We start from the raw sequence: 56,292 nt of genomic DNA, 5'->3' as shown, positions 1-56,292 counted from the left end.
GCAACGTGTCCCTGAAGGCATGAGCATGATGTACCACGCGCAAGAGCGGATCGTGAACGTACCAGGTTCAGAGTTAACCGGTACCCGCGGCGGTATTCACAACTCAGTGACCCGTGCGGTCATGAAGCCGACCCACATGATTGGCGGCTACGCACAACAAGCCTATGGCTTTAACTATTACGGCACCGTTGGCTGTAACCGCGATGAGTTCGTGGTGGTCCGCAAGATGGACAAAGTCGACTGGTTGGACACTGAATAAGGTTGGAGTGAGGACGTTACCATGAAAGTAAGAGCTCAAATTGGCATGGTGCTAAATTTGGACAAGTGTATTGGTTGTCATACCTGCTCCATCACTTGTAAGAATGTTTGGACATCACGCGAAGGCGTTGAATACGCTTGGTTTAACAACGTTGAGACCAAGCCTGGCGTCGGTTTTCCAAAAGAATGGGAAAACCAAGACAAATGGAATGGCGGCTGGATCCGCAATAAAAAAGGTAACTTGGAACTGAAAATCGGTGCCAAGCGTCGGGTGTTGGCGAATATTTTCGCCAACCCAGATTTGCCTGAAATTGACGACTACTACGAGCCGTTTGATTTTGATTACCAACACTTGCACACCGCAAAAGACAGCAAGCACCAACCGGTTGCGCGTCCACGCTCACTGATCTCTGGTCAGCGCATGGAGAAGATCGAGTGGGGCCCGAACTGGGAAGAAATTCTCGGTACTGAGTTTGCCAAGCGTAAGAAAGACAAGAACTTCGACGAAGTGGTGCAAAAAGACATCTATGGTCAGTTTGAAAAGACCTTCATGATGTACTTGCCACGCTTGTGTGAGCACTGTTTGAACCCTGCGTGTGTGGCCGCTTGCCCGTCAGGCGCCATCTACAAACGTGAAGAAGACGGTATCGTCTTGATTGACCAAGACAAGTGTCGTGGCTGGCGCATGTGTGTGTCGGGCTGTCCGTACAAGAAGATTTACTACAACTGGAAAACCGGTAAATCAGAAAAATGTACCTTCTGTTTTCCGCGTATCGAAGCAGGGCAACCAACCACCTGTTCAGAAACTTGTGTCGGCCGTATCCGTTACTTGGGCGTGTTGTTGTACGATGCCGACCGCATCGAAGAAGCAGCCAACACACCAAACGAGCAAGACCTCTATCAAGCCCAGCTAGATATCTTCTTAGATCCACACGATCCAGAAGTACAAGCGGCTGCGCGCAAAGAAGGCATTGCTGAGAACTGGATTACAGCCGCTCAGCGCTCACCGGTGTACATGATGGCTATGCAATGGAAAGTTGCACTGCCATTGCACCCTGAATACCGCACCTTACCCATGGTGTGGTACGTGCCACCGCTGTCACCGATCCAAAGTGCGGTGGAAGCCGGCCACGTGGGTATGAACGGTGAAATTCCGGATCTGAAGTCGCTACGGATTCCGCTGCGTTATTTGGCAAATATGCTCACCGCTGGTGATGAATTTCCGATTGTGCGCGCGTTAGAACGCATGATTGCCATGCGTGCTTACAAACGTAGCCAGAACGTCGATGGTGTCGAAGACTTAGAAGTTTTGAAGCAAGTCGGTTTGACCCAGCAGCAAGTGGAAGAAATGTACCGTTACATGGCGCTGGCAAATTACGAAGATCGTTTCGTGATTCCAACCAGTCACCGTGCTTACGCTGAAAATGCCTATGACCTGAAGGGTAGCTGTGGCTTTACCTTCGGCAATGGCTGTAGCGATGGCAATAACGACGTGAACTTGTTTGGCGCGAAAAAACAAAGCGTCCGCCAAGTCATCCCTGTAACGGTGAAGGAGTAATCCCATGCAAGTTTTACAAGTGATTTCACTGTTACTCGACTACCCGAAAGTAGAACTGCTCGAAGTAGTGCCGGAGTTACGCACTTTGGTGCGTGCTTCGGCACTGAGTACAGCGCAACAAGAGGCCCTCGATGACTTCATCGTACGCCGCACTAGCGGCGACCTTATGGATTGGCAGTCGGAATACGACGGCTTATTCGAGCGTGGCCGTTCGCTGTCATTGTTGTTGTTTGAACACGTGCATGGCGAATCACGTGATCGCGGCCAAGCCATGGTTGATTTGATGCAACAGTATCAACAAGCAGGCTTGGAAATCGGCGTCAAAGAATTGCCAGATTACATTCCGTTGTATCTCGAATTCTTGGCCACCCAAGGCGACGACAACGCGCGCGAGGGCTTAGCTGAAGTGGCGCACATTTTGGCAGTTTTGGCGGCACGCTTGGAGCAGCGCGAAAGTGACTACGCGGTGCTGTTCAAGAGCCTGTTGGAGCTGGCGCAAGTTGAAATCGATTTAAGCGATGTGCGTGCGCAAGTCGAATCTGAAAAGCGTGACGACACGCCGAAAGAACTCGACAAAGTCTGGGAAGAAGAAATGGTGACCTTTACCGGCAATGACGCCACCAGCACCTGTCCGACCGCGCAAAATCGCCCGGCGGAAGGTCAGCGTCGGGACCAGTATGTACCATTGAATCTTGATCAACTCAGCAACGTGAAAAACGCCGCGGACGTCTAAGGAGCAAGTCATGAGTTATTTAAACACGTTTTTCTTTGGCATCTACCCTTACATTGCGTTGGCGGTCATGATCATCGGTACCTGGATGCGTTACGACCGTGAGCAATTTACTTGGAAAACCAGCTCCAGCCAGCTGCTTGAAAAGAAGCAACTGCGTCGCGGTAGTATTGCGTTCCATATCGGTATTCTAGCGATCTTTGCCGGTCACTTTGTCGGCCTGTTAACTCCGGGCGAGGTTTGGCATGTGTTGGGTATTAGTGCTGGCACTAAGCAGCTTATTGCTATTGTTGCCGGTGGCTTGGCAGGTATTGTTTGCTTTTATGGCATGACTATTTTAATTGTGCGTCGCCTGAAAAATCCGCGTATCCGTGCCAACAGCAGCACTATGGATATCACGATTCTGTTGTTGCTCTACGCACAATTAATCCTGGGCCTCCTGTCGATTTTTGTATCACTCGGTCATATGGATGGTTCAACCATGCTGCTATTGATGGCCTGGGCACAAAATACCCTGACCTTTGACGCTACCACAGCAGTCGCGGCGATGACCGATGTGCACTGGATCTTCAAGTTGCACATAACCCTCGGTCTCACCATTTTCTTGGTATTCCCGTTCACCCGTTTGGTGCACATGTTTAGCGTGCCGGTGCAGTACCTTCGCCGTCAGCATCAAATCGTGCGGCAAAAAGCGGCGCGCTAAGGAGTCGCATTATGATTCAAGTGAACCACACCACTATTGATGAGCCGGCGATATTGGTTGAAATGCAATACCATCCGGCGGATAGCCAGCAGCAAGCCATGGCCAAAGCCGCAGAGTCACTGGTGATTGGTGAATTGTTCCGTCAACGTGCAGCCGAACTCGGGCTGCACGTAAAAGACGAAAACAAAGACGCCAGTGATGACGACTTTTTAGCGGCCTTGCTGGAGCGCGAAGTGGACATCCCTGAAGCCGATGACCAAGCCTGTGAAACCTACTACCAGCAGAACCCGGAGCGTTTTACCACGTCACCGTTGTTGGAAGTTCGCCATATTTTGTTGGCTGCGGCACCAGATGACGAGCTCGATCGCGTCAATGCGAAAATGATGGCCGAGCAAATCATCAAGCAGTTAGGCGAAGGCGATGACTTCGCGCGTCTAGCGCAGCAGCATTCAGCCTGTCCCTCTGCCGCGACCGCTGGCAGCTTAGGCCAAATCAGCCGCGGCCAAACCGTCGCTGAATTCGAGCGCCAAGTCTTCACCGCCAACGCAGGGCTACTCCCCAACCCCGTCGAAACCCGCTACGGCTTCCACGTGGTCGCCGTCGACCGCAAGATCGAGGGCAAGCAGCTCCCGTACGAGGCCGTAAAAGACAAAATCGCCGCCTACTTGAACGAGAAAGTCGAACGTAAAGCCGTCGCGCAATACATCCACACACTCATTCAAGCCGCTGAAATCAAAGGCTTTGATTTTGCTGTTTCGGATTCTCCGTTGCTGCAGTGAGTTCGAACGTCGGAGGTTTTTCATCTCCATACAAAAAGACACCGACCAGTTCAGCAACTGGTCGATGACCTCTGCCTCCGGAGGGCTGTGGTAGTGCACAAAGTGGAACGGACAGCAGCGGTGCGATTCTCTGGCAGGAAGCGTACACGCCTTACGGCGAAGCTCTTAATGATGTCACTGCCAATCAGGACGTAGCTGGCTTTACCGGTCATATTAAAGATGATGCGACCGGCTTAAGTTATATGCATGCACGATACTATGATCCAGTAATTGGGCGTTTCTATTCGAATGATCCTGTTGATTCTGTAAGCCATCTCAGTCGCACAGGTGGAATACATGGATTCAACCGTTATGCATACGCTAATAATAATCCTTATAAGTACACTGACCCAGATGGATGCGAAACTCGCTTGATGGTAGAGGCAAAGCATTTGGATATGGATGTAGCCAAAGGCAATATGAGCCAACAAGAGCGACTTGATATTAGCACAGTGCAAGCTGAAGGCATGGTATCCGCAGTTGGAGCCTTAAAATTAGGCGCTGTAGCAATAAAACGAGGACTTAAACGGTACGCTAAGAGTTTGGTAAAACGAAATGGCAATAAAAATAGCGTTACAATGAAAACAAAAGATGGACATGTCAGAGTTGATCTAAAAGGTAAATCTCATTTTGTAAAAGGCAAAGGAGAAGTACCTACTCCTCATGTTCAGGCGTATAAAAACAATGTTATTCCGAAAGGACCTAGGGCTGGTGAGGTTGAAAGCGTAACTAAAACAGGTGAAACAACTCCTGAAACACTTAAAGATTTAAGAAAAGTAGCTGAACATTTAAAATCTAATGGTCAGTGAGGAAAGTAACATGACAGATTTTAATTTTACTGTAAGTGACAATATTGCAATTGAAAAAGGTGGGGATTATCTAGATCTGCACTCAGATTTTGATTTTGTAAACATTTCCTACGATCAAAGTCGAAACATGCTAGAGCTTGAATGGCAAAAGTTAGATGAAGATTGGGTTAATGTGAAAGGAACAATAAATAAGCTGACATTGAAATTCAATAATGTCTCTTATCTTTCCTTTTCTAACATAAAGAGCGAATCTACTCTTGAATCATTCGGATGTCTTCATCCTGAAGATAAATCCATTATGAATGGGTTTTTACCTTTGACTGAGATAAAGAGTGGTTATGATTTGATATTACTTTTTGTGGATGAAGGTTCGATTAAAGTTAACTGTGATACCGTAACGTGCATAATTGATTGAAGTAAATTTACGGCCCCCACCTTTTGAATCCAAAGCCTCGCCTCGCTGACCTAAGGTTTGCACTTGCGGGGCTTTGTTTTTTCTGGCTTTTGGTTTGTTTTCAAGGCTGGCTGAGCAGTGAAGTTTCCCGCGCCGCTAAAAAGTAAGTTATTACTCTAGGTAACCGATGCTAAAGTAGTAGCAACCTACGGAGGCTTGTTTATGGACCACAACTTTTGGCATCAACGCTGGCAGCAGCAACAAATTGGCTTTCATCGCGACGCTTTTCACGAGCTATTGACCGAGTACTTCCCGCAAGCTTGCCCAAATGGTCGTATTTTGGTGCCGTTGTGTGGCAAGACGAAAGATATGTTGTGGTTGCTAGATCAAGGCTACAAAGTGTTTGGCATAGAGCTGAGCGAGCTAGCGGTGCAGGCGTTTTTCGCAGAAAACCAACTTAAGCCGCAAGTGACCTGTGTCGGTAAGTTCAAGCAGTATGCGGTTGATGAGCTGGTGATTTGGGTGGGTGATGTTTTTGATCTCACTGCCAACGATCTGGCAGATGTTGATGGTTGGTATGATCGTGCTGCCCTGGTCGCGCTGCCCCCTGAAATGCGCGCACGCTATGTAGCGTTGCTTCGCAAAACCTTACCGAGTGGCAGTCGCGGCTTGTTGGTGACTGTTGAATACCCCGACGGTTATCGTGAAGGCCCGCCGTTTTCGGTGCCAGAAAACGAGGTCAAAAGTGCTTACGGGCAACGCTTCAAAGTGCAACGCAAGGCGCGCATCCAAGGTTTCGTGAACAACGAGCCCAGTGTTGATAGCCCCGTCACCGAACAAGCTTATGTTATTTATGACTAATCGGTAGTTTAGTTCCTAAAAAAGGGATCTATTGATAAGAAACGGTAGATTGATTCCGTATTATGGTCTATAAGTAACCATATTAGGAATTAAACTACCGGTGGATGAATGCAAAAGCTCACCCTACAGCTTTTTAATCAAGGTCGTTGGCATGACGCTGCGGAGCTCATTTTTCATGACAACGTTGCGCATGGCAGCGTGACTCTTGCGTACACGCACGCCTATATCACTGAAGTTCTTCAGTATGAAGCCATTGATAGCAGCGCATGTACGGTCAACGCACCTGTTGGTGTTCTCCCTGTGGACTACCCTTCATGGCCAGCGCTCTTAGATGATCTACTACCCGTGGGTAAGTCACGTGATTGGTGGTTGGCGCGTTTGGATTTAAAGCGCGAACCAGAGTTTGTACAAAATATTGAGCTGCTCACACATGCGGTGATGGCGCCAATCGGTAACTTGCGCGTAAAGGAAGCATTTGCAAACAGGCACAATGACATCGAGCAACGTTTCCCTCTGCAAGCTGTGGTCGAGTTACAACACGACTTTCTCGAGTATGCCAATGAGAACGGTGCTGCGGTCGGCGGTGCAACGGGTGCTGTAGGTGTAGCGCCGAAGCTGTTATTGATGGTTGAGGGCGAGCAAGTCTACATCGATGGTGACTTTGCCGGCAAGCCCTTGGCTGCGAAACCCTATTTGACAAAGTTTGCCCGGAACCGTCGAACGCGCCTCGACAATGACATTCTGGCTGCGGAGAGTTGCTATTACAAGGTGCTGGCGAAGTTCCTAGCCGGAAGCGGAATTGAAACCATCGATACCGAGAATATGATGCTTCATCAACACGAGGGGCAAGTCAGTTTATGGTTGCCGCGATTTGACGTGGTTGAAGAAAATGGCTTAGCCAAACGCATAGGCGTCGAGAGTATCTATTCGATCATTAATGCGGGTCCGGGCAGCGCGCAAAACCACTTTGAGGTGATGAGCGAAGTATGGGCAAAAATTCGTAGTGGAACGCAAATGAGCAAAGCCGAATTCGCCAAACAGTACCTCGTGCGCGACTTGCTCAATCTTGTCTTTGGAAATTCGGATAATCATGGGCGGAATATTTCGTTTTTGAAGCTTGATGGTGATATTCGTTTTGCGCCTATTTATGATTTTGCACCGATGAAAGCGGATCCAGAAATGGTCGTGCGTCTATTTAAGTGGCCTCGACAATTTGAAAGTGCCTCAATAGTGAAATTTGATCGGGTTGTACAAGAGCTTGAGGCTTTTGCTCCCGCCGACGAACTACTTGCCTTTCTTAAAACTACTGCGAAAAAGCTGGTTCATTTGAAAGACGAGCTTTGCTTAGCTGGGTGCCCAGAACGTATTCTAGAGTTCCCGGCAATTGGCCTTGAGAGAACACGAGAGAAGCTGACAGAGATGGGGGTGCTCGATGACTGAGCTATCGGTAAAAGAACGCTTAGCTATTCTCGCCGAACTTGAGAAAGCACTTGCAGATGACGCAATTACGTTGGGTGAGATGGTGCAGGCGATTCGCAAGCGGCTTTATGGCATGACGCAACTGCAATATGCGGAGTTCATCGGCATTTCGGATCGCACCCTGCGCGAAATCGAGAAAGGCACCACCGATGCGCGGCTCTCCATCATGGATAAGGTGCTTGCACCAGGCGGGTTTCAATTGAGTGCGCGGCGCCGTAAGCCCCCTAAACTCTAAATCAGGTTGTTACGCTGCAGCACTTTGTAGGTGCGGCGTGCGAGCTTTTCCATAAAGGCGAGGTCGGCAAAGGTCGGCTCGGCAGTTTGGTTGTCGAGATCGACTTGCCATTGGCTGACTTCAGCGTCGAGCATTTCCATCATTTTCTTGGAGCAGCCGCGGCAGATGCCTTGGCACATGTCGGCGTCTTCAAGGCCGAAGGGAATGGTATTACGAATGGTAGCCAATAACGTCCGCATGGCGTCGGTGGTGTTGGGTTTGCGCTGGCGTGTTTGACTCCGTGACATCAGCACCTCCAAAGAAAAAGGGAGGGCACCCTGGAGAACCGGTGCACCTCCCACAACGAGAAGTTTTTAGTTTTGTTTAACGGCAGCGGCATCAACTTGAGGCTGTTTACCCCAAAGCCCACTGACCACTTGCCAGCTAATCGCTAGGGCGCCGATGATGAAGATCACATCCCCAACGGTGCGCACCCAACGTAAACCTTCGAGCAACGGTTGCTGCATAAAGGCTTCGCTACGCGCATACCAAAGGCCTTCTGAAGCCGCGGCATAGAACTGAATGAAGCCAATCGGTAGCAAGCTGCTGAAGAGCATCAAGACTAAGCCGCCGTTCATCCACCAGAACGCAGTGGTCATCAGTTTGTCGTTGAAGGCCAAGTGCGGACGGATGTAGCGCAAGATAAGCAAGACGAACCCGAGCGCCAAGAAGCCATAGACACCGAACAAGGCTGCGTGGGCGTGCGTAGGTGTGGTGTTCAGACCCTGCACATAGTAGAGCGAAATCGGTGGGTTGATCATGAAGCCCAACACGCCAGCGCCCAACATGTTCCAGAACGCTACCGCAACGAAGCACATCAGTGGCCATTTAATGCGTGCCATCCACGGTGCTTTATGTTGCATGCTCCAGTTTTCCCATGCTTCGTAGCCAAGCACGATGAGTGGTACCACTTCCAATGCGCTGAAGGTTGCGCCTACAGCCATGACCGGAGTCGTGGTGCCTGAGAAGTACAAGTGGTGGAAAGTACCCGGTACGCCGCCCAGCATAAACAATGATGCTGATGCCAGTGACGCCGTGGTCGCCATTTTGCGTGAGACCAAGCCCATGCTGTGGAAGATAAAGGCAATCGCAGTGGTGGCGAACACTTCAAAGAAGCCTTCAACCCACAGGTGAACGATCCACCAGCGCCAGTATTCCATCACAGACAAGTGAGTGCGCTCGCCGTAGAAGAAACCAGCACCGTAGAACAGGCCGATGGCAACCACTGAAGCGGTGAACAGAGCGAGTAAGTTTTTGTCGCCTTTGACTTTAAAGGCGCCAATCACACCACGCATCATCAGGCCAAGCCAGAATACGATGCCGACAAATTTACCAATCTGCCAGAGGCGGCCGAGGTCGACATATTCGTAACCTTGGTGACCGAGCCAGAAGTTCAGGTGTTCAGGCAGAATTTGCGCGATGGCAAGGTAGCTACCAATAAAGGTGCCCGCTACGACGGCAACCAGCGCCCAGAATAGAATATCGACGCCCAGCTTTTGGTACTTAGGATCTTTGCCACCGTTAATAATCGGCGCCAAGAATAGGCCAGCAGCTAAGAAGCCAGTCGCAATCCAGAACAAGGCTGCTTGAATATGCCAGGTACGAACGAGGCTGTACGGGAACCACTCCGATACGTTGATGCCGTAGAACTCTTGGCCTTCAACGGTGTAGTGCGCAGTAAAGCCGCCCAATAAAACTTGTAGGGTAAACAACGCCACCACAATAAATAGGTATTTGCCCAAGGCTTTTTGTGACGGGGTTAATTTAACCAAGCTAATGGGGTCTTGCTTGGGAGCTGCCGGCTCTTCTTCGTCGTGTTTGCGAATAAAGGCCCAGGCCCAAATCAAACCACCGACACCGGCAATCAAGAGAATTACACTGACAATTGACCAGATAATGTTTTCTGGGCTCGGCGTGTTATCAATCAGCGGCTCATGGGGCCAGTTGTTGGTGTAAGTAACATCAGCATCCGGGCGCTCGGTAGCGGCTGCCCATGCGGTCCAGAAGAAAAACTCCGCCATGCGCTCACGGCGCTCAAGGCTTGGTAGAGTGTTTTCTTTCATGGCATAGCTTTCGCGTGTGCCACGTAATGTAGCGTCATCGCTAAACAAACGAATGTAGTAATCTGCTGTTTCGGCGATGGCTTGTGCACGACGTTCGTCGATCACCACCTCATTGCTTACCGCATCGTACGTGTTCGTCCGATACGCCTGCTTCAAAGCAAATTGCAGCTGATTCTGCTGCACTGGTGTGAGCTTGTCGTAGTCTGTCATGAACTCTTCTGCTGCGGCAATTTCTAACCATGCTAAGAGTTCACGGTGCAACCAGTCAGCGGTCCAGTCGGGCGCTTGGTAGGCACCATGGCCCCAAATCGAGCCGAGCTGCATACCACCGACGGATTGCCATGCGGTTTGACCGTCGAGAATCGACTCCTCGGTCATGAGCGTTTGGCCATTCGTAGTGACGAACTTCGCCGGTATCGGCGGCGCCTCACGATACACTTCGTTACCGAAGTAGCCTAATATTCCGAACGTAACTGCGAGTATCGCAATCAGCGTCCACCAAAGTTTTTTATAACCGGCCATACATCACCTTCTTGTTATGAGGTTAATCTCCACCGGTTGTATTGCAATTGCCTTGCCAACTTTTATCTGTTTGTTTTTATTGTATTTATGTTGCTGTTAGGGTTGTTTTTACCCAGCGTATAAAGCAGTTATTTTGCCACCTTGGGTGGTTTCTACCCACCCCGCACTTTTGTTGATCATGATCAACGCAAATCTAGTGTTATCATCTAAGCTGAAACACAATATATAGTGTTTTGGTGACAAAATGATGCGTTTTAGTGCAGTGGACATTGTCTTTCAAGAGGTACCAGGTGAAGTGGCGCTTGCCTATACCATCACCGGTTGCCCGGTGGGCTGCAAAGGTTGTCATAGTGCGGATAGCTGGCCCGCAGAGCGTGGCATGGAGCTAACCGATGAACACTTCGAGCAACAACTGAATCGTTATCAAGGCTTGATCACCGCAGTCTTGTTTTTGGGCGGTGAATGGTACCCCGAACGCCTCGCAACACTTCTGCGTCGCGCCCAGTTATTAGGCCTACAAACCTGTTTGTACACTGGCTACGAGCAGGTCTCTGCAGCGTTAATGCAGCATTTAACTTACTTAAAAACCGGGCCGTGGCGGCCTGAATGCGGGGGCCTTGATTCGCCCTCCACCAACCAACGTTACTACGACTTACGCACCGGGGAAGTGCTCAACGCCTTGTTTTGCCCGGAGTTTATCGACATAAAAAGAAAGGAAGAACAACATGTTGCGCTTACAACCTGAACAAATTGACCACAAAATGCAGTTCATCCATGACTACCTGAAGGCCCAAAATGCCGCCGATGGTTCGAAGATGGACGCCAATGCCAACGTCACCCAAAAGAACATCGCGACGCTTGAAGCAGAGCTTATGAAAGATTTCTTCGTACAAGTGAACCGCAAGCAGGTCAGCACGAAAATAGCTGAGCTGTTTGGTCATGATTTGGCGCAAGAATACGTTCGGCAAATCGAAGACCATGAGATTTACGTACACGATGAAACCAGTCTTAAGCCCTACTGCGTGTCGGTGACCATGTACCCGTTCTTGCGCGATGGCTTAACCAAGCTCGGTGGCGAATCGCAAGCACCGAAGCACCTCGAAAGTTTTTGTGGTTGCTTCGTTAACTTTGTTTTTGCGGTGAGTTCGCAGTTTGCTGGCGCCGTAGCCACCGTCGAGTTTCTAACCTACTTCGATTATTTTGCCCGCAAAGATTACGGTGACGATTACCTCAACACCCATCGCCATCAGATCGAAAACCACCTGCAACACGTGGTGTATGCCTTAAACCAACCAGCTGCGGCCCGTGGCTACCAGAGTGTGTTCTGGAATATCTCGGTGTACGACAAGTTCTATTTCGAGAGCATGTTTGGCGACTTTGTATTCCCAGATTTCAGTAAGCCTGAGTGGAGCTCGGTCAGCGGCTTGCAAGATTTCTTTATGCAGTGGTTCAACAACGAACGTAAAAAGACCATTCTGACCTTCCCGGTGGTGACGGTAGCGATGCTAACCGAAAATGGTGCGTGTAAAGATCAGCAGTTTGCCGAAGGAGTCGCTGCTGAACTTGCGGACGGGAATTCGTTTTTTGTGTACTTATCTGACAATGCCGACTCGTTAGCGTCCTGTTGTCGACTACGCAGCGAAATTAGCGACAATACGTTTTCGTATACGTTGGGTGCAGGCGGGGTCGCCACCGGCTCCATTAACGTGATCACCATTAATATGAACCGTTTGGTACAAGATGGCCGCGACTTAGCCACTGAAGTAGACAAGATCCAGAAATATCAGGTGGCCTATCGCAAGTTGATGGAAGAGTATAAAGCGGCAGGTTTGTTGACCGTCTATGACGCCGGTTTCATTAGCCTGGATAAGCAATTCTTGACCATCGGCATTAACGGCATGGTCGAGGCTGCTGAATCACAGGGCATTGAAGCGAGTAATAACCCGGAATACGCCGCCTTTGTGCAAGAGCGGCTGAAGGTGATTTTCGATGCCAATAAAGCGGCACGCAAAGAATATGGCTACATGTTCAACACTGAATTTGTGCCAGCGGAAAACCTCGGCGTAAAAAATGCCAAATGGGATCGTGAAGATGGCTATTTCGTGCCACGTGATTGCTACAACTCCTATTTTTATGTGGTCGAAGACGAAAACTCAAATGCGCTCGACAAATTTGTATTGCATGGCTCCGAACTCATTCAGTATCTTGACGGTGGTTCTGCTCTACACCTGAATTTAGACGAGAAGCTCAATCAGGCCGGCTATCTAGCGCTACTCAATACTGCAGCACGTACCGGCTGTAATTACTTCTGCATCAATATCAAGATCACTATCTGTAACGACTGCGAGCATATCGACAAACGTACGTTACATGCGTGCTCTTCGTGTGGCTCGGCCGATATCGATTACGGCACCCGCGTGATTGGCTACTTGAAGCGGGTTTCGGCTTTCAGTTCAGGGCGTCAGAGGGAACACAACAAACGGCATTATCATCGTCAGCACCAAACTCAAGTCGATCATCCGGTGGGTGCGGCGCAGGCTGCATGGCGCCAAGCAAGTTAACGACGATCAGCAAAACTACTCACAAAGAGGGAGCTCAGCTCCCTTTTTTGTTGTATGGGGTGTGGTGTATGAAACAATTACAATAACAGGTCGAAAATCTTTGTAAGAGATACAACCTATGGTTATTGAAAGTTATAGCGACCTGATCGCCGCAGCCCAGCAGCAGCCAGAGCCACAGCGCTTGCTATTTGTATTGGCCAAAGCCGAATTACCGCAAGATGCCACGGCTAGCCAACAAGCCCGCTTTGCCGAGCAACAAGGTGGGGCTTTAGAGCCAGTACTTTGCGTTGATAAGTTGCCGGAAGAAGTGATGGACTTTGCCGTATTGGTGGATGAATCGAATCGCACCGGTATTGATTGGGACATTGCTTTCATTGCCAGCATGGAAGGTCGTGCAGGTCACCCACCGAGCAGTGACGAAGCGGAGCAGCCACTTACGCTCATGGTGAATAAAATAAAAGCCGGCAGCATTGCCGACTTTGTTACGGTGAACAAGCAGGGCGAACTTTTACAGCTGTTCGCCTAAGCCGTTACACCACCTTCGAGTAGCGAGGCATTCCTGCCTCGTTGTCGAGGTAGGCGTCAAAGCACGCACAGATACTGCGCACCCACAATCGCCCGAGCTCAGTAACTTTGAGTTCCGTGGCTGACACCTCGACCAAACCATCTTCGATAAACGGCTGAAGCTTGGTTTTCGCATTGGCAAAATACCCCCAAAAGTCATCCATGTGCCACTGCTCGCTGAACGCTTCGAGATCAAGGTTAAAGTGACAGATGACCTGCGAAATGAGGGCCGCGCGCAAACGATCATCGGCACTTAAGCTAAAGCCTTTGACCACAGGTAACTCGCCGCTTTCAATTGCTTTGTAGTAATCCGGTAAGTCTTTGGCGTTCTGCCAGAGTACACCATCGATTTGGCTAATCGACGAAGCGCCCAAGCCTAACATGCAGTCTTGCCCGGCCGTGGTATAGCCCTGGAAGTTACGCTGTAAACGACCTTGTTGCTGCGCTTGCGCAAGCTCATCTTCAACTTTGGCAAAGTGGTCCATGCCAATAAACTGGTAGCCTGCGGCGCTAAAGCGAGTAATGCCAAGTTGTAATAACTCAAGTTTAATTGGCGCTGATGGCAGCGAGCTATCAGGAATTTTTCGTTGTCCAGCAAAGCGCTGTGGCAAGTGTGCGTAGCTAAACAGTGACACACGGTCTGGTGCGAGCTCAATGACCTGATCAATCGATGCGGCGAAGCTTTTCGGTTGTTGATAGGGCAAGCCGTAAATCAAATCCAAGTTAATCGAGTCAAAGCCGAGCTCACGACTCAGTTGTACCTGATGTTTGATGAGGTCGGTGTCTTGTACGCGGTTAATGGCAATTTGCACCTTCTCATCGAAATCTTGGACACCGTAACTAACGCGATTGAAGCCTAGTTTACGCAAATGGCGTAGCTTATCGTCACTGCAACTGCGCGGGTCGATTTCAATACTTAACTCAGCATCGTCGGTAATCGTGAAATACTGGTTCAGCAACTGCCAAAGGCGTGTCAATTGTTCTTCGGTGAGGAACGTCGGAGTGCCGCCGCCTAAATGAATTTGGTTGACCACGCGGTCACCCAGCAGTGGCTGGTACATTGCCATTTCTTTAGCCAGCATATCCAGATAGCGGTCAGCCTTATGCTGGTGCCGCGTAATCACTTTGTTGCAGCCGCAGTAATAGCAAAGCTTATGGCAGAACGGTAGATGCAGATACAGACTCAGGGCTTTGGGCGCCCCCGCAAGTGTTTGCCCTACCTTAGCGCGGTCAAAGTCACTGGTTAACGCAAGCGCTGTTGGGTAAGAGGTATAGCGCGGGCCGTTAATGTTGTATTTGTCGATCAAAGCTTGATCCCATGTAACCGCAGACATAGCGAACTCCAATAAAGCGGCGAATGTGGAGCTTATTTTAAGTGATTCAGATCAAAAATTTGATACTCCTGAAGGGTTACTTCTTTGATCTAGGTCAAGGACTTTTCTGCCAACAATTCCAATTGTTGGTAAGCAAATGCCGGCATGCGTTCCTTGATTTCTATGGTGTCGAGCAGGTTCTTGAGCTGTAAGCCAAGTTCCGTGTCACCGGTGACCATTAGCTTGCGGCGAAAGAACAACGTATCGGGGTCGACTTGCTGGGTTGCCAGTTGCAGTAACACCGGCCAGCTAACGCGCATGGTCACCGCTACTTCGCTAGCGTTGGGTTGTACGCAAAGCACGTGTTGAGCGCCTTGGGGGCGACTGGTAACGACAAAGTTGAGGCCGAGATCGGTGATGGCGATAGCCACCCAACGGCCGGCAAGAAAGTCGAAGGCGCCGGCTCTGCTATCTGCCGCAAACATCCGTCGAAAGAATTGTTCAATAACCTTACAAGTCAGTCCCGCCGGTGCCACTGACACGCCTTTAGCCAGCACCCGCGGTGCCCACTCTACTACTTTGGTGATATCCATTCATTGCCTCGCATTTGCGCCACGTCAACGTCACGAAGCATTATAATTGCCATTATGAATGCATGTTCACGGTGAAGATCAATAAACCTCTTCATTGCAGGTAAAAAGTAAAGGCGAAAACATGGAATTACTCTGTCCTGCTGGCAGTATGCCAGCTTTGAAAGCAGCGCTCGAGAATGGCGCTGACGCAGTGTATGTGGGGTTTAAAGGTGAAACCAACGCGCGGCATTTCGCAGGGTTGAATCTAGACGCTGCGAGTTTACGCGACGCTGTGCGGCTCGTGCATAGTTATGGCAAAAAGATTCACGTAGCGATTAATACCTTTGCCCACGTACTTACTTGGGACCATTGGCGGCAAGCCGTCGATGATGCGGCCGCAGCTGGGGTCGATGTACTGATTGTGGCGGATATTGCAGTGCTTGCTTATGCCGCCGAGCGCTACCCCAAGTTAGAGCTGCATTTAAGCGTGCAGGCTTCGGCGACCAACGCAGCCGCCATCGACTTTTACAAGCAGTTCGGTGTAAAACGTGTGGTGCTGCCGCGCGTACTTTCCATGCAACAAGTACGCTCGTTGGCTCGTACCACAGATGTGGAGCTGGAGGTTTTCGCCTTTGGCAGCCTCTGCATTATGGCGGAAGGCCGGTGTTACCTGAGTTCTTACATGACCGGCGAGTCGCCCAACACCGCCGGCGCCTGTTCGCCCGCACAATACGTACGTTGGGATGAAACCGCCGACGGCAGGCTTGAGTCACGTTTAAACGGTATCTTGATCGATCGTTTTGCGGCCGACGAAACCGCTGGCTACCCCACACTTTGCAAAGGCCGCTTTAAAGTAGGCGATGCCACCTACCATGCCTTAGAAGAGCCCACCAGTTTGAATACTTTGGACTTACTTCCCGAGCTCTACAAAGAGGGTATCGCCAGCTTGAAAATCGAAGGGCGGCAACGCAGTCCCGCTTATGTTGCACAGATTACGCGTGTGTGGCGGCAAGCCATCGATCGCGTCATGCAAAATCCTGAGCATTTTGCTGTGCAAAGCGAATGGAATGCGGTGCTGGCAAATTTATCTGAAGGTAGCCAAACCACCTTGGGCGCCTACCACCGAAAATGGAAGTGATCATGCAGTTCTCATTTGGACCTATTTTGTACTTTTGGCCGCAACAGCAAGTTGAGCGCTTCTATCAGCAGGTGGCCGAATCTGACGTTGATTGTGTGTATTTAGGTGAAACCGTATGTAGTAAGCGGCGGGAACTTAAATTTGAAGACTATTTTCGTCTAGCACAGATGCTGCGTGAAGCGGGTAAGCAGGTTTGTTTGTCGACTATGACGCTTCTTGAAGCACCCTCAGAATTACGCGAATTGCGAAAATACTGTGACAATGGCGAGTTTATGGTCGAAGCCAATGACGTGGGCGCGATCAGCTTTTTGCACGAGAATAAGTTGCCTTTTGTCGGCGGTGCAGCGTTGCAAGTCTACAATCAGCACAGCTTGCGCAAGCTCGTGGGTATGGGGATGAAGCGCTGGGTCATTCCAGTAGAACTCTCGCGTGACTGGCTGGCTGAACTCCTCGCTGAGCCACTTATTGAGAGTGTGCGTGATTGCTTCGAAACAGAGCTGTTTGCCTTTGGCCATTTGCCTCTCGCCTGGTCTGGCCGCTGCTTTACCGCGCGTTCTGAGAACCGTGCCAAAGATCAGTGTGAGCTCTGTTGTATTAAGTATCCGCAGGGGCGAACGGTCACCAGCCAAGATGGCACCGAGGTGTTTGTGTTGAATGGTATCCAGACGCAGTCGGGCACGCGCTATAATTTGATTAACCAACTCAAGAGCATGCATGGCTTAGTGGATATGGTACGCTTAAGCCCACAAGTTCATGACAACATGACCTGGCTACGCCGCTTTAGAATGAATCAAGACGGTTTGCAGCCGTATCCGTTGGCGAGTAGTGAGAGCAATGGATACTGGTTGAAATTGGCGGGTTTGGTGCAAGTAGATGAGGCGTCCGCAACAAAAGTGGAGAATTATGAAAGCTGAAACAACCGCCCGCATTGGTATCGTCACGGTAAGTGATCGCGCCAGTGCCGGTGTTTACGATGACATTTCGGGTAAAGCGATTGAAGCGACCTTGAATGATTACTTAACCTCGTCTTGGCAAGCTTATTACCGTCTGATCCCAGACGAAAAAGATGTCATTGAGGCAACCTTACGCGAACTGGTAGACGACGAACACTGTTGTTTGGTGGTCACCACCGGCGGCACAGGGCCTGCTGAGCGCGATGTAACCCCAGAGGCCACCGAAGCCGTGTGTGATCGTATGATGCCTGGCTTTGGCGAACTCATGCGAACTGAGTCGCTGAAGTACGTACCGACCGCAATTTTATCTCGGCAAACTGCGGGCCTGCGTGGTTCGAGCCTTATTGTAAACCTCCCGGGCAAGCCGAAAGCCATTCGTCAGTGCCTTGATGCCGTGTTCCCCGCAATCCCTTATTGCATCGACCTAATGAATGGCCCCTATCTTGAGTGCGATGAAGCCGTCATCAAACCTTTTCGCCCGAAAAAATAAGGCTACAAATGCAGAAAGGGTCACTTGATGTGACCCTTTTTTATATCTGCAGTGCAGCTTGCCAGCCGACCCTTTAGCAAGGGTCAGCAGCACCTTTGCGCGAATAGAACCACCAAGTGATAACGGTACACAGCGCGTAGAAGCCGACAAAAGCATAAAGCGCTCCCGCCACGCTGCCAGTCATGGCAATTGAAGTACCGTAAGCTTTCGGAATAAAGAACCCGCCGTAGGCTGCAAAGGCTGAGATAAAGCCGATAACTGCAGCAGACTCTTTGTTACCTTCTTTGATGGCAGTGTCGGTGTCACCGTGCACACGCTTGCGTTGGTTCAAGAAAATCACCGGTACCATACGGAACGTTGAACCGTTACCGATACCTGTGGCGATGAACAACACTAAGAACGAGGCAAAGAAGCCAGTGAAATTGCCAGCGCTGTCGCCAAGAGGCAAGTAGTAAAGCACCCCGACCACACCAGCGATCATCAGTAAGAAGTTCCAGAAGGTCACCCGTGCACCGCCAAGTTTATCGGCAATCACACCACCGACAGGTCGCGAGAGAGCGCCAACAAGAGGACCTAAGAAAGCATATTTTGTTGGGTCGACTTCTGGGAACAACATGCCCGATAGCAGCGGGAAGCCTGCGGCAAAGCCGATAAAGCTACCGAACGTACCCAAGTACAAAATACACATGATCCAGTTGTGTGAGCGTTTGAAAATAACCGCTTGGTCGCTAAACGACGCTTTGGCAGAAGAAATATCGTTCATACCAAACCACGCTGCAATCGCGCCGATGGCAATCAGCGGAACCCACAAGAACGCGGCGTTCTGCAACCACAACTCGCTACCGGCATTAGCGCCGCTAACCACGGTTAACGGGTCGCCGCCAAAGGGACCAAACACGCTGCTGGCAATAACCAATGGAGCGAGCAGTTGCATGCCCGACACACCGAGGTTACCCAGACCGGCGTTCATGCCCAAGGCACCGCCTTTCTCTTTTTGCGGATAGAAGAAGCTGATGTTCGCCATTGAGCTGGAGAAGTTACCACCACCAAAGCCGCAAAGGAGCGCCAGAATCAGCATGATCATGTACGGTGTATCAGGATTCTGAATGGCAAACCCTATCCAAATACAGGGGATAAGCAACGACGCGGTCGAAATTGCGGTCCAGCGCCGACCACCAAAGATAGGTACCATGAAGCTGTAAAAAATTCGTAGTGTGGCACCGGACAGTGCTGGCAGCGCAGCGAGCCAAAAAAGCTCGTTCGATGAATAACCAAAGCCAAGCTGTGGCATTTTGACCACCAAGATACTCCAGATGGTCCACACCGCGAACGCTAAGAACAGGTTGGGAATCGAGATCCATAGGTTGCGGGTGGCAATTTTTTTACCTTTGGTTTCCCAAAAGCCTTTATCTTCTGGACGCCAATCATCAAGGGTGTAGTGGTCAGGCGTCGACAGTTCAGGTAAGTCTGTTTGTTCAGAGCCACTGCGTAACTCCATACGCTCGGCGCGACGGATAGCAAAGTGCATCCACCACAACGAACCGACAGTAATGGCGAACAACAGCATAAACACGCTTTGCCATACGCCAATCACGTCATTCAACATACCGAAGGTGAGGGGCAAGAAGAAGCCACCGAGACCACCGATCATACCAACCACACCGCCGACTGCACCGACGCTTTTCGGATAGTAGACTGGAATGTGTTTGAATACAGCGGCCTTACCCAGCGACATGAAGAAACCCAGAACAAAGGTCAGCACCACAAACATGGCAAGGGTGACTTCAAATTGGAAACGGATTTCACCGTGCACGCCCTGAACTATGTATTCAGTGGAAGGGTAACTCAATAAGAAGGTACAGACGGCTGAAGCAATAAAGGTCCAGTACATGACCCGCCGCGCGCCGTATTTATCTGATAACCAACCGCCGAGAATGCGGAACAAAGAAGCTGGAATGGTGTAGAGGGCGGCAATAATACCGGCTTCTTTGATGCTGAGGTCATACACCTCCATCAGGTAATGCGGCAGCCATAAAGCCAAAGCAACAAAAGCACCGAAGACAAAAAAGTAATACAGACTGAAACGCCAGACCCGCAATTCCGCAAGTGGCGCCATTTGTTCCCAGAAGCTTTGTTTCGGTTGCTGGCGGCGTTGCTGCGTGAGTGGGTCTTCTTTCGCCAAGACGATAAAGGCGATACCCATGATACCAATCACCGTGGCATAGACTTGTGCGGCGCCTTGCCAACCAAGAGCAACAAGCAGGAACGGTGCGCCGAAGTTGGTTACCGCCGAGCCAACGTTACCGGCACCGAAAATACCTAGCGCTGTACCTTGTTGCTTGCTTTCAAACCAAGCGGAGGTGTAAGTAACACCAACAATAAAGGCACCACCCGCAAGGCCGACCCCCAAGGCTCCGACGAGCAACATGTAGTAACTGTTAGCAAAAGTGAGCAAGTACACACACAGTGCTGTGGTCAGCATCAATACGCCGAACACCCAACGGCCGCCGAGACGGTCGGTCCAGATACCCAAGAACATGCGGCTTATGGAACCGGTGAGGATAGGTGTTGCCATGAGCAAACCAAGCTGGGTATCGGTCAGATTAAAGTCGTCTTTAATTTGAATACCAATAATGGAAAAAATGGTCCACACGGCAAAGCACAGTGTGAACGCAAAAGTTGAGAGTCCGAGCGCCCGATAGCGATCAAACTTACTCACGGTTTGTTGCGGTGTTGTCATAGCCAAGCTCCTCAAGGTACGACGGTGAAGTTAATTGCCTTCAGTCTACTTATTTCTGCGCGCTGGAGTAGCTGCCAAACGCTGGTGAAACAAGGCGTTACAGAGGTGTCTACCGCTTTAGTGGAAGGCCGAAATCGGGCGCAAAGAGGCGGAATTGTGACGTTAATTACTCCTTCTTGGGTAGCTCTGAAACGCCGTAGTTAGGTTGCAAAGTAATAAGAGGTACACCGAGGAAATCAGTGTCGAAGATGGGTGATTTTGTGCTATAAACATAGATACAAAATGCATGTTAAGGATGCGTCATGTTACAAATCACTGACCTTCAAGTAGAACAAAAAATGTGGCCGCTATTGCGCCAAGCCTTCCGTCCAATGTTTTTATTGGGTGCAACCTTTAGTGCTTTGGCGATGATGCTGTGGCTTTGGGTACTCAGTGGAACGGTACAACTACCGGTGTTTGCCGATGTGATGTTTTGGCATAGTCATGAGATGATTTTTGGCTTTGTCGCGGCGATCATCGTCGGCTTCTTACTGACAGCGGTGCAAAACTGGACTGGCTTGCGGGCAACCCATGGTCGTGCATTGGGCATACTCACCGTCGTTTGGTTACTGGGGCGAATTAGTCTGCTTTTTGGGGAGTTTTTGCCACTTTATGTGCCGATCGTTCTCGATCTTGCTTTTTTGCCTTTGGCAGCAGTGCTGTTAGCGGTGCCGCTCATTACCGTGCGTCAGCAGCGCAACTTATTCTTTGTACCCGTGCTTCTGTTGTTGGCACTGTGCAATGGCCTGATGTATTACGGACGGCTCACCGGTCGCTTCGATTTGCAGCAAGTTGGCAGTCAAAATGCGGTATTGCTGATTACCCTACTCATGGCAATTGTTGGGGGGCGGGTTATTCCTATGTTTACTGCCAACGGTACCATGACGCAAAAAGTGCAACCGATTGTCTGGCTTGACCGTTTAAGCCTTGGCAGTTTATGGCTGATTTTTGCCTTGCAAATAACTCAGCTAAGTAGCTTTATCGGCGCCCAAGTAATGGCCGCCTTGTACGGCATTGCGGCAGTCTTGTTGGCGCTGCGTTGTGCGCGGTGGAAGCTTTGGATTACCTTGAAAGTACCTTTGGTGTGGTCGCTGCATATTGCTTATTGGTTCTTACCTATCGGCTTAGCGCTCTATGCCGTGCACTATCTGAACCCGACAGTGACAGTAAGCACCGCCACTCATGCGCTAACTGCCGGCGCGATGGGCAGTATGATCTTAGCGATGCTGGCGCGGGTTTCGCTCGGCCATAGTGGCCGTCCACTGCAACCGAAAAAAGTGATGTCATTGGCATTTGTGTTAGTGATCGTCGCGGCGTTATTACGGGTCTTTGCGGCTTGGTTATGGCCGGCGTATACCTTCGATTGGTACCTTTATGCCGGCACTGCGTGGATTATCGCCTATCTGATTTATGTGCTGGTGTACTTGCCAGTGCTGACCACCCCACGGGCCGACGGACGTCCTGGCTAAGGCGAACATTCTGGGCATTGTGGATGGCGTGGTAAATTAAAGCTGCTCCATTCACCATGGAGACCATCGTAAAGCATCACTTTGTGCGAGATGGGGGCGCCGACACCTGCAAGCAACTTGAGCGTTTCCACCGCTTGTAAGGCACCCACTACCCCGACAACCGGCGCCAATATACCCGCCTCCATGCAACTCAACTGCTGCTCACCAAACAACTGACTCAAGCAAGCATAGCAAGGTCCTTCATCTTGGTGGGTAAAGACGCTCAGTTGCCCTTCATAACGAATCGCAGCGCCCATAACGTGTGGCCTTATGTGGCGCCGACAGGTCTGATTGATGAGGTTGCGGGTGGCAAGGTTGTCGCAGCAATCGACAACCACATCGTGGCTTTGCACCCACGCATCGAGGTTAGCGTCTGTTGCTTTTGCCTGCACCGCTGTAATGTTGCAGTCGGGACTGCGCTGTTGCAAATAGGCCTGTGCTGCAGTGACCTTGGGATTGCCGATGTCTGCCGCCGTGAAGAGCGTTTGCCGTGGCAGATTATGGTTGTCGACCACGTCGTGATCGACCAAGGTTAATTGGCCAATACCGCTAGCGGCTAAATACGGCGCAGCGGCGCAGCCTAAGCCACCCATACCGATAACCAGCACTTTGCTGGCAAGCAAGCGCTCTTGCCCCTGCATATCAAAGCTTGGCAGCATCACATGCCGACTGTAACGCAATAACTGCTCACGCGTGAGCTCAGGTAGGCTTGTTTCAGGATGGGTCATTGTGCGGGATCTCCTCCGGACGTAGCACCAGCCAAATCGCCACGGTCGCCATAATGGTAATCACTGCTAGTTTTACTGCAAGTGGAGCGGGACTAAAGCTCAGCATGATGGCGCTGCCTGACATCATCACGATAGCAATCACCTTCGGTCTACGTTTCACCACACCATAGCGCCGCCAGGCAATGATTTGCGGGCCGTACTTTGGATGTGCGAGCAGCTTTTCTTCGAGCTCCGGCCAGCCTTTACCCCCTGCCCAAGCGGCAACGAGAAGAAATGGCACCGTCGGCATGATCGGCAGCAACAGGCCGATCAAGCCAAGCAAAAGCGCCAAAATGGCAATGGTGCGCCAAACTAAGATACGAAGAAAAACGGTCATATTACTCCACAGTCACGTCGCTAATGTGAAACTCTTATTTGAGACCTAGTCGTTGCGCTAATTTGTGCAGGTTACTCGGATCGATTTCAAGTATACGTGCCGCTTGCGTCCATTTATAGTCAGCTTGCTGTAACGCCTGCTCGATCATTTGCTGTTGCAGCTTTTGTACCGCATCGCGCAGATTCATGCTGGTCTGGGTAAAAGCCGTGCTGTCGACTTCCGCGGCGGCATTCGGCGTATTCGGCAAATCCAACAACTCGGGGCCAATACTCACAATCGCTTGGCGGTCTGCGCCTTGGCTGAGTGCCTTAATGGCGGCGCGGCTCACGGTGTGTTCGAGTTCGCGCACATTACCAGGCCAGTCGTAACCGATGAGTGCATGCTCTGCTGCGGAACTTAAGCGCAAGGCGCGTAAACCCAAGCGCGAACGATTCAGCTCCAGAAAATGCCCGACGAGCAGCGGAATATCATCGCGTCGCTCGCGTAATGGCGGAATAGGTAATGGATACACGCTCAAGCGGTGATACAAGTCTGCCCTGAAATCGCCGCTTTTAACTTGCTGCTGTAAATCACGGTTGGTGGCCGCCACCAGACGTACATTCACTTTATGTGACTTATCGCTGCCGAGGCGCTGAATCTCGCCGTTCTGCAACACACGCAAGAGCTTGGCCTGAATCGCCGCCGGCAGTTCACCCACCTCATCTAAAAACAAGGTACCGCCATCGGCGCTATCGAATTTGCCGGCACGTTCAGCCGTCGCACCAGAGAATGCTCCTTTCGTATGACCGAATAGTTCGCTTTCTGCCAAGGATTCGGGTAAGGCAGCACAGTTTACATACACCAGAGGCTTATCACGCCGCGGCGACCAGCGGTGTAACTGCCGTGCAAATAGCTCTTTACCGACGCCCGTTTCGCCTAAAAGCAGTACTGGTAAGTCAGCACTCGCTACCACTTCTAACTCTTGCAATACCTGCTGTAAGGCTTGGCTGCGGCCAATGATTTCGGCGCTATTGCCAGCTGCTGGTGCCAGCTCGGTTTCACCATCGCGGCGGCTATTACGTAATGCCCGAATGCCCTGCTCGATTTGCCCCATGCGAATTGCTGCTTCGACGAGGAGGCTGGCGCGCTGTAGCTCGCGCATGGTATCGGCATCAAAGGTACCCGGCTCTAGTGCGTCAAGCGTCAGGGCACCCCAACACTTCCCCTCGACATAGAGTGCAATACCCATACAGTCGTGCACTGCGAGATGGCCGTCAGGGCTATCCTCAATCAGGCCATCGTAAGGGTCAGGTAAGGTGCTCTCGGGTTCAAAGCGGACCGTTTCGCGTGATGCGAGAATAGCCGCTAAACGCGGATGCTGCTCGGTAATAAAGCGTCGCCCTAATGCTTCGCGCACCAAGCCTGTGCTGGCGATCGGTCGCAGCACTTGCTGGTCTTGCTGTAATAGAACAACGGCACCGCAAGCAAAATGGCGGCGTAAAGTACTTACCAGCTTTTGCAGACGCACGACGGCTGGCAATTCAGTCACAAGGTCCGCGATTAACGTCTCAAGTAATGATGTTTCATGCATGGTAGAAAGAACCCATTTGTGCGGGATTCACCCGTATTTAGTTAGGTGAAATTTACCATGCAGACAATTAAACCGATATAAATCAAAGTAGGTAGTTTTGGCATTTAAATTGCAGATTCAGTAGCAACACAATTGACGAAACTGTAAGGATGTCACTATGTACCAAGCACTTATCGAACAATGGCAGAAAGCTTCGAGCCAAGAGTTAATTCAGCATATTTTGGCCAATTTCCACGAAAAGCATCGCCAACAAGTGCCCGAACTTATTCAGCTTGCACGCAAAGTTGAAGAAGTACACAACGATCACGAAGCCGTTCCAACGGGCCTAGCAGACCTGCTAAGCGAGATGCTCAACGAACTGGAAAGCCATATGATGAAGGAAGAACAAATTCTGTTCCCGATGTTGGCTGGCGGCATCTATCCCAGTGGGCCCATTGCCGTCATGGAAGAGGAGCATGGTGAACACGAACGCATGTTAGCGCAATTAAATACACTAACGAATAACGGTAAGGCCCCCCGCGGCGCCTGTGGTTCATGGATCATGCTGTACGAAGGTACCCAAGAGTTGATCAATGACTTGCAGCAACACATCGCTCTCGAAAACCACGTTTTGTTTCGTGAGCCACAGGTGACACCGCAACATGGTAAGGATTTTTGTTGCGGTTCCTGCCAGTAAGACTAAGCGGCTAGGGCGCGTAAGCGCTCTAGCTCAGTAATTTCCACGAGCTTGTTTTGCACTGCAAGCACACCTTCTTGTTGCAGCTGGGTCAGAATACGACTCACAGTTTCGACCGAAAGACCAAGATAGTTGCCGATATCGGCGCGAGTCATCGACAAACGGAAGGAACGACTCGACAGCCCACGTTGTTGAAAGCGAGATGATAATGTTACTAGAAAATTGGCTAACCGCTGCTGTGCGGAATGGTGGTTTAGCGTTCCTAAAAGCGTTTTGCTGGCGTGCAACTCACCGCTCATTACCCTTAAAAGCTGCTTGCGTAACCCCGGTAACTCAGCCGAGAGTTGATCGAGTGACTGAATCGGAATTTCACACAGCATGGTGGTTTCCAGAGCTTGAGTGTAACTGCGATGATTACCATCGATAAGGCCATCAAAGCCAATCACGTCGCCGGGTAGGTGAAAATCGATAATTTGCTCACTGCCTTGGCTGTCCAATGTGTAGGATTTCAACGAGCCTGAACGCACAGCATAAAGAAATTTCAGTGGTTCACCGTTGTGGATCAGTACGTCGCGCTTCTGCAACGGGCGATGCCGTTGGATAATCGTATCCAGCTTCTCCGTTTGCTCAGGGCTCAGTTGGTAGGGCAAGCATAAGGTTGCCATACTACAATTTTGACAATGGATGTGAGATGTCATCATTTTCACCACGAATCGTTGATTTACGTCAAAGTGACTGCTGAGTACAAAGTATACGCCTTCAGCGCCAAAAAAGAATGACTTCCGACGGAGTAGCCGAAAACTTCCTATTTGTAGGTAGATAACCTATAACTAGCTTTGCAGTCCTAGCTAATAATCACAATAAAAGGATAAAAGACAATGGAAACAATGGCGATCAATTACTGGGCGGTTGCAGTTGCAACCCTACTCAACCTCGTGGTGGGCGGTCTATGGTACTCTCCAATGCTGTTTGCAAAAGTCTGGCAACGCAGTGCGGGCATCACCGATGAACAGCTTAAAGCCTTCAACCCTGCCAAAGTTTTTACCATTACCCTGATTGTCTCGTGGGTGATTTGTATTAATCTTGCTTTCTTTTTAGCTTCACCTGGCACCGATTGGCAATGGGGCATGACGGCAGGCTTTCTCGCTGGCTTTGGCTGGGCGTCGATGATCTTTGTCGTTATCAGTCTTTTTGAGCAACGCTCGTTGGCTTATATGTTGGTGCATGGCGGCTATATCACTGTTTACTTCACCTTGGCCGGTTTGGTCATTGGTGCGTGGCAATGAGTGACCTAAAAACGCAACCCACATCGGCAGATGTGGGTGCTTTCCTAGCGTCGGTTGAAGACAAACAAAGGCGTGACGACTGCCGCCAAATTTGTGCATGGATGCAAGAGGCAACGGGTGATCCTCCACAAATGTGGGGTGCCAGCATTGTTGGTTTTGGCAGTTACCATTACCGCTATGCGAGTGGCCGCGAGGGCGATTGGTTTTTGACGGGTTTTGCACCAAGGGCGCAAAATATAAGTCTCTATATTATGGCTGGCTTTTCGGCGTACGAAGAGCTTATGAATCGCTTGGGCAAATATAAAACGGGTAAGTCGTGTTTATATATCAAGCGCCTTAGTGATGTCGACTCAGAGGTTTTAAAGGAACTTATCAATGAGTCGCTGGCTTATATGCGAATGACTTATGAGACAAGCTGAATCAGGCGCAGCGGCGTCGCAGCTGCGCCTCTCTAACGTTATTTTTTAATTTTTTGCTGACTTTTGCGCTTGTATGACTGCTTCTGCATCGTACACAAACTTCGGCTCAGGACGTTCGCCTTTACCGAACAACACAGTGAGTTCGACAGTAAAGTCGGCACGCTCTTCTTGTTTGATATTGACACCATCACTGCCATATTTGCGCGTGGCGGGCACGCTTCCGCACATGTCTGAAGTACAGTCCGCAATGGTATCGACATGCACCTCAGTCTGTTCATTGCGCGCTAAACGCTTGCCTGAAACATCTTTTTCGCTTACGACAAACCATTCGTAGCCTTGGGCGAGCGTAAGCTCAGCCGCGCGCAATAGTGCGTAGTCCGTTGCCTTTTGGGCGCTCGTATCACGAGACTTGTAGCTAACCCAGTACATATCTTTAGCGAGTTGCTTATCGCTGTAACCAAAGCCTTTCTCACCAGCCGGCTGATACTGCGCGGTTGAGCTAGCGCAGGCTGTTAGGAGAGCAATAACGAGAGCCATAAAACTAATTTTAATCGCTTTATACATGGTTGAACTCCACTTAATGCAACCGAGTGTTCTTCATAGTTTAGTTGATACGCCAGCAACTTGTCTTTAGTTCAGAAATTCGGTTAAAATACGCCCCGTCTTAGGGGAGTAGTCAACTCGTGCGCAACGTCGTTGTTGCGCGAGAGAATATGTCAACATAATTGAGCCCTCAATGGCTCATGGTGTATTCGTTTCGGGCCACCGAAACTGGCAAGACCTGAGGTAAAGAGCAACCGCTAACTGGCGGGGGTTGCTGTTTGCCTTGGTTTCAGGTCCCGCCGGAGTACATCATGGAAGCACTTATTACTTCAACTTTAACCGTTGCATTAGCAGAAATAGGCGACAAAACGCAACTGTTGAGTTTCTTGCTGGTCGCGCGATATCGAAAAAAGTGGCCGATCATTATCGGTATTATCGCGGCGACGCTCATCAATCACTTTATTTCGGCCTGGTTTGGTCAATGGTTTGCTGGCTGGTTACCCGAGCAATACGCCGGCATCATTATTGCGGTAAGCTTTATCGCCATTGGTCTATGGGTATTGGTGCCTGATAAGCTCGACGATGATGAAGCAAATTGTGGGACCTGTGGAGCCTTCCTCGCAACTTTTGTGTTGTTTTTTCTTGCCGAAATCGGTGATAAAACGCAAGTGGCGACGGTGGTGCTTGGTGCGCAATATGCGAGTGTCGTATGGGTGACTCTCGGCACAACCATTGGCATGTTGCTAGCAAACGTACCCGTAGTTCTTTTAGGTGAACGTATCATGCGCTATGTACCGTTGAATGTGGTGCGCGTGCTTGCGGCAGCCGTTTTCATTGTGATTGGTCTGGTAGGCTTGTGGTGGAGTTGGTAAGTGAGGCTAAACGGCCGCCAGCAAGCTTGGCGGCCGTGAACAGGTCATTTCTATTTTGGTCTTCCGCGCCCGACAAGGCCCATAACAACCGAAATAAGTAGTAGGATAATAAACACATAAAAAATGATTTTTGCGATACCTGCAGCGGCACCGGCAATACCACCGAAACCTAAAACTGCTGCGATAATGGCAACGACAAGAAATATCAGAGCCCAACGTAACATGTGTAATCTCCTTTTTACGGGTTCCCTATAAATAAAGTACAAAAATTGAATAAAATCAAATGCATGGAAAAAATATACGGGTGTAATAGTGAGAGACCAGAGCTGGCGCTGCGTGAGATTAGTTTAGCGGATGCTGAATTTATTCACGCCTTGTACACCGGCTCTGACTTTCGCCAAGGGATCGGGGATCGTGGCATAACGTCGCTGCAAGACGCTCGTCATTACATCGAGCAAAATATACGCGCAAGCTATCAAAAACACGGATTTGGGCTGTGGCTGGTAGAGCACCAAACTGTTGCGGTAGGTATTTGTGGCTTGGTGAAGCGTGACTATTTACCGGACCCTGATCTCGGCTTCGCGCTGTCGCCTGAGTATTATGGTCAAGGGCTTGCCCGTTGTGCGGCCGCCAGAACTCTTGAACTTGCGCGCGAACAGTTTCAACTGTCGACGCTATTAGCCATCACCAGTCCAACCAACCAGCGCAGTCAAAAACTTCTTCTGGCTTTGGATTTTAAACCGGTGCCAGCGGTGGTTGATCCACACACCGGCCAAACGCTCGACACCTTTGCATGGCAAGCCGAGGAATCGCAATGACACTACAGCAATATGATTGGTTATTATTCGACGCTGACGAAACGCTGTTCTCGTTTGATGCGTTTGCCGGTCTACAAAAATTATTTCAGGGCTACCACGTCGATTTTTCGCGGCAAGATTACGAACACTATCAAGCGTTAAACAAACCTTTGTGGGACGCTTATCAGGCCGGAACAATCAATGCCAAACAATTGCAACGAAAGCGTTTTGCCCACTGGGCGGCGCAGCTTGAAGTAAGCGCAGATCAACTGAATACCGGCTTTATGTCAGCTATGGCAGAAATCTGTCAGCCGCTTGAGGGGGCGCGCTCATTGCTCGAAAGTGCGCGCCAGTCAGCAAAAGTCGGCATCGTGACGAACGGCTTTACTGAGTTGCAAGAGGCCCGTTTACAGCAAACGGGACTGCGTGACTTGGTCGATTTAGTGGTGATTTCTGAACAAGTGGGCGTCGCCAAACCGGCGCCTGAAATCTTTACCTATGCGCTGAAAGAAATGCAGCAGCCGCAACGTGAACGGGTGTTGATGACAGGCGATAATCCACACTCGGATATTGTTGGCGCACAACGCAGTGGCTTACATGCCTGTTGGCTTAATCATCACGGCGAAGCATTTCCGCTAACTCAGCCACCGCATTATGAAGTGCGCTCCTTACCTGAGTTACAGCAACTATTGCTGAGTTCAGAGAAGTGATTGCGCCTGCTTGACGAGCCAACGGAAAAGGCGCAGTTGACTCGGGACATAAAATAAATATTCCGGATGCCACTGTACGCCAATGATCGGTCGTTGATCGGTGCTCTCAATTGCCTGCGGTATCTCATCGAGATCGTGTGCGATGATACGTAAGCCGTCCCCCACGTCATGCACCGCTTGGTGATGCAAGCTATTGACCCGCAATTTTCGCTTTTTTACAACTTCCGCTAGATTCGCATCGCCACGAACAAACACCTGTTTGGTTGGCAGCAGACCCGGCCGATTATAAGTGTGTTCGCGCAGGTGGCGAATGTCGTCATAGAGATTGCCGCCGTGCACCACATTGATTAGCTGTGCGCCGCGGCAAATACCCAACATAGGCAGCTTGTCGCGCAAGGCCTTTTTTATCCATCGCGTCTCTAAGTCATCGCGCTCAGGATCATATTTAACCTTGCCCTCAAGCGTACCACCGTAATGCTCTGGAGAGATATCGCTGCCGCCCCCAATGATCAAGCCTTGCAGCGGCAAACCAGAAGGCCGGTGGTGGACACTGATGCGCTCTACCTCAGCACCGCAGAGCCACAGTGCCAAGCGGGTACTCCACCAGCTCGGGGACCATTTTTTGCCGGCACCAGTAACGCCTATGCGAGGTTTTCTTTGAGCCATTTTGATACGTACTCTATCCAATCTTTCCGAGCTACTCCGAGCATGGGGCGATGTGCGGCAAGAAACTTTCCAGCTAACTCTTGAAGCGCTTTGGGTCGATTAGCCAAGCGTTCGATTACACAATAAGTATTCCATTCATCTGCCAGCGACCAGTCTGCGACATCGATACGACAATTCGGGAGACGATAATGCAACGTAGGTCTTGCTTTGAGCTTTTTATCGTCGATGACCTTCTTTACCCGCTCGGCATCAAGTTCACAGAATAGCGGCAACATATCGAGTGCGCGGTTACGCGAGGGATTGAACTCCAAATAATCGTCAATCAGAGTGGCTAGCGTTGGTGAGTCCATTTGCAATAACTTGCAAACATAGCTTTCGCTGTACAAATCGATATAAGGACTCAACTTGCGGGTGGTATTCACATGATGCTGTTCTACGAGCCACCACTGTAATAGCGCAAAGCTCTGCATATATGCGAGGACAGTCGCTGCGTCTAGATTGGGCAGTTCTGGGTTAATGTGTGTACCGTAAGCTGCGATCATGGACTCGTCGGTGCCGAGTGCGCCGGCGCCGCGCAACGCTTCGACAATATCATTTAGCACATCGAGCTCATCAAGGGCGATGGGAGGGCAGATAACTTCGACCGGCACGACCAAAGCTGCAGCGTTACTTAAGGAGTCGAGCCAAGCCTCTTTATTAGCTTGCGCACCGCGCTCTTCCGCTAACCGTTGTAAGAAATCCCAATCGATCTCTACCTTAAACGAGCCCAACGAGGCATCCACTTGCCAGTTTGCCGGTGACTTGGCAAAAGGTGAGCCGGACACCGCGCGCGCGACACATTCCGCAGCACTTGCGACATCAAGAGCAGAAAACTCTAGCTCAAAGCCGACTTGTCGGGTCGCCCCTGATTCTGCGTTTTGCTGTTGTGGCGGTTGTTCAAATGTTTGCATAGCTTCACGTTAAAGCATCTGACTCATTTTACAACGTTTAACGCTAAACTTTCGGCGCAAGCGTGGGCGCTCGCCCACGCCCATTGAAAATTGTACCCGCCCAGCCAGCCGGTCACATCGACGACTTCGCCAATAAAAAAGAGCCCCGGCTGCAACTTGCTTTGCATAGTCTTTGAGCTCAATTCATCGGTATCCACGCCGCCAAGCGTAACTTCGGCGGTACGATAACCCTCAGTGCCATTCGGTTTGACTTGCCAGTGGTGGAGCTGTTGGGCCACCTCGGCTAACAAAGCGTTACTGCAATCCGCGAGCTTACGTTCAGGCCATTGCTGTTGGTCAGCGAATAATTGCGCAAAGCGCTTCGGAAACCACGACTGTAACGCGGTGTGGAGGCTTTGCTTGGGCTTTTGCTGGCGCAACTGCTGCAGCTCTTGCATGGCATCGTGACCCGGTAGTAGATCTACGCTAAAGGTTTCACCGGGGTGCCAATAGGAGGAAAGCTGCAACATGGAGGGGCCGCTTAGGCCGCGATGTGTAAACAACATAGCCTCTTTGAAGCTAGCGCGCTCATTGCTAGCGACCACATCGAGTGAGAGTCCTGAAAGTTCGCCAAACGCTTGCTTGGTTTCGTCATGCAGGGTGAAGGGAACAAGGCCAGCACGCACCGGTAAAATACGGTGACCAAACTGTTCCGCTAGCTGATAACCAAATGGCGTGGCGCCTAGCTTTGGCATGGACAGGCCGCCGCAGGCCACAACGAGTTTTGGTGCAACGAAGGCTCCGTGTTCAGTGTTAATATTGAACACCTCGCCGTCATGGCTGACGTCTTGTATCTCGGTACGTAATTTCACCTTTGCGCCATACTGGTCGCACTCATCTAGCAGCATGCGCACGATGTCTTTCGCACTGTTGTCACAGAACAGTTGGCCTAAGGTTTTTTCGTGATAGGCGATGCCGTGCTTTTCTACCAGGGCAATAAAGTCCCATTGAGTGTAGCGACTGAGTGCGGACTTACAGAAATGCGGGTTAGCGCTGAGGTAATTCTCTGGGCTGGCGTACATATTGGTGAAATTACAGCGCCCCCCTCCTGAAATGAGGATCTTTTTACCCGCTTGTTTGGCATGGTCAATTACCAGCACTTGCAAACCGCGGGCGGCCGCTTGCCATGCGCAGTGCAGGCCTGCGGCACCGGCACCGATAATAACGACGTCATACTGCTGGCACTGACTCATATTGTCGTGCCTTGGGTCACGTAGATATCGAACCTGTGCTTCTTGCTAATCACTTGGTGGCTTGGCTTTTGTTGCGCAAGAAAATCTGCGTGTTGCGGGCGCTTGACCACCACCCGTTTGCGGGCAATGCGCAGCGCAGGGGCGAGTAGTTCATCGGCATCAAGATCACTCCCCACCAATTGCTGAAACATCTGCATGTCTTTTTTGACGGCCGCTTTTTGTTTGCGCTCGCCTTTGGGATACATCGGATCCAAGTAAACCACGTCAAAACTGTCGTCGGCAAAGGCCTGTAGAGACTGGGTTGGCGCAAGCTCGAGTCTTTCTTGATAGTCAGGATGTTCGTTATAGAGGCGTTGCAAGGCATCCACCAAGAGTTCGTGCACCATGGGCTGGCGTTCATTGAGTGTGACACGCGCACCAAGTTGTACCAGTACCCATGCGTCGCGCGCCAAGCCAGCGGTGGCATCTAAGATAGTGAAAGGCTGCTCACTCGTCGCCTTAGTAAGGAGGCAGGCCCGAGCGATGGCTTCATCTTTGCGATTGGCTTGCTGGCCACGAAACGCTTGTTTGCCACTTAAGAAATCAATGACGAGCGGTGTCATTTCAGGGTGATCACGCCAGCTTAATCCAAGCCCTTGTGGCGTTTGCTTAAGCTGAAAGGCTTCCGTGATGGTCACGAACGACGCTCCATATCAACATGCGGAATGTCGTCTTCAAGATATTCTGCACTGATCTCAGTGAAGCCAAAATCTTGATAAAACTTGCGCAAATAAACCTGTGCCCCGAGGCGAATAGGGGTATGTGGCGCTTGCTCTTCGCACCAAGTGATGGCTCTGCGCATAAGTTCGCGGCCGAGGCCTTGGCGGCGTACGGTACCTGCGCTGATAACGCGACCAATGCGGCTATGGGGTGCCTGTTCAGTGGGTAAGAACAGGCGCGCATAGGCAACGATGGCACCATCTTCAGAGCGCGCATACAAATGATAGGCTTGGTCGTCAGCCCCATCCGCATCCAGATAGGGGCAGGTCTGCTCAACAACGAACACCGCTTGACGTAATTGCAGTATTTCGTAAAGCTCAACAGTGGTGAGCTCAGCAAAGGATTTGGTAAACCAACTTAATGGTGCAGTCATGGCGCAACCTTACGTTTAACCTGTGCCAATGAAATGACGTTGCTCGCGGCAAGATTAGGTGTATAGAGTGCGAGTAATTCGGCGACTTTCGTGCGACCGTCGGCCTTCGGACTGATAAAGCGAGATACCTGCAAGCTTTGGAGGTCAGCATCGGCATAGAGGAGGCGTGTCAGATCCGTGTCATGGTTGCTGATCAATACTGGAATCTTGCGCTTATGAGCGGCATGCGCAGCGCGACGTGCGAGCTCATGCTGCTGATCCAAGCTAAAGCCCGTGGTCGCGTAGCTGGTGAAGTTCGCCGTGGCACTCAAGGGGGCGTAAGGCGGATCGCAGTAGATAACGTCGCCTTTACGCGCGCGTCGAAACACCTTCTCGAAACTCATACAGGTAAAAGTCGCCCGTTGGGCTTTCTCAGCAAAGATTTCTATCTCCGCTTGTGGGAAATAGGGCTTGCGGTATTGCCCGAACGGCACATTAAAGCCACCGGACTGATTGTAGCGACAGAGGCCGTTATAGCCGTGACGGTTCAAGTACAGAAACAATAACGCGCGTTCGTACGCATCGTTACTGTCGTTAAAGTTTTGCCGAAGCGCGTAATAAGCTTCTGTCGAATTGGTCTGTGCGGTGAACAATTTCCGCGCATCGGTAATGAAGGTCTGTGGTCGACGTTTGATGAACTTAAAAAGTGCGATCAAGTCAGGGTTCACATCGTTCAAAACATAGCTTGGGTAATCGGTATTTAAAAATACCGAGCCAGCACCCACAAAGGGTTCAACAAGCTTGTTTCCAGCAGGAAGGAGTGCCGTGATAGGTTCTACGAGATTGTATTTGCCGCCCGCCCACTTTAAAAAGGCGCGATGTTTCTTCTTCACGGTTGTGGTCCAAGCCTATTGAGATGTTTCTGTCATGGCTTCGATCGCCGACCACACGGACGGCCAATCGGTAACTGTGCGTAACTCAGCGTTACCAATCGCAGTCGGTAACACCAGTCGTAGCGCACCAGCCTGAACCTTTTTATCACGATACATCAGCTCTTGCCACCGTGTTTCCGCTAGCTTAGGGGCACGAATCGGCAGCGCAAATGTCTTTAGCAGAGTCTCGATACGAGTAACTGCCGCGGCGTCTAGCTCGCCTTGCTGGCGCATATACTCGGCCGCAATCATGGTACCAGCGGCGACTGCTTCGCCATGACGCCAATCTTCATAGAGTTCGGCCTCGATTGCGTGCCCGAAGGTATGGCCAAGATTAAGCAACGCGCGCAGCCCTTGTTCACGCTCATCCTGGGCGACGATATCGGCTTTGATCTGGCAGGAACATTGGATTGCGTAGCTGAGTGCTTTGCTGTCGCGGGCATTTAGCTTTGCTTTATTGGCTTCGAGCCAGGCAAAAAAGTCAGCGTCGTAGATAATTCCGTACTTGATCACTTCAGCGAGACCTGAGGCGTAATCCCGGGGCTCAAGTGTACTCAGACAGTCGGTGCTAATCACCACCGTCTGCGGCTGATAAAAGGCGCCGATAAGATTCTTACCACCGGGATGATTGACGGCCGTCTTACCACCAACCGATGAGTCGACTTGTGCCAGTAATGTGGTTGGGAACTGATAGAGGTCAACTCCGCGCTGGAAGGTCGCGGCGACAAAACCGGCTAAATCACCTACCACACCACCTCCGAGAGCAATGATCGCGCAATCTCGATTAAAGCTGTGCGCGATCAGCGCGTCCATGATAGCGCCATAGCTCGCCAAGCTTTTGGCATGCTCACCATCCTCGATTTCATGGATTAAAAAGGTATGTTCGCCCCCTAGGGATGCCAGTACTGGCTCTAGATAGTGTGCAGCGACGGTGGCGTTAGTAATAATACAGATTTGCTTAGGGAGCTTGGGAAGGAGCTGCGACAACTGTTCGAACAGTTGCCGACCGATGTAAATTGGATAGCTACGCTCTGCAAGCCCAACACGTATGCGCGATAAGTTATGGTCGGTCGCTTGCTTCGCTGTCATGTGCCACTCCGTCGTTAGAGGCCTACTTGTTCAATAATCTTGTCGACCACAAACTTAGCACTTTGCTCGTCGGTGCGCACCACTACATCAGCGATTTCCTCGTAAAGTGGGTTGCGTTGTTCAGCTAATTCTTCGAGTACCGCACGCGGGTCGTCAGCCTCAGCAATAAGTGGGCGACGTTTGTCGCGCTGCGTACGCGCGAGTTGTTTTTCGATGGGAGTTTGTAGATAAACCACAATACCGCGTGCCGATAAGCGATTGCGACTTTCTTTACTTAAGATCGAGCCGCCGCCAGTGGCTAACACAATACCCGTGTTCTCGGTCAGTTCTTCGATAACTTTTTCTTCTCGCGCACGAAAGCCTTCTTCGCCTTCGAGCTCAAAGACCCAGGCAATGTCTGCACCGGTACGGCGCTCGATTTCTGCATCCGAGTCGAAAAATTCGAGGTGAAGTTGCCGAGCTAACTGTCGACCAATGGTGCTTTTGCCTGCCCCCATGGGGCCCACTAAGAAAATGTTACGTTTTTCAGCCATATCTTTGCTTTACATCACTCGTTTAATAGCTGTGACTCACGGAATCCGGAGTGTCTGTTTGACCTTCCTTAACCCAACCAAAAAGAGGCGGGATTATCGCAAGTCACAGCCATTTAAGCAAGGATTACGGCGTCGACATTACAATCCGTGGCGTTACAAAGATAAGCAGTTCACGCTTTTCATTGATTTGACTGTCGCTACGGAACAGCACGCCAACGTATGGGATGTCGCCCAATACTGGAACCTTGGTAATGTCATTCAAGATTTGTTGTTGATAAATACCGCCCAGCACAATGGTCTCGCCATTCTCGACCAATACCTGCGTACCAATTTCTTGGGTATCGATAGAGACCGCAGGACCGGTTGGTGTTGATACTGTTTCACCACGCGTGTTCTGGGTGATAACCAAGTCCATAATAACGCGGTTGTCTGGGGTGATTTGCGGTGTTACCTCAAGCCCGAGTACGGCCTTTTTGAACTGTACCGAGGTTGCACCTGATGATGCACTTTCCACATAAGGGATCTCGGTACCTTGTTCGATGTAGGCCTTCTTCTGGTTCGCTGTGGTAATCCGCGGACTGGCGATGACTTCACCTTTATTCTCGCGTTCTAAAGCCGAGAGCTCTAGGTCGAGAATACGGCCATCAGCGAGTTTGGCAATTTGGAAGCCAATAGTTGCTGCTGGATTAGAGACCGGTAAGTTAACGTTCAAGTCAGTCGACGTGTTGGTGTTCGAACCCCAAAGGTCAGGGCCGCCAGCATTGTCGTTGCCGATACCCCAGTTGATACCGAGTTCGTCACTGATATTGTCACGTACCGTTACCATCCGTGCTTCGATGACCACTTGCTTGACCGCTACGTCTAAGGTTTTCACCATCGCTTCGACTTCTTCGATCTGACGAGGTGTATCGCGCACTAGCAAAGTGTTGGTGCGTTCATCGACGGTAACTGCACCACGCTCAGATAGTAAGTCGGAGCTTTCATTTCGTAGAATCGCAGCGATATCAGCGGCTTTCGCATAGTTGATCTGAATATAGGTACTTTCCAGTGGAGCGAGTTGTGATAAGCGCTGTTTCGCTTCCAGTTCCTGTGCTTCGCGCTCAGCAAGCTCGTCCGCAGGCGCAACAATGAGAATGTTGCCATCAAGGCGCTTGGATAGGCCTTTTACACGCAAGATAGTGTTCAGCGCGCGCTCCCAGGGAACATTTTCAAGGCGCAAGGTGATATTACCCGACACTGACTCGCTGGCAACCAAGTTCAAGTCATTCTCGTTAGCTAGGATTTGCAGCAATTGACGTACTGGAACATTCTGGAAGTTCAATGAAATAGGACGTTGTGAGCCATCATCGACCACAACCTCCATCGGCTCTTCAAACTTGAGGTTCAAGGATCCATCGATTTGCTCAAGCTGATGACGGAACGCAGTCTTACCGGTAATCGTAATGACAGCATCACCGCCCTCGCGGAAGGTTTCAATGTGCGCAATAGGGGTTGCGAACTGGCTGACATCTAACACGTAGAGCAAGTCATCGTCGATGTCGGTGTCATAGAGCGTCAACTCTAGACGGTTGCCGCGCACGCGTGCCTCATGGTCAATTCCTTCATCACTAAGGTTAACGCGCAATAACGCAACGTCATCAGGCAGACGGGTAAAGTCGATGTCGTTAATACGCGGACCGGCATCGTCCATGCTGCGCTGCTCGGCAGCAGAGGTGGTCACAACAGCTGGTTGCGGCTCTGCTTCGTATTGTTCAGGTGCTTCGGTGACCGGCGCTTGCTCTGGTTCAGTGGCAGGTGCGCTTGGCTCGGTCGTTGTTACTGCTGCGGTTTGCTGTTGTCCACTGGCCTCGTCACTTTCGACGAACACCAGTACCATGACGCCTTCGTAGCGACTCATTAAATGCTCGAGTGGCTGGGTCGTTTCAACACGTAATAGCGTGTCTTCACGTTGTTGTTCAATGGTAACGTTGCGTAGCAATGGGTGGTTGGCGAGCTGCTGAACGCCATCACCAAGTTCATTTGCCGTTCCCATGAGCAGAAACTCATGCACCAAAGGGTTGTCACTACGTCGAACAACGGGCGCCTTCACTGCTTCATTAAAATGCACTTCTAAGTTGAAGCGATCGTTAGCCAGTGGAATTTGTTCGATACGTACTAGCTCGTTTGCGCTTGCCAGCATTGGCAATAGCAGTGTGAGCATCAAGAAGCGGATTGCGTACGTCATAGATCTGAACTCCCTTGTGTACCCGGTAGGCGCAGTGCGGTATCTCGTTGTTGCCAACAGCCATCACCGGCTGGAACCCATTCAGTTATCATTATAAATTCTGGGGTAATTTGTGTAACTTGACCTAAGTTTAGGCCCATATAATCTCCCATCGCAACGCGATAGAGGCGACCTTGATTGGTACTCACTAGTGCAACCTGACCTTCGCTATTGGTGCGCATAGAGCCTACCAAGGTGAACTGATCCAAGCCTAACGACTCAAGCTCTTCACGTTCGCGTTCAAGGTTGGGCTGCGGACAACCCGGTGTATTCTGCCCTGGAGCTGGCGCATTGAGTGGCGCTGGCTCAAAAGGGTTGCGAAAATTAGTACCGGTGTAGGTGACGCGCTCCAATTCAGGCATCTCTGGTAAAGGCGGCGCGGTTGGAACCGAACTGGTTTTTACTTGTTCTGTATACGCAACCAAATCTTGCTGGCTCGCTTGGCTACAAGCGGTGAGCAGTGTTGCTGTGCAAAGTATGAGTGGCCAACGTTTCATCATTGCTCAGCCCTCAAGGTTTTCTGGCGATAGGTTTCGGCAGTAATATTCAAGGTCAGCGCGCTACCGAAATCACCCGCTTGTAAGGTGAAATCCTTCACGTTGATGATCCGATGTAAGCCAGCTATTTGACCAATAAAGTCACCAATTTGATGATATTCGCCACTTAAATCGATACGAATGGGTAGTGCTGTATAAAACTCACGCGGTTGCGCTTGTAACCACTCAATACGGTCGAACTCCAAGCCACTGCGGGTGCCGACTAAGGTTATGTCATCCAGCAGGCGCGCGGTTTCATCGTCTGATGGCAGCATATCCAGTAAGACTTCGAGATCTTTATTCAGCTGTGCCAGCTGTTCGCGATAAACCGGTAGATTTACCGCTGTTTGATACTTAACGCGATAGTCATCTTTAAGTTGCTGCTCTTTAGCTTGTTCACGCTTGTAGGCGCCCCATTCATCGGAGAGCAAAAAGTGATAGGCCAACCCTAAACATACGATCACGAGCAGCAGCAGCGCTCCAAACCGAAATGGTGCGGGCCAAAACGGAATTTCATTAATATCGAGTTCACGTAGGTTCATCGATTTACTCATGATGCACCTCCATTTGCAGGCGTTGGCCCAGTGCCCGGTTTACGAATTGATACGCTCAGTGAAAATGCGCTGTAGCGCGTTGGGCCTTCAGTTTCGCCGGCATCCGATGAGATTTCGCGTAACACCGGATTCACAAAAGTATCAGACTCGGTCATCGCACGAAGGAATTCGGATACGCGGTTGTTTGATACTGAACGCCCTCGCAGACTTAGCTGATTCCCGCGCTTTTCAATTTGCATAATGTGTACGCCGTCGGGAACGCGCGCAGACAATTCATTAATCACGCGAATTGCGGTATTGCGATCTTGATGCAACGACTGAATCAATTCCATACGGTTCACGATGTCGTCTTTTTTCTCATTGATGTCTTGAATCTCAGCTATTTGGGCATCAAGAATCGTAATTTGCGACGTCAAAAACTGATTACGTGCACGCTGTTGTTGTTGGAAGTCTTGGATGACTTTGTAAGCAATAAAAACCAACAACGCTGCTATTGCGAGCGCGATAAATGCTTGAATGCCAAACTTTTGCTTGGCGCGTTGGCGCGCTATGTCGCGCCATGGGAGTAGGTTTACGTGTGCCATTCTGTAAAGCTCCGTAACGCTAATCCCAAAGCCTCAACAAACCGAGGTCCGTGGGGGGTTAAATGTTCCAATTTACTTGGCAAGGGAAAATGTTCGAATGGATTCAAACTGATCACTGGATAGTCAACTTGCTCGGCGAGCATGTTGGCGATCATAGGCAGCATGGCACCGCTGTTGACTAACACAATACCTGCAAAGTCTTTTTTGGTCGCGTTACTGCGATAGATTTGCATGCCGCGACTGACTTGTGCCCACATATTGCCCAAAAAGTCCTGTAGTACCAGTGGTGAAAACTCATCGGTTTCATCGGCGCGTAGTTTCGCGAGTAGTTCGCCATGGTCCACTTCGCCATCATTATCGAGCGCACTGATAAGACTGCTCAGGCCACCACTTTGATAGCGTGTGTAGATAACTTCACCGCCGCCGATGACAATCATCTGCACGGCTGCGCCACTGATATCGAGAACTAAAAGCGGTAGCTTGTGGTCATATAAATCGGGATACAAATGCGGCATGACATGGTCACAGGCGCGCAGGATCGCTTGATTGTCGACATCCATAATACGAACTTTGAAACCAGCCTCTTCAAGGGCTTGCACGCGCGTATCAACACTCATGGTTCGGGTTGCAGTTACCAGAACACGTTGTTGACCCGGCATGGTCGGATGCTCGCCGAGGCTTTCGAAGTCATAACGGACTTCAGCTAGCGGATACGGAATCAACGCTTCGGCTTCAGTTTCAATTTTCTCGGAGATGGCTTCGTCATCGAGTTCCAAAGCGACAGCGATTTGCTTTGAAATCGCTTGGCTACCGGAAACAGAACTTACGACATCGAGTGCGCGCGTACCCAAAGCTTTTCGAGTTTGCTTTAAGGCGCGTGCAACCTTGTCAATGTCAGTAATTTCATCGTCGGTGATAAGATTCTTGGGAAGTTGCGCCTCGGCGACACGCACAATCTCATAGCTGTCGCCTTGTGGTACAATTTCCACTGCTTTAATCGCATCAGTTCCGATATCGATGCCTAGACCAGGTTTTTTACCTAGACCAAACAGCCCCATAATGTTCTCCCAACGGGAATTGTAAATGGCTTATAAATTTTTGTTTTTCTTGCCACTTGCTGCGCACGACAGAAAGGTAAGACTAATGTAAAGAGCATAGCAGTTTTTTCAAAATGCATAGGAATCGTTACTTTACTTTCTATAATAGGCAGCAAGATATAGCAACAGATTGCAGCATATATTGCAATGTAAAGAACTCTTTATAAGATAGCACTAGATCCAAAAAAGGATAAATTTGTGAAATTCCTTAAGTGGCTAATGTATAGCCTAGTTATTGCATTTGTACTAGGAACGTTGACGGTCGGCGGATTGTACTTGTACTACCAAGACGAAATGCCAACTGTGGCAGAAATCCGCGATGTGCGTCTGCAAACACCGATGCAAGTGTACTCTGCAGACGGCGAAATGATCGCGCAATTCGGCGAAATTCGCCGTATCCCTGTCACTCTAGAGCAAGTGCCACAACCGCTTATCGACGCGTTTTTAGCCACCGAAGACAACCGCTTTTATGACCATTTTGGTATTGACCCGATTGGTGTAGGACGTGCTTTTTTCCAATTGTTTACCACCGGCGATATCCAAAGTGGTGGTAGTACGATCACGCAGCAGTTAGCACGAAATGTCTACTTAACATTGGAGCAAACCTGGACGCGAAAAATAAAAGAAGCGTTCATCGCGCTGCACATCGAGCGACACTTAGAGAAAGACGAAATTCTAGAACTCTACCTCAATAAAATCACCTTTGGCCATCGTGCACACGGTGTCGGTGCGGCAGCACAGGTCTATTATGGTAAAGACTTAAATCAATTAACACTCGCTGAAATGGCGATGATTGCCGGCTTGCCAAAAGCCCCATCGACGATGAATCCAATTTCACGCCCTGAGCGCGCGCGCGACCGCCGAGCGGTGGTGCTGGGCCGGATGTTAGCAGAAGACAAAATAACCGAAGCTGAGTACCAAACCGCACTAGCTGCACCGATCAAAACCAAAGTGCATGGTGCCGAAGTGACCATGGCTGCGCCTTACTTGGCGGAAATGGTGCGCGCTGAAATGGTCGCTCGCTATGGTGAAGATACTGCCTATAACAGTGGTTTAAAGGTCTACACAACGGCCAGCGCTAAGCAGCAGCGCGCGGCACAGCGTGCCGTTCAACAGAACCTGCATGGCTACGATGAACGTCACGGCTATCGTGGTGTTGAAGCGCAGTTATGGCAGTCAGACACCACGCAACAAGCGCCTGAGCGCGAAGCACTCTTGGAACAGTTGGCGAGCTTTGAGAGTATTGGCTTAACGCGGCCTGCGGTGGTTTTGAGTACCACTGAGCGCGACGCGCAGATACTTTTCGCCGATGGCGAAGAGGCGTTCTTGCCATGGGCTGGCATGGCTTGGGCTCGACCGTTTATGAACCAAGAACGCCAAGGTGCTGCACCTGAACAAGTACAAGATATCTTTACTGCTGGTGCGGTGATACGGGTGCGTTCGACGCCACAGGGTTGGCGCCTCGCCCAAGTTCCTGAACCGAGTGCCGCGCTGGTTGCGTTGCGCCCCAACGATGGCGGTATTGCCGCTGCCGTAGGTGGCTACAGCTTTGCCGTAAGCCAATTTAACCGTGCGGTGCAGGCGGAACGTCAGGCCGGTTCAAACATCAAGCCGTTCATCTACTCGGCTGCCTTAGAAAATGGCTTCACGCTTTCAACCTTGGTCAACGATGCGCCAATCAACCAATGGAATCCCGGCAGCGGTATCGCTTGGCGGCCACGTAACTCGCCTGATGTGTATGAGGGGCCCATTCGGGTCCGCGAGGCGTTAGCGAAGTCGAAGAACGTCGTTTCGGTGCGCTTATTGCGTGCAATGGGCGTTGAAACGGTCGTGAATCACCTCACCAAGTTCGGTTTTGACTACGATGAGTTGCCGCGCAACGAATCGCTCTCGTTAGGTTCTGCCTCAATGACGCCGTTAGAGGTCGCACGGGGTTATGCGGTATTTGCCAACGGTGGTTATTTGGTTGAGCCGTACTTTATTGAAAAAATTGTCGATGCTGAAGAGCAAACCATCTATCAAGCACGGCCCAAAGTCGCTTGTGTCGAATGTGAAGCAAAAGATCGTGACGTTTTACCTGCGCCACAAGTGATCAGCGAACAAAATGCTTTTTTGGTCACCCAAGCGATGAATTCAGCGGTTTGGGGCGGCGGTAGCTGGGCCCACAAAACCGGTTGGAACGGTACCGCGTGGCGTATTCAGCGCTCGCAAGCAATTAATAATAAGGCAGGGCGTAATGTTGCCGGTAAAACCGGTACCACCAATGACGTGAAAGATACCTGGTTCTCAGGCTTTGTCAGTGGCTTGGTAGCGACCGGTTGGGTTGGCTTCGACAACCTCGAACGAGCCCTCGGTAGCACCACTATGAATAGCAACCTCAATAGCGATGAACAGCCCATTTCAGGCACCGAAGCGGGTGCGAAAACGGCTTTGCCAATGTGGATTGATTTTATGGAAACGGCTGTTGAAGAAGTTGCTGCGGAACCGTTCGATGTGCCACCCGGCTTAGTCTCAGCGCGGATCGATTTAGCTACTGGCAAGTTGAGCCGGGCAAACGACTACACCACACGGTTTGAGTACTTTATTCCTGGCACGGCGCCAACCGAGTATGCAGACACCAAGTCGTCGCCGACCGTGTTTGGTGACGACGACTCGATTTTCTAGCGTTAGACCTTTTTACTCAGGCGGCTCAGCAACTGGTTAAGATCAGACTGTACGCCGCCTGCAGTCACCTCTTTACCGGCACCAGGACCACTGATAACCAATGGCATTTCGTGATACCAATCGGTGTAAATCACGAAAATATTTTCGCCGGGAATCAAGTTGGCGAGCATGTCGCCTTCCGGAATATATTCGATACCCACGCGAGCGCGCACGCTGTCGTCGTCTTGTACCGCGAAGCTGGCAAGTAAGCGCGGCACTTTTCCGGTTTTTTGTGCGTCTTGATAAAGGTCCTGCATACCATCGTCGAGCTCTGGCAAGCGTTGCATAAACTCTTCCAGTGGGATCTCGGCAAGATGTTCTGGTAATAAGCTATCGACATCGATATCTTTCCAGTCCAAGCGCAGGCCAATTTCGCGCGCCAAAATCAACAACTTGCGAATGATGTCTTGGCATGACAAATCTTCTCGCGGATCGGGTTCACTCAAACCACGTTCTTTCGCTTCACGCACTAAGTCACTGAAGTTCACCTCGGCATTGAAGTTCTCAAAGAGCCACGACATGGTACCCGAGAAGATACCGGAGATACTGCGGATGGTGTCACCAGAGTTACGTAAATCATTCAGGGCGTAATTCAGGGGTAAACCTGCACCCACCGTGGTGTTGTAATACCACTCTCGCTCATACTCGCGCTGGATGGTCCGGATCTCGTTATATTGGCTCTCGCTTGAAGCACCGGCGCGCTTGTTAGCGCTAATAATATGCAAGCCGTTGGCGAAGAAACTTGGATACAGCTGCGCGACCGCAATGGCGTCGGTTAGATCGAGCATGACCAGTTCATCATACGGCGCATTAGGCAGTTCCGGAATCAATTGACTCATTTCGTAGGGGCGCGCCAAACGCGCAAAGTTGTCTTGCCAGTCGGTTAAATCGAGGCCGTTATAGTCGAGCCACATCTGTGTCGAATTCAAGATGCCAATCACCCGTACGTCCATTTGCTCGTTGATGCGCTCGCGCAAACGGCGGTAGAGCGCCAACCAAGCACTACCAATATTTCCGCGACCGACCACGACCACGCCGAGACTGCGGCGATGGTTGAACAATTGACTGTGAATACGATTGAGCAAGCGGTTATCGAGTTTTTGCTCGAGAATGGCAACCACCGCATTGTTATCTGGGGTGAGCGCCAAGCGACGAATCGCTTGTTCGCCGGTTTCTTGCTTGAAAGTAGCATATTGCTCGGATTCTTGGATGCGATTGCCGACGAGAGCCAGCATTGAGTAGCCGGTGAGTTTACTGGCACTGTTCTTCACGTCTTGTGCCTCAAGCCAACGCTCCATAAACTCTAAATGGTTTTGGTGGTAGGCATAGTAGGCATGATGCTGCGCGACTTCGTTCCAGCTGATCAGCGGGGTCAGATCGAGATCTTCGAACGCTTGCACGAGCTTGGCATCGCGCAAATCAACACGGAACAAGACCACTTCAGACAACGCCGTAAGTACCTTGCCGCTCGGCTCAGTGTCTTCGTACTGACCAATACGGGTTTGTTGGTTTTCGACCTTCAAGCTTGAACGCACGGCAATCACCATGCGTTCACGGTTCACAGGCTGGAAGGTGCGTGGGTGCAACACTGGACTGCCCAAGCGTGCGAGCTCTTCGGCTTCACGCCAATCGAGTATGGGCAAGCTGACCACCCGCTCGACTTTGCGCGGATCAGCAGAGTAGACACCGGCAACGTCTTTCCAAATGGTGACCTGCTTCGAATCGATTAAGCTCCCCACTAAAGTAGCCGAATAGTCACTACCGTTACGGCCCAAAATTAATGAGCGGCCACTAGGGTCAGCGCAGATAAAGCCAGTAACGATAAAGCGCGTACCCGCATGCGGAGCGATTCGGTTCAGCAAGCCGTTACGTGAAATTTCGGTGCGAATAAAGGGTTCCGGGGCATCGTCAGCGACCAAAAAGGTGCGAGCATCGATGTAGTCGGCTTGCGTGCCCTGTTGTTGCAGCAATGCGGCCAGCAGGCGCGCCGACCAAAGTTCACCATAAGACAAAAGCTCGGGACGATTGTCGATCACCTCGCCACCGTCGAGCCAGTTCCACCAACGTTTAAAGTCCTGTTGCGAGGCTTCAAGGACGCGTGCTTGCTGCTCACCACTGAGTAATTCAGTGATCAGTCCTTGCTGATATTTCTCGAGCTGTTTTAGCAAGACTTCAGCGATGCCCAAGTCATCATCATCTGCGGCGTTCTGCTTGGCGTCGATAATTGCCAAAATGCGGTTGGTGGTATCGCCCGCTGCGGAAACCACAACGAGATCGCTAGCGCCAGCATATTCAGTTACGATGCGTGCTACGCGGCGATAACAGTAGGCATCAGCAAGGCTGCTGCCACCAAATTTATGTACTTGTACTTGTTCAGCAACCGCGTGAACTTGCGCGTCCGAAACCTCTAATTGCATGATGCGTCTGCGTTCTCCAACGTTTTGGGCGAAAAATGGCGATTATACGACCGCACTTACCTAGGATAAAGACCCGTTAAAGGTACTTTTACGCAAGGTTAGCAGATCACAGCCGTATAGACAGCTAAGCGTATAAAGTTGACTGTACCGCAGACGCTAGTACAATTCATCACATTATGTGGGGTTTTCAATAAGAAGGTGCAGTATGGAGTGGGATGGCGAGTACATTTACCCGTATGTCGAGCATGGTCAAAAAAGTGAGAAAGTGAAAAAAATCACGGTTTCAATTCCGACCCGAGTGTTAAAAGTACTCACCGATGAGCGCACCCGTCGCCAAGTGAAGAACTTGCGCCACGCGACCAATAGTGAACTGCTCTGTGAAGCTTTCTTGCATGCGTTTACTGGGCAACCGCTGCCAGAGGACGATGATTTGCGCAAAGACAACCCGCATAAAATCCCAGCTTCAGTGCGTGATGAGCTGACCCGTCGCGGCTTGCCTATCCCTGCAGAAGAAGACCTCGACTGAGTCGAGGTCTCTAGCTTTTACAATTTTTACAACAAGTATTCGAGTGCGGTCTCGTCGCAATTGTCTTTGCGTGGACACAACTCGCAGTCTTTCATGACTTTTTCTGGCAGTTTGTCTTTGACCGTCAGGCGGAAATTCAAACGTCCGAAGAACTCAGGTACACGAGTTAACACAATCGTACGACTGATACCCAGCTCGCGTGCTTTCCATAGCAAAAAGGCGACAAGTTCGGCGCCAAGACCTTTGCCTTGCGCTTGCGGGAAGAGACCCAAGCTACGAATCTCAGCCAAGCCGGTACTGTACACATACAACGCGGCGCAACCGACAACTTCATCATCAATTTCTGCCACAGCGAAGCTCTGAATCGCTTGCAACACATCGGCTTTATCGCGTGGTAGGTTTTCGCCTTGCTCGGCCCAGTAGGCAATCAATTCACAGATTTTATCGGCATCGCTTAAGCGTGCTTGACGCACGTGCTTGCTTGCAGCCTCAGCCGCATGCAACCAATCGTTGGCATGTTTGATTGCTGTGCGCACTGCTGCAGGAGCGGTGCCGCCCAGTGCTTTACGTTGATTGACGCCATACTCTAGTTCGAGGATTGGGTAGACATCATCGCCTATTTCCGCCGAAAATTGGCTAAATTCATCGATGGTTAGCGCTTCCAGAGGTTTGCTTTGTTGCTGCGCATAAAGCACTGCCGCGCCGGTAATGTGATGCGCATCGCGGAACGGAATACCCTTGCTTACCAAATAATCGGCCAATTCTGTAGCATTGCTATAGCCTAAGGTCGCTTGCTGTTTGGCATGCGCTTCGTTAACGCTCAATTCGGGCACCGCAAAGGTCAACATTTGCAAACACTGCAAGTAAGTATGCAAGGCATCGAACAAGCCTTCTTTGTCTTCTTGCATGTCTTTGTTGTAGGCCAACGGCAGGCCTTTCAAAGTCGTTTGTAGCGCATGTTGATGCCCGAATACACGACCGGTTTTGCCGCGTAGCAATTCGAACAGATCCGGATTTTTCTTTTGCGGCATTAACGATGAGCCACTGCTAATGCGGTCGCTCATAGCGAAACAGCCCGACTCACCGGAACAGTAAAAAATCACATCTTCAGCGATACGTGACAGATGCACCATACCGGTGCTGGCGCTATGCAGTAAGTCCAACGCGAAGTCACGATCGGAAACGCCATCGAGGCTGTTCTCGCTGGCATAACGGAAGCCAAGCGAGTGCGCCAAGGCCTCGCGATCCAGCGGTGCCGTAGTGCCGGCAAGCGCGCCGCTACCGAGCGGGCAAACATCAATACGTTTCATCGCTTCTTTCAAGCGGCTGACATCACGTTGCAGCATTTGCACATAGGCCAGCGCCCAATGCCCGGCCATAATCGGCTGGGCCCGCTGCAAATGCGTATAGCCCGGTAATGGCGCTGCTTGGTAGCGTTCGGCAAAAACCAACAGTGCCTGGATCGCCGCTAGATTGCCGCTAATCAGCTCGGCGCCCACAGCCTTACAGAACAGCCGTAAGTCGGTGGCAACCAAGTCATTACGGCTACGTCCAGTGTGTAATTTCTTTGCCGTTGCACCGATTTTTTCAATCAGCTGCGCTTCAACCCAGCTATGAATGTCTTCTTCATCTGTCTGCAATGGCAGTTGCGGATCGTTGTCGACCGCAACTTGTAGCTCTTGCAAAGCTTGCTGCAATTGCTGGTTTTCCTCCGCTGTTAGCAATTGTGCTTGGTGTAGCGCTTGCGCCCATGCTTGAGATGCCTGTAGATCATAAGGCGCGAGCCGATAATCAAAGCGTAACGAGTCATTGAATTGTTTGAATTCAGCGGCGCTAGGCTCGCTGAACCGTCCACCCCATAAACTCATGAGGAGCCTCCTTCGTGTTCATGCAACGCACGGATCCGGCTAGCTAAGCTATACAAGCGGATAAAGCCTTCCGCATGTTTTTGATTATAGACTTCGTCTTCATCGAAGGTGGCAAACGCGTTGGAGTACAAGCTATTTGGTGAGCGTTTTTGCGTGACCGTTACTTGGCCTTTGTAGAGCTTCACGACGATGTCACCGGTCAAAGGTTCAGCCAACTTAGTGGCAGCTGCGAGCATGACTTCACGCAACGGCGTAAACCAACGGCCGTCGTACAGTAACTGTGCGAACTCGTTACCTAAACGAATGCGGTAGTCTTGCGTCGTGCGATCGAGCACGAGGCTCTCGAGGCCTTGCAGAGCAGCGTAGAGCACCGCACCCGCTGGAGTTTCATAACAACCCCGCGACTTCATGCCAACTAAACGGTTTTCAACCATATCAAGGCGACCGACGCCATGCTTACCCGCCAGTTTATTCAGCGCTTCAATCGCTGCCACGGGTTCAATCGTTTCGCCATTCAGTGCTTGCCACTCGCCTTTGACGAACGACAGGGTTAAGTATTCGGGTTGGTCGGGTGCTTGCTCAGGTTCCGCGGTCCACGTCCATACTTGCTCCGATGGTGCATTCCACGGGTCTTCGAGCTCGCCGCCTTCGGTTGAGATGTGCCATAGGTTAGCATCGCGGCTATAGATCTTAGTCGCTGAGGCGGCGCACGGTATATTGCGTTCAGCCAAGTAGGCCAACAGATCAGGACGGCTACGCATGGTCCACTCGCGCCAAGGAGCAATGACTTGCAGGTCAGGCGCTAATGCGGCAAAGCAAGACTCAAAGCGTACTTGGTCGTTCCCTTTACCGGTACAACCGTGCGCCAGAGCATCGGCGCCCACTTTGCGAGCGACTTCAACCTGCGCTTGCGCAATGATCGGCCGCGCGAGGGCTGTACCTAATAAGTACTGGCCTTCGTAGATAGCACCGGTCTTTAAAGTCGGATAAATAACGTCATTGACGAACTTATCTTTTAAGTCGACCACGTAGCAGCTGCTGGCGCCAGAGGCGATAGCTTTCGCTTCCACACCTTCAAGCTCATCAGCACCCTGGCCAACATCAGCGACAAAAGCGACCACTTCGCAGTCATAATTTTCTTTCAACCAAGGCACGATCGCCGAGGTATCGAGGCCACCAGAATAGGCTAAAACAACTTTGTTGACGGACGTGCTCATGCTTGGGCTCCTGCAAATAATTCAACTAAAACAGCATTTTGTGCGTGTAACCGGTTTTCGGCTTGATGCAAAATAAGGGATTGCGGCCCGTCGATAACTTCTGCGGTGACTTCGCGGCCACGGTACGCAGGCAAACAGTGCATAAAATACTTAGCACCGAGTTGCTTCATTAAGTCTTGGTTCACTTGATAAGGCGCAAAGTCATGCATGACTTGATTGCTATCGCGCTCTTGCCCCATAGAGAACCAAGTGTCGGTATAAATAGCATCGCTTTGTTGCAGCTGATTAAAGTCGTGATGAAGGGTGATTTCCGCACCGCTCGTTGCCCCTACTTTTTGTGCGTCGGCGAGCAACTCCGCATTCGGCTCGTAACCTACAGGGGTGACAATCTGCAAATTCATGCCCGCTAAAGCGGCGCCGGCCATCAAGGCATGGCATACGTTGCAGCCGTCACCGACATAGGTCAGCGTGACTTTCGTCAAATCGCCAAGTTGCTCGGTAAGGGTCAGTAAGTCTGCTAGCGCTTGGCATGGATGACATTCGTCACTGAGTGCATTGATCACCGGCTTGTCGGAAGCAGCTGCAAGCTCGTGCAACGTTGCTTGCGAATAGACCCGCGCCACAATCGCATCGTGCCAAAGAGCTAAATTGGCGCCGACATCACTGGCCGGTTCACGCTTGCCCATAAGGTTTTCTGCATCTAAGTAAATGCTGTGCCCACCCAAACGGTTAATGCCGGCAGCAAAACTAGCGCGGGTACGCAGTGATGGCTTCTCAAATACCAGCGCGATACTTTTGCCTTGCAGATGATTCTGCCAAGCACTAGGACGCTGCTTAATGGTTTGTGCCAAATCTAAAATATGGCTCAATTGTGCGCTGCTCAAATCGCGCATTGCTAATAAATCTTGCATGTGAATTCCTAACTAAAATTGCGTAATCGACGACGTATATGCGTTAAAGGCGAACGCGGGTTCCAGCTGGCTCACCGCGCGCTAATCGTGTTAGCGCATTGGCGTCATGCCAGCCGGCCACCGCGATGGTTCGTCGCGAGGTTTTGTTGAGGACCACCTGCGCGGCCTGTAAAGCCGCGTTGAGCTTCACTATCATGCCGTCGCGGACAGTGCCGTTGGCAATCAGCTCAGGGGCTTGGGCTGCAGTAATGGTGTCAATGAGTTGGCCGTCGTGGTCGAGAATGCCGACCACATCGGTAAGTAAAATCAAATCGCCATGCAACACCTGCGCGACCACTGCCGCAGCGAGATCTGCATTAACGTTGAGGCGCTCGCCTTGGGCACTCACCCCGAGCGAACTTAAAATAGGTAAGTAGTTTTGTTCAATCAGCAACTGCAGCAGCTGGCCTGACCCTGCATGCGGAATACCCACCGCGCCGCGGCTGCTGTCGACCTCGCAGATGACCGTGTTTCCAGCTTGCAGCGTTAGCCCAACAGGTTGTAAACCATGTTGTTGAGCGAGGGCGCAGAGCTGGCTATTCACGTCGCCGGCCAGCACTCCTGCAACAATTGGGATATGCGCGGCGGGCGTGACCCGCTGGCCTTCGACTTTGACACTTTCTTGGCCAAGCTGCTGTAGCATCGCCTGCACTTGATCACCACCACCATGTACCAACACCAGTGGGCGTAGCTCTGCTAGCCGTTTGACGGTTGTAAGCAACTGCTGCAAGGCGGCGACGTCGGTCAGTACCCGACCACCGAGTTTGATAACTAAGGGGGTACTCATACCACCGCTCCTGGGCTTGGCTGCAAGCCGGTCGCTGAGGTGAGTCCATAATACTGATTGGCAAGTTGCAACGCTTGAGCTGCTGCGCCTTTGAGTAAGTTATCGATGGCTACGGACAGAATCAGCTGGGAGCCATGGACTTTAAAATAGATGTCACAGTACGGCGTACCTACCACTTGCTGTAGCTTGGGTGGCGTTGCAACCAGCCGCACCAAAGGATGATTAGCGTAAGTTGCCTCGAGGGCATCAGCAATTGTGTGCTCGTTCACGCCCTCGGCAAGCTCGGCGTAAATTGTTGCTAAGATACCGCGCTTAAAGTTACCTAAATGCGGAACGAACACGACATCACGACCTATTGATTGCGCCATTTCTGGCTGGTGACGATGCGTTGCAACGCCATAGGCTTGCAGGCTCACTTCGCAGAAGCTGGTATTTAACGCGGCTTTGCGGCCAGCACCCGAGACGCCGCTCACCGCATTCACGATCGGCGTGCTGTGCGGGGCAAGTAATGGCATAAGCGGGCGTAGTGCAAGACCCGCAGCCGTCGGGTAACAGCCCGGTACCGCAATCAAAGGTTCGTCCCCGGAAAACTGCGTAAATTCAGCTAAACCATAAGGAACTTTTTTAGCGAGTTTAGGCTGTTGGAAACCGTATGCGCTTAGGTGTGTTTTAGGATCGCCAAGCCGAAAGGCACCCGAAAGATCGAAAACCACCAACCCAGCAGCAATCAATTGAGGTGCCAGTTCAGCACTGGCTTCATGGGGGAGCGCTAAAAAAACCACTCGAACCTGCTGCGCCAATTGCGGCAACAGATCCGAGTGCCAAGGTTGCAGAAGTTGTTCGCACCGGCCCGCAAGTTGCGGGTACAACACGGAAATCGGTTCTGCTTTTTCACGTGCGCTTGAAGAAAAGGCATAGGTCAACGAAAAAACTGGATGGTTATGCAACAACCACGCAAGCTCAACGCCACTATAGCCGCTCGCACCAAAAACAGCGCATTGTATGGTTTCTTGCTTCGACATCCACAACTAACTAATGACCAAAAGATGATCAGATTATAGTGAATAAAAATGCACAAAACAAGAATAAGTATTATCTTTTTTGCGATCTCAGCAAAATAATCAGAAGTACTAGGCCGAAGGTACCCAAAAATAGTCCCAGCGCTTGCAGGAGTGTGTTTTGCCAACGCGGTTGCTGGTGCGTTTCTTCAAGGTAGTAAGTGCGGGTAAAAGAATCATTTACGGCGTCCGGAATCGGGCGATTAAACTGTTCACCACGATAGTCGCTAAGCAAAAGAATCTTAGGATTACGCCGTTTGAGCATTTCGAGGTGTTGCTCTTGCCGTTCTGCTAAGCCTCCACTTTGAAGCTGCGGAGTTAAAAAGTAGATATCTTGCGGTTCGCCAGGCAAAACCACGCCCGGCGATTCGTATTCGTAAATAGCTTCGTCGAATACTAACTTGGTGTAGCCTAGGTAAAACATGGGTACGGCGAGAGCGATACAGAGCACCGCTGCGTACATGCGTATGCGCTCACGCACCAGACTTTGCACTTTTTGCTGGCGTAGCCAAGCATCAACACTTGGAATGCGGCTTAATTTAGCGTGAATGTAGGCACGATCGAGCTCAGCCAAGACGGTGTCGAGTTCAAGTGCTAGTGCTTCGAGCCACGCCGCCAGAATTTCCGTGGAGGGTAAGGACCGTTCGCTTTCTAATTTTGATAGATACGATTGCTCTACCCCCATCTTCTCAGCGAGTTCTGCCTGGCTTAATTCTTGTTCGGTCCGTTGTTGTTTTAAGTAATCACCTAATGTCATTGTTCTTGTCCTTGTTGATTGAAATCAACGCTGATTCTTAGCTATTCCTACAAGCATAAAAACATGAATATTCATGAATAACTAGGAATGAGACGAAGAACGCAAAACATGACCTGTTCTAGGTCATGTTTTAGAAGAAAGTGATGTAAAAGAAAGGTGAAAGCGGAGTGATTACTCCGCCATATAGTTCTTAGGCAGGTCGATACGCGAAGCGCCCGACGCCACCGCTGCTTCAGCTACGGCTTTGGAAACACGGGTTTTTAGGCGCGGGTCGAGTGGCTTCGGAATAATGTAATCAACACCGAACTCGAGCTTGTCGACGCCTGCGGCTTTCAAGACCGACTCTGGTACCGGCTCCTTCGCCAGCTGACGAATCGCTTCTACCGCGGCAATTTTCATTTCGTCGTTAATAGCACGGGCGCGAACATCAAGCGCACCACGGAAAATGAACGGGAAGCAAAGTACGTTATTCACTTGGTTCGGAAAATCTGAGCGACCCGTGGCCATAATTAAATCGTCACGAACTTCATGGGCAAGTTCGGGTTTAATTTCTGGATCAGGGTTTGAACAGGCGAAGATAATCGGCTTGTCAGCCATCAGCTTTAACGCGTCAGGCGACAACAAATCAGGACCCGAAACACCCACAAAGACATCGGCTTCAGTGATAACGTCTTCTAAAGTGCGTTTGTCGGTGTTGTTGGCAAACAACGATTTGTAGGGGTTCAAGTCTTCGCGACGGGTGTGAATGACGCCTTTCGAGTCGAGCATATAGATGTGTTCACGTTGCGCGCCGCATTTAATGAGCAATTCCATACAGGCAATAGCGGCCGCACCCGCACCCAAGCAAACGATTTGTGCTTTACGCAGCTCTTTGCCCTGAATTTCGAGCGCATTAAGTAATCCCGCCGCAGTGACAATCGCGGTGCCGTGTTGGTCATCATGGAAGATCGGCACGTCGCAACGTTCTACCAAAGCTTCTTCAATTTCAAAGCACTCCGGTGCTTTGATGTCTTCTAAGTTCACGCCACCGAAGCTGTCGGCGATATTGGCAACGGTGTTGATGAAGTCTTGCGTGGTGCGATGGGTAACTTCAATGTCGATCGAGTCAAGTCCGGCAAAACGTTTGAATAGTAGTGCTTTACCTTCCATCACTGGCTTAGCTGCCATGGGGCCGAGGTTACCGAGACCTAGGATCGCCGTACCGTTCGAGATAACCGCCACCATATTGCCTTTGGCGGTATAGCGATACACGTCATCAGGGTTTTCAGCAATAGCGCGCACCGGTTCGGCAACGCCTGGGCTGTAGGCGAGCGCTAAGTCTTTGCTGGTTTCTGCTGATTTCGTCAGCTCAATACTGATTTTTCCGGGCGTAGGATAGGCATGATAATCGAGCGCTTGCTTGCGAAAGTCAGACATGGACGTAAGTACCCTCTTGCATCGTTGTGCGATTGTTATAGTCAACATTCATTAAGTGAATAATTGCCATTGTAGAGGGTTGAGCACGAATAACAAATCTTACCTGATGGTCTGGCCGCCCATGGAGAGCCGACAGAGTTCAGTAAACTTTAAGGTTGTACAAAAACGAACCGCCGTAAAACAGAGGACTAGAGCAGGCTGAGGAACGATCAAGTATAAAAAAAGGCGCCTTTTGGCGCCTTTTTCTAAATCTGGTGCTAAAGCATCGTTTTTACGATGACTTCTTACCACCCAACACGCTGAAACGCTTGTTGAATTTGTCGATACGACCGCCAGTGTCCATAATACGCTGCTTACCAGTGTAGAACGGGTGGCACTCTGAACAAACGTCAAGGTGCAATTCGCCACCTTTAGTTGAACGGGTGGTGAACGTGTTGCCGCACGAGCAAGTTACGTTCATTTCTTCGTACTTAGGATGAATACCTGCTTTCATAAGGGTTACCTCAATTGGGCCGCATCGCTATACGGACTCTCTCCGCACACCATACGTGGTTAATAATGGAATAATTAGGGCGCGGATTCTACCTGAACCCTGTGCAATGATCAAGCACAGGATCGCGCTTGCGCCGCGCTGCGCATGGTCGCACAATAGCGGCTATGAGCAAGTCTTCCGCAACCGAACTCTTTCCTAATACCAGCACCGTCGTGAAAGTGGCCGTGCC

General features: G+C 50.7%; 59 protein-coding genes and 1 riboswitch (2 of these 60 running past the window's edge). Of the genes, 26 read left to right on the top strand and 33 right to left on the bottom strand.

The window, feature by feature from the left end; genetic code table 11:
- The 10 genes from CWE21_RS11605 to CWE21_RS11560 all read left to right on the top strand — a co-directional run.
- Positions 1-259, top strand: the 3' portion of a protein-coding gene (locus tag CWE21_RS11605; protein WP_126834615.1) for a nitrate reductase subunit alpha. 3,461 nt of this gene lie to the left of the window's left edge; the window shows 259 of its 3,720 coding nt (coding positions 3,462-3,720); the start codon falls outside the window, past its left edge; its stop codon occupies positions 257-259.
- A gap of 21 nt (positions 260-280) precedes the next feature.
- On the top strand, positions 281-1,816 hold the full coding sequence (gene narH / locus CWE21_RS11600) for a nitrate reductase subunit beta (protein ID WP_126834614.1): 1,536 nt from the start codon (positions 281-283) through the stop codon (positions 1,814-1,816).
- A gap of 4 nt (positions 1,817-1,820) precedes the next feature.
- Positions 1,821-2,549: a nitrate reductase molybdenum cofactor assembly chaperone gene (gene narJ, locus CWE21_RS11595; RefSeq protein WP_126834613.1), complete on the top strand. Its 729-nt coding sequence runs from the start codon at positions 1,821-1,823 to the stop codon at positions 2,547-2,549.
- 10 nt (positions 2,550-2,559) lie between these two features.
- Positions 2,560-3,249, top strand: coding sequence for a respiratory nitrate reductase subunit gamma (gene narI, locus CWE21_RS11590; protein ID WP_126834612.1), 690 nt, complete (start codon positions 2,560-2,562; stop codon positions 3,247-3,249).
- Between the two features lie 11 nt (positions 3,250-3,260).
- Positions 3,261-4,028, top strand: a complete 768-nt coding sequence (locus tag CWE21_RS11585; protein WP_126834611.1) for a peptidylprolyl isomerase — start codon at positions 3,261-3,263, stop codon at positions 4,026-4,028.
- 71 nt (positions 4,029-4,099) lie between these two features.
- Positions 4,100-4,876 (top strand): RHS repeat-associated core domain-containing protein, encoded by a 777-nt coding sequence (locus CWE21_RS13515; protein ID WP_338068226.1) that lies wholly within the window; start codon positions 4,100-4,102, stop codon positions 4,874-4,876.
- A gap of 10 nt (positions 4,877-4,886) precedes the next feature.
- On the top strand, positions 4,887-5,291 hold the full coding sequence (locus CWE21_RS11575; protein WP_126834610.1) for a hypothetical protein: 405 nt from the start codon (positions 4,887-4,889) through the stop codon (positions 5,289-5,291).
- A gap of 201 nt (positions 5,292-5,492) precedes the next feature.
- A complete protein-coding gene (locus CWE21_RS11570) occupies positions 5,493-6,131 on the top strand; it encodes a thiopurine S-methyltransferase (protein ID WP_126834609.1) in 639 nt (212 codons plus the stop codon).
- Positions 6,132-6,239: 108 nt separating this feature from the next.
- On the top strand, positions 6,240-7,571 hold the full coding sequence (locus tag CWE21_RS11565; protein ID WP_126834608.1) for a HipA domain-containing protein: 1,332 nt from the start codon (positions 6,240-6,242) through the stop codon (positions 7,569-7,571).
- Positions 7,564-7,845, top strand: coding sequence for a helix-turn-helix domain-containing protein (locus CWE21_RS11560; protein ID WP_126834607.1), 282 nt, complete (start codon positions 7,564-7,566; stop codon positions 7,843-7,845). The genes CWE21_RS11565 and CWE21_RS11560 overlap by 8 nt, the downstream gene beginning before the upstream one ends.
- Here CWE21_RS11560 and CWE21_RS11555 read toward each other — a convergent pair.
- Together CWE21_RS11555 and CWE21_RS11550 are read right to left on the bottom strand one after the other, a co-directional pair.
- Positions 7,842-8,132, bottom strand: coding sequence for a hypothetical protein (locus tag CWE21_RS11555; RefSeq protein WP_126834606.1), 291 nt, complete (start codon positions 8,130-8,132; stop codon positions 7,842-7,844). The two genes, CWE21_RS11560 and CWE21_RS11555, sit on opposite strands and share 4 nt — an antisense overlap.
- Positions 8,133-8,198: 66 nt before the next feature.
- Positions 8,199-10,469 carry a nitric-oxide reductase large subunit gene (locus CWE21_RS11550; RefSeq protein WP_126834605.1) on the bottom strand — a complete coding sequence of 757 codons (2,271 nt, stop codon included), beginning with the start codon at positions 10,467-10,469 and terminating at the stop codon, positions 8,199-8,201.
- A gap of 244 nt (positions 10,470-10,713) precedes the next feature.
- Between CWE21_RS11550 and nrdG the strand changes: the two genes are divergently transcribed.
- The 3 genes from nrdG to CWE21_RS11535 all read left to right on the top strand — a co-directional run bounded on the left by nrdG (position 10,714) and on the right by CWE21_RS11535 (position 13,556).
- Positions 10,714-11,214, top strand: a complete 501-nt coding sequence (gene nrdG, locus CWE21_RS11545; protein ID WP_126834604.1) for an anaerobic ribonucleoside-triphosphate reductase activating protein — start codon at positions 10,714-10,716, stop codon at positions 11,212-11,214.
- Positions 11,195-13,030, top strand: coding sequence for an anaerobic ribonucleoside-triphosphate reductase (gene nrdD / locus CWE21_RS11540; protein ID WP_126834603.1), 1,836 nt, complete (start codon positions 11,195-11,197; stop codon positions 13,028-13,030). Before nrdG ends, nrdD begins: the two co-directional genes overlap by 20 nt.
- 118 nt (positions 13,031-13,148) lie before the next feature.
- Positions 13,149-13,556 carry a ribonucleotide reductase subunit alpha gene (locus tag CWE21_RS11535; RefSeq protein ID WP_126834602.1) on the top strand — a complete coding sequence of 136 codons (408 nt, stop codon included), beginning with the start codon at positions 13,149-13,151 and terminating at the stop codon, positions 13,554-13,556.
- 4 nt (positions 13,557-13,560) lie between these two features.
- On the opposite strand, the gene hemN is transcribed toward CWE21_RS11535, so the two are convergent.
- Together hemN and ubiT are read right to left on the bottom strand one after the other, a co-directional pair.
- A complete protein-coding gene (hemN, locus tag CWE21_RS11530) occupies positions 13,561-14,928 on the bottom strand; it encodes an oxygen-independent coproporphyrinogen III oxidase (protein WP_126834601.1) in 1,368 nt (455 codons plus the stop codon).
- 89 nt (positions 14,929-15,017) lie between these two features.
- Entirely contained in the window at positions 15,018-15,500 is a 483-nt protein-coding gene (gene ubiT, locus CWE21_RS11525) for a ubiquinone anaerobic biosynthesis accessory factor UbiT (protein WP_126834600.1), read from the bottom strand.
- 121 nt (positions 15,501-15,621) lie between these two features.
- Between ubiT and ubiU the strand changes: the two genes are divergently transcribed.
- The 3 genes from ubiU to mog are packed head-to-tail and all read left to right on the top strand — an operon-like array spanning position 15,622 to position 18,060.
- Positions 15,622-16,617 (top strand): ubiquinone anaerobic biosynthesis protein UbiU, encoded by a 996-nt coding sequence (gene ubiU, locus CWE21_RS11520; protein ID WP_126834599.1) that lies wholly within the window; start codon positions 15,622-15,624, stop codon positions 16,615-16,617.
- Positions 16,618-16,619: 2 nt separating this feature from the next.
- Entirely contained in the window at positions 16,620-17,531 is a 912-nt protein-coding gene (locus CWE21_RS11515; RefSeq protein ID WP_126834598.1) for a U32 family peptidase, read from the top strand.
- A complete protein-coding gene (mog, locus tag CWE21_RS11510; RefSeq protein ID WP_126834597.1) occupies positions 17,521-18,060 on the top strand; it encodes a molybdopterin adenylyltransferase in 540 nt (179 codons plus the stop codon). The genes CWE21_RS11515 and mog overlap by 11 nt, the downstream gene beginning before the upstream one ends.
- Positions 18,061-18,133: 73 nt before the next feature.
- Here mog and CWE21_RS11505 read toward each other — a convergent pair whose 3' ends face one another.
- Positions 18,134-20,800, bottom strand: coding sequence for a nitrate/nitrite transporter (locus tag CWE21_RS11505; protein ID WP_126834596.1), 2,667 nt, complete (start codon positions 20,798-20,800; stop codon positions 18,134-18,136).
- 302 nt (positions 20,801-21,102) lie between these two features.
- On the opposite strand from CWE21_RS11505, the gene CWE21_RS11500 reads away from it, so the two are divergent.
- Complete coding sequence (locus CWE21_RS11500) at positions 21,103-22,308, top strand: NnrS family protein (RefSeq protein ID WP_126834595.1); 1,206 nt, start codon at positions 21,103-21,105, stop codon at positions 22,306-22,308.
- On the opposite strand, the gene CWE21_RS11495 is transcribed toward CWE21_RS11500, so the two are convergent.
- Genes CWE21_RS11495 through norR form a run of 3 tightly spaced genes read right to left on the bottom strand, consistent with a single transcriptional unit; the run spans position 22,305 to position 25,021 of the window.
- Complete coding sequence (locus tag CWE21_RS11495; protein ID WP_126834594.1) at positions 22,305-23,075, bottom strand: HesA/MoeB/ThiF family protein; 771 nt, start codon at positions 23,073-23,075, stop codon at positions 22,305-22,307. The two genes, CWE21_RS11500 and CWE21_RS11495, sit on opposite strands and share 4 nt — an antisense overlap.
- Positions 23,062-23,451, bottom strand: coding sequence for a YbaN family protein (locus CWE21_RS11490; protein WP_126834593.1), 390 nt, complete (start codon positions 23,449-23,451; stop codon positions 23,062-23,064). The genes CWE21_RS11495 and CWE21_RS11490 overlap by 14 nt, the downstream gene beginning before the upstream one ends.
- A 34-nt stretch (positions 23,452-23,485) precedes the next feature.
- Positions 23,486-25,021, bottom strand: a complete 1,536-nt coding sequence (gene norR, locus CWE21_RS11485; protein WP_126834592.1) for a nitric oxide reductase transcriptional regulator NorR — start codon at positions 25,019-25,021, stop codon at positions 23,486-23,488.
- Positions 25,022-25,178: 157 nt separating this feature from the next.
- Between norR and CWE21_RS11480 the strand changes: the two genes are divergently transcribed.
- Positions 25,179-25,697, top strand: a complete 519-nt coding sequence (locus CWE21_RS11480; RefSeq protein ID WP_126834591.1) for a hemerythrin domain-containing protein — start codon at positions 25,179-25,181, stop codon at positions 25,695-25,697.
- 2 nt (positions 25,698-25,699) lie between these two features.
- Here CWE21_RS11480 and fnr read toward each other — a convergent pair whose 3' ends face one another.
- On the bottom strand, positions 25,700-26,395 hold the full coding sequence (gene fnr / locus CWE21_RS11475) for a fumarate/nitrate reduction transcriptional regulator Fnr (protein WP_126834659.1): 696 nt from the start codon (positions 26,393-26,395) through the stop codon (positions 25,700-25,702).
- A gap of 180 nt (positions 26,396-26,575) precedes the next feature.
- Here fnr and CWE21_RS11470 point away from each other — a divergent pair, with 180 nt between their 5' ends.
- Both CWE21_RS11470 and CWE21_RS11465 read left to right on the top strand, forming a co-directional pair.
- On the top strand, positions 26,576-26,983 hold the full coding sequence (locus CWE21_RS11470; RefSeq protein ID WP_126834590.1) for a DUF1761 domain-containing protein: 408 nt from the start codon (positions 26,576-26,578) through the stop codon (positions 26,981-26,983).
- On the top strand, positions 26,980-27,402 hold the full coding sequence (locus CWE21_RS11465; RefSeq protein ID WP_126834589.1) for a DUF1801 domain-containing protein: 423 nt from the start codon (positions 26,980-26,982) through the stop codon (positions 27,400-27,402). Before CWE21_RS11470 ends, CWE21_RS11465 begins: the two co-directional genes overlap by 4 nt.
- A gap of 45 nt (positions 27,403-27,447) precedes the next feature.
- On the opposite strand, the gene CWE21_RS11460 is transcribed toward CWE21_RS11465, so the two are convergent.
- Positions 27,448-27,966: a CC0125/CC1285 family lipoprotein gene (locus CWE21_RS11460; RefSeq protein ID WP_126834588.1), complete on the bottom strand. Its 519-nt coding sequence runs from the start codon at positions 27,964-27,966 to the stop codon at positions 27,448-27,450.
- Positions 27,967-28,057: 91 nt separating this feature from the next.
- A riboswitch (yybP-ykoY riboswitch) is annotated at positions 28,058-28,251 on the top strand.
- Positions 28,252-28,256: 5 nt separating this feature from the next.
- On the opposite strand from CWE21_RS11460, the gene CWE21_RS11455 reads away from it, so the two are divergent.
- Positions 28,257-28,817 carry a TMEM165/GDT1 family protein gene (locus CWE21_RS11455; RefSeq protein ID WP_126834587.1) on the top strand — a complete coding sequence of 187 codons (561 nt, stop codon included), beginning with the start codon at positions 28,257-28,259 and terminating at the stop codon, positions 28,815-28,817.
- 50 nt (positions 28,818-28,867) lie between these two features.
- Here CWE21_RS11455 and CWE21_RS11450 read toward each other — a convergent pair whose 3' ends face one another.
- Positions 28,868-29,041, bottom strand: a complete 174-nt coding sequence (locus tag CWE21_RS11450) for a DUF1328 domain-containing protein (protein ID WP_126834586.1) — start codon at positions 29,039-29,041, stop codon at positions 28,868-28,870.
- 63 nt (positions 29,042-29,104) lie between these two features.
- Between CWE21_RS11450 and CWE21_RS11445 the strand changes: the two genes are divergently transcribed.
- Positions 29,105-29,635 (top strand): GNAT family N-acetyltransferase, encoded by a 531-nt coding sequence (locus tag CWE21_RS11445; protein ID WP_126834585.1) that lies wholly within the window; start codon positions 29,105-29,107, stop codon positions 29,633-29,635.
- Complete coding sequence (gene yjjG / locus CWE21_RS11440) at positions 29,632-30,324, top strand: pyrimidine 5'-nucleotidase (RefSeq protein ID WP_126834584.1); 693 nt, start codon at positions 29,632-29,634, stop codon at positions 30,322-30,324. The genes CWE21_RS11445 and yjjG overlap by 4 nt, the downstream gene beginning before the upstream one ends.
- On the opposite strand, the gene CWE21_RS11435 is transcribed toward yjjG, so the two are convergent.
- The 13 genes from CWE21_RS11435 to pilM form a co-directional block, all read right to left on the bottom strand.
- On the bottom strand, positions 30,313-30,915 hold the full coding sequence (locus CWE21_RS11435) for a gamma-glutamyl-gamma-aminobutyrate hydrolase family protein (RefSeq protein WP_241970290.1): 603 nt from the start codon (positions 30,913-30,915) through the stop codon (positions 30,313-30,315). The genes yjjG and CWE21_RS11435 overlap by 12 nt on opposite strands.
- Before the next feature lie 50 nt (positions 30,916-30,965).
- A complete protein-coding gene (locus CWE21_RS11430) occupies positions 30,966-31,940 on the bottom strand; it encodes an amidoligase family protein (protein ID WP_126834582.1) in 975 nt (324 codons plus the stop codon).
- Between the two features lie 23 nt (positions 31,941-31,963).
- Positions 31,964-33,172 (bottom strand): BaiN/RdsA family NAD(P)/FAD-dependent oxidoreductase, encoded by a 1,209-nt coding sequence (locus CWE21_RS11425; RefSeq protein ID WP_126834581.1) that lies wholly within the window; start codon positions 33,170-33,172, stop codon positions 31,964-31,966.
- A complete protein-coding gene (locus CWE21_RS11420; RefSeq protein ID WP_241970289.1) occupies positions 33,169-33,849 on the bottom strand; it encodes a class I SAM-dependent methyltransferase in 681 nt (226 codons plus the stop codon). Before CWE21_RS11420 ends, CWE21_RS11425 begins: the two co-directional genes overlap by 4 nt.
- Positions 33,846-34,304: a GNAT family N-acetyltransferase gene (locus CWE21_RS11415; RefSeq protein WP_126834580.1), complete on the bottom strand. Its 459-nt coding sequence runs from the start codon at positions 34,302-34,304 to the stop codon at positions 33,846-33,848. Before CWE21_RS11415 ends, CWE21_RS11420 begins: the two co-directional genes overlap by 4 nt.
- On the bottom strand, positions 34,301-35,176 hold the full coding sequence (locus tag CWE21_RS11410; RefSeq protein WP_126834579.1) for a Dam family site-specific DNA-(adenine-N6)-methyltransferase: 876 nt from the start codon (positions 35,174-35,176) through the stop codon (positions 34,301-34,303). Before CWE21_RS11410 ends, CWE21_RS11415 begins: the two co-directional genes overlap by 4 nt.
- 15 nt (positions 35,177-35,191) lie before the next feature.
- The gene (aroB, locus tag CWE21_RS11405; protein ID WP_126834578.1) at positions 35,192-36,304 is read right to left on the bottom strand and encodes a 3-dehydroquinate synthase; all 1,113 of its coding nucleotides are present in this window, start codon (positions 36,302-36,304) and stop codon (positions 35,192-35,194) included.
- A 14-nt stretch (positions 36,305-36,318) separates the two neighbouring features.
- Positions 36,319-36,837: a shikimate kinase AroK gene (gene aroK / locus CWE21_RS11400; protein WP_126834577.1), complete on the bottom strand. Its 519-nt coding sequence runs from the start codon at positions 36,835-36,837 to the stop codon at positions 36,319-36,321.
- Between the two features lie 124 nt (positions 36,838-36,961).
- Positions 36,962-39,061, bottom strand: coding sequence for a type IV pilus secretin PilQ (locus tag CWE21_RS11395; protein ID WP_241970288.1), 2,100 nt, complete (start codon positions 39,059-39,061; stop codon positions 36,962-36,964).
- Positions 39,058-39,600 (bottom strand): pilus assembly protein PilP, encoded by a 543-nt coding sequence (locus CWE21_RS11390; RefSeq protein ID WP_126834576.1) that lies wholly within the window; start codon positions 39,598-39,600, stop codon positions 39,058-39,060. Before CWE21_RS11390 ends, CWE21_RS11395 begins: the two co-directional genes overlap by 4 nt.
- Positions 39,597-40,190, bottom strand: coding sequence for a type IV pilus inner membrane component PilO (locus CWE21_RS11385; RefSeq protein WP_126834575.1), 594 nt, complete (start codon positions 40,188-40,190; stop codon positions 39,597-39,599). The genes CWE21_RS11390 and CWE21_RS11385 overlap by 4 nt, the downstream gene beginning before the upstream one ends.
- Positions 40,187-40,774, bottom strand: coding sequence for a PilN domain-containing protein (locus tag CWE21_RS11380; RefSeq protein ID WP_126834574.1), 588 nt, complete (start codon positions 40,772-40,774; stop codon positions 40,187-40,189). Before CWE21_RS11380 ends, CWE21_RS11385 begins: the two co-directional genes overlap by 4 nt.
- On the bottom strand, positions 40,762-41,832 hold the full coding sequence (pilM, locus tag CWE21_RS11375) for a type IV pilus biogenesis protein PilM (RefSeq protein WP_126834573.1): 1,071 nt from the start codon (positions 41,830-41,832) through the stop codon (positions 40,762-40,764). Before pilM ends, CWE21_RS11380 begins: the two co-directional genes overlap by 13 nt.
- 237 nt (positions 41,833-42,069) lie before the next feature.
- On the opposite strand from pilM, the gene CWE21_RS11370 reads away from it, so the two are divergent.
- Complete coding sequence (locus CWE21_RS11370; protein WP_126834572.1) at positions 42,070-44,535, top strand: penicillin-binding protein 1A; 2,466 nt, start codon at positions 42,070-42,072, stop codon at positions 44,533-44,535.
- Positions 44,536-44,537: 2 nt separating this feature from the next.
- Here the strand turns inward: CWE21_RS11370 and metL are convergent, their stop codons facing one another.
- Positions 44,538-46,991, bottom strand: coding sequence for a bifunctional aspartate kinase/homoserine dehydrogenase II (gene metL, locus CWE21_RS11365; RefSeq protein WP_198675123.1), 2,454 nt, complete (start codon positions 46,989-46,991; stop codon positions 44,538-44,540).
- 205 nt (positions 46,992-47,196) lie between these two features.
- Here metL and metJ point away from each other — a divergent pair, with 205 nt between their 5' ends.
- Positions 47,197-47,517, top strand: a complete 321-nt coding sequence (metJ, locus tag CWE21_RS11360) for a met regulon transcriptional regulator MetJ (protein ID WP_126773087.1) — start codon at positions 47,197-47,199, stop codon at positions 47,515-47,517.
- A gap of 26 nt (positions 47,518-47,543) precedes the next feature.
- Here the strand turns inward: metJ and argH are convergent, their stop codons facing one another.
- The 8 genes from argH to rpmE all read right to left on the bottom strand — a co-directional run bounded on the left by argH (position 47,544) and on the right by rpmE (position 56,063).
- Positions 47,544-49,385, bottom strand: a complete 1,842-nt coding sequence (argH, locus tag CWE21_RS11355; protein ID WP_126834570.1) for an argininosuccinate lyase — start codon at positions 49,383-49,385, stop codon at positions 47,544-47,546.
- Positions 49,382-50,602 (bottom strand): argininosuccinate synthase, encoded by a 1,221-nt coding sequence (locus CWE21_RS11350; protein WP_126834569.1) that lies wholly within the window; start codon positions 50,600-50,602, stop codon positions 49,382-49,384. The genes argH and CWE21_RS11350 overlap by 4 nt, the downstream gene beginning before the upstream one ends.
- On the bottom strand, positions 50,599-51,513 hold the full coding sequence (argF, locus tag CWE21_RS11345; protein WP_126834568.1) for an ornithine carbamoyltransferase: 915 nt from the start codon (positions 51,511-51,513) through the stop codon (positions 50,599-50,601). Before argF ends, CWE21_RS11350 begins: the two co-directional genes overlap by 4 nt.
- A 43-nt stretch (positions 51,514-51,556) precedes the next feature.
- A complete protein-coding gene (argB, locus tag CWE21_RS11340) occupies positions 51,557-52,339 on the bottom strand; it encodes an acetylglutamate kinase (protein WP_126834567.1) in 783 nt (260 codons plus the stop codon).
- Entirely contained in the window at positions 52,336-53,361 is a 1,026-nt protein-coding gene (argC, locus tag CWE21_RS11335; protein ID WP_126834566.1) for an N-acetyl-gamma-glutamyl-phosphate reductase, read from the bottom strand. Before argC ends, argB begins: the two co-directional genes overlap by 4 nt.
- A 70-nt stretch (positions 53,362-53,431) precedes the next feature.
- Positions 53,432-54,154, bottom strand: coding sequence for a helix-turn-helix domain-containing protein (locus CWE21_RS11330; RefSeq protein ID WP_126834565.1), 723 nt, complete (start codon positions 54,152-54,154; stop codon positions 53,432-53,434).
- A 171-nt stretch (positions 54,155-54,325) separates the two neighbouring features.
- On the bottom strand, positions 54,326-55,570 hold the full coding sequence (locus CWE21_RS11325; RefSeq protein WP_126834564.1) for a malic enzyme-like NAD(P)-binding protein: 1,245 nt from the start codon (positions 55,568-55,570) through the stop codon (positions 54,326-54,328).
- Between the two features lie 271 nt (positions 55,571-55,841).
- Positions 55,842-56,063 (bottom strand): 50S ribosomal protein L31, encoded by a 222-nt coding sequence (rpmE, locus tag CWE21_RS11320; RefSeq protein ID WP_126834563.1) that lies wholly within the window; start codon positions 56,061-56,063, stop codon positions 55,842-55,844.
- A 164-nt stretch (positions 56,064-56,227) separates the two neighbouring features.
- Here rpmE and priA point away from each other — a divergent pair, with 164 nt between their 5' ends.
- Positions 56,228-56,292, top strand: partial view of a primosomal protein N' gene (priA, locus tag CWE21_RS11315; RefSeq protein ID WP_126834562.1) — the 5' end (the start) only. 2,146 nt of this gene lie beyond the right edge of the window; only the first 65 of its 2,211 coding nucleotides appear in the window; it begins with the start codon at positions 56,228-56,230; its stop codon lies off the right edge, out of view.

Origin of the sequence: Pseudidiomarina aquimaris (assembly GCF_003987395.1) — a bacterium.
Lineage (GTDB): Bacteria > Pseudomonadota > Gammaproteobacteria > Enterobacterales > Alteromonadaceae > Pseudidiomarina > Pseudidiomarina aquimaris.
Note: the sequence above shows the minus strand (reverse complement) of the source record. Positions and strands in the feature narration are given on the sequence as shown.

Excerpts from the sequence above, each read along its gene's own strand:
- narH (WP_126834614.1), top strand. The coding sequence starts at position 281 with ATGAAAGTAAGAGCTCAAATTGGCATGGTGCTAAATTTGGACAAGTGT.
- narJ (WP_126834613.1), top strand. The coding sequence starts at position 1,821 with ATGCAAGTTTTACAAGTGATTTCACTGTTACTCGACTACCCGAAAGTA.
- narI (WP_126834612.1), top strand. The coding sequence starts at position 2,560 with ATGAGTTATTTAAACACGTTTTTCTTTGGCATCTACCCTTACATTGCG.
- CWE21_RS11585 (WP_126834611.1), top strand. The coding sequence starts at position 3,261 with ATGATTCAAGTGAACCACACCACTATTGATGAGCCGGCGATATTGGTT.
- CWE21_RS11575 (WP_126834610.1), top strand. The coding sequence starts at position 4,887 with ATGACAGATTTTAATTTTACTGTAAGTGACAATATTGCAATTGAAAAA.
- CWE21_RS11570 (WP_126834609.1), top strand. The coding sequence starts at position 5,493 with ATGGACCACAACTTTTGGCATCAACGCTGGCAGCAGCAACAAATTGGC.
- CWE21_RS11565 (WP_126834608.1), top strand. The coding sequence starts at position 6,240 with ATGCAAAAGCTCACCCTACAGCTTTTTAATCAAGGTCGTTGGCATGAC.
- CWE21_RS11560 (WP_126834607.1), top strand. The coding sequence starts at position 7,564 with ATGACTGAGCTATCGGTAAAAGAACGCTTAGCTATTCTCGCCGAACTT.
- CWE21_RS11555 (WP_126834606.1), bottom strand. The coding sequence starts at position 8,132 with ATGTCACGGAGTCAAACACGCCAGCGCAAACCCAACACCACCGACGCC.
- CWE21_RS11550 (WP_126834605.1), bottom strand. The coding sequence starts at position 10,469 with ATGGCCGGTTATAAAAAACTTTGGTGGACGCTGATTGCGATACTCGCA.
- nrdG (WP_126834604.1), top strand. The coding sequence starts at position 10,714 with ATGATGCGTTTTAGTGCAGTGGACATTGTCTTTCAAGAGGTACCAGGT.
- nrdD (WP_126834603.1), top strand. The coding sequence starts at position 11,195 with ATGTTGCGCTTACAACCTGAACAAATTGACCACAAAATGCAGTTCATC.
- CWE21_RS11535 (WP_126834602.1), top strand. The coding sequence starts at position 13,149 with ATGGTTATTGAAAGTTATAGCGACCTGATCGCCGCAGCCCAGCAGCAG.
- hemN (WP_126834601.1), bottom strand. The coding sequence starts at position 14,928 with ATGTCTGCGGTTACATGGGATCAAGCTTTGATCGACAAATACAACATT.
- ubiT (WP_126834600.1), bottom strand. The coding sequence starts at position 15,500 with ATGGATATCACCAAAGTAGTAGAGTGGGCACCGCGGGTGCTGGCTAAA.
- ubiU (WP_126834599.1), top strand. The coding sequence starts at position 15,622 with ATGGAATTACTCTGTCCTGCTGGCAGTATGCCAGCTTTGAAAGCAGCG.
- CWE21_RS11515 (WP_126834598.1), top strand. The coding sequence starts at position 16,620 with ATGCAGTTCTCATTTGGACCTATTTTGTACTTTTGGCCGCAACAGCAA.
- mog (WP_126834597.1), top strand. The coding sequence starts at position 17,521 with ATGAAAGCTGAAACAACCGCCCGCATTGGTATCGTCACGGTAAGTGAT.
- CWE21_RS11505 (WP_126834596.1), bottom strand. The coding sequence starts at position 20,800 with ATGACAACACCGCAACAAACCGTGAGTAAGTTTGATCGCTATCGGGCG.
- CWE21_RS11500 (WP_126834595.1), top strand. The coding sequence starts at position 21,103 with ATGTTACAAATCACTGACCTTCAAGTAGAACAAAAAATGTGGCCGCTA.
- CWE21_RS11495 (WP_126834594.1), bottom strand. The coding sequence starts at position 23,075 with ATGACCCATCCTGAAACAAGCCTACCTGAGCTCACGCGTGAGCAGTTA.
- CWE21_RS11490 (WP_126834593.1), bottom strand. The coding sequence starts at position 23,451 with ATGACCGTTTTTCTTCGTATCTTAGTTTGGCGCACCATTGCCATTTTG.
- norR (WP_126834592.1), bottom strand. The coding sequence starts at position 25,021 with ATGCATGAAACATCATTACTTGAGACGTTAATCGCGGACCTTGTGACT.
- CWE21_RS11480 (WP_126834591.1), top strand. The coding sequence starts at position 25,179 with ATGTACCAAGCACTTATCGAACAATGGCAGAAAGCTTCGAGCCAAGAG.
- fnr (WP_126834659.1), bottom strand. The coding sequence starts at position 26,395 with ATGACATCTCACATCCATTGTCAAAATTGTAGTATGGCAACCTTATGC.
- CWE21_RS11470 (WP_126834590.1), top strand. The coding sequence starts at position 26,576 with ATGGAAACAATGGCGATCAATTACTGGGCGGTTGCAGTTGCAACCCTA.
- CWE21_RS11465 (WP_126834589.1), top strand. The coding sequence starts at position 26,980 with ATGAGTGACCTAAAAACGCAACCCACATCGGCAGATGTGGGTGCTTTC.
- CWE21_RS11460 (WP_126834588.1), bottom strand. The coding sequence starts at position 27,966 with ATGTATAAAGCGATTAAAATTAGTTTTATGGCTCTCGTTATTGCTCTC.
- CWE21_RS11455 (WP_126834587.1), top strand. The coding sequence starts at position 28,257 with ATGGAAGCACTTATTACTTCAACTTTAACCGTTGCATTAGCAGAAATA.
- CWE21_RS11450 (WP_126834586.1), bottom strand. The coding sequence starts at position 29,041 with ATGTTACGTTGGGCTCTGATATTTCTTGTCGTTGCCATTATCGCAGCA.
- CWE21_RS11445 (WP_126834585.1), top strand. The coding sequence starts at position 29,105 with ATGGAAAAAATATACGGGTGTAATAGTGAGAGACCAGAGCTGGCGCTG.
- yjjG (WP_126834584.1), top strand. The coding sequence starts at position 29,632 with ATGACACTACAGCAATATGATTGGTTATTATTCGACGCTGACGAAACG.
- CWE21_RS11430 (WP_126834582.1), bottom strand. The coding sequence starts at position 31,940 with ATGCAAACATTTGAACAACCGCCACAACAGCAAAACGCAGAATCAGGG.
- CWE21_RS11425 (WP_126834581.1), bottom strand. The coding sequence starts at position 33,172 with ATGAGTCAGTGCCAGCAGTATGACGTCGTTATTATCGGTGCCGGTGCC.
- CWE21_RS11415 (WP_126834580.1), bottom strand. The coding sequence starts at position 34,304 with ATGACTGCACCATTAAGTTGGTTTACCAAATCCTTTGCTGAGCTCACC.
- aroB (WP_126834578.1), bottom strand. The coding sequence starts at position 36,304 with ATGACAGCGAAGCAAGCGACCGACCATAACTTATCGCGCATACGTGTT.
- aroK (WP_126834577.1), bottom strand. The coding sequence starts at position 36,837 with ATGGCTGAAAAACGTAACATTTTCTTAGTGGGCCCCATGGGGGCAGGC.
- CWE21_RS11395 (WP_241970288.1), bottom strand. The coding sequence starts at position 39,061 with ATGACGTACGCAATCCGCTTCTTGATGCTCACACTGCTATTGCCAATG.
- CWE21_RS11390 (WP_126834576.1), bottom strand. The coding sequence starts at position 39,600 with ATGATGAAACGTTGGCCACTCATACTTTGCACAGCAACACTGCTCACC.
- CWE21_RS11385 (WP_126834575.1), bottom strand. The coding sequence starts at position 40,190 with ATGAGTAAATCGATGAACCTACGTGAACTCGATATTAATGAAATTCCG.
- CWE21_RS11380 (WP_126834574.1), bottom strand. The coding sequence starts at position 40,774 with ATGGCACACGTAAACCTACTCCCATGGCGCGACATAGCGCGCCAACGC.
- pilM (WP_126834573.1), bottom strand. The coding sequence starts at position 41,832 with ATGGGGCTGTTTGGTCTAGGTAAAAAACCTGGTCTAGGCATCGATATC.
- metL (WP_198675123.1), bottom strand. The coding sequence starts at position 46,991 with ATGCAATTAGAGGTTTCGGACGCGCAAGTTCACGCGGTTGCTGAACAA.
- metJ (WP_126773087.1), top strand. The coding sequence starts at position 47,197 with ATGGAGTGGGATGGCGAGTACATTTACCCGTATGTCGAGCATGGTCAA.
- argH (WP_126834570.1), bottom strand. The coding sequence starts at position 49,385 with ATGAGTTTATGGGGTGGACGGTTCAGCGAGCCTAGCGCCGCTGAATTC.
- CWE21_RS11350 (WP_126834569.1), bottom strand. The coding sequence starts at position 50,602 with ATGAGCACGTCCGTCAACAAAGTTGTTTTAGCCTATTCTGGTGGCCTC.
- argF (WP_126834568.1), bottom strand. The coding sequence starts at position 51,513 with ATGCAAGATTTATTAGCAATGCGCGATTTGAGCAGCGCACAATTGAGC.
- argB (WP_126834567.1), bottom strand. The coding sequence starts at position 52,339 with ATGAGTACCCCCTTAGTTATCAAACTCGGTGGTCGGGTACTGACCGAC.
- argC (WP_126834566.1), bottom strand. The coding sequence starts at position 53,361 with ATGTCGAAGCAAGAAACCATACAATGCGCTGTTTTTGGTGCGAGCGGC.
- CWE21_RS11330 (WP_126834565.1), bottom strand. The coding sequence starts at position 54,154 with ATGACATTAGGTGATTACTTAAAACAACAACGGACCGAACAAGAATTA.
- CWE21_RS11325 (WP_126834564.1), bottom strand. The coding sequence starts at position 55,570 with ATGTCTGACTTTCGCAAGCAAGCGCTCGATTATCATGCCTATCCTACG.
- rpmE (WP_126834563.1), bottom strand. The coding sequence starts at position 56,063 with ATGAAAGCAGGTATTCATCCTAAGTACGAAGAAATGAACGTAACTTGC.